Annotated in this window: 51 protein-coding genes and 1 tRNA gene; 26 read left to right on the top strand and 26 right to left on the bottom strand. The window is 51.4% G+C overall.

From position 1 onward, the window contains the following. From B152_RS0109795 to B152_RS0109815, 5 genes are all read right to left on the bottom strand, one after another. The coding region (locus B152_RS0109795) for a dihydropteroate synthase (RefSeq protein WP_020592241.1) at positions 1 to 617 on the bottom strand (617 nt) is incomplete at its 3' end. Positions 618 to 777: 160 nt separating this feature from the next. Continuing rightward, positions 778 to 1,704: a methylenetetrahydrofolate reductase gene (locus tag B152_RS0109800; RefSeq protein WP_020592242.1), complete on the bottom strand. Its 927-nt coding sequence runs from the start codon at positions 1,702 to 1,704 to the stop codon at positions 778 to 780. Between the two features lie 62 nt (positions 1,705 to 1,766). Then, positions 1,767 to 2,075: a virulence factor gene (locus B152_RS0109805; RefSeq protein ID WP_020592243.1), complete on the bottom strand. Its 309-nt coding sequence runs from the start codon at positions 2,073 to 2,075 to the stop codon at positions 1,767 to 1,769. Between the two features lie 22 nt (positions 2,076 to 2,097). Next, positions 2,098 to 2,730: a DUF1638 domain-containing protein gene (locus tag B152_RS0109810; protein WP_020592244.1), complete on the bottom strand. Its 633-nt coding sequence runs from the start codon at positions 2,728 to 2,730 to the stop codon at positions 2,098 to 2,100. 38 nt (positions 2,731 to 2,768) lie between these two features. Next, a complete protein-coding gene (locus B152_RS0109815; RefSeq protein ID WP_020592245.1) occupies positions 2,769 to 3,461 on the bottom strand; it encodes a corrinoid protein in 693 nt (230 codons plus the stop codon). Positions 3,462 to 3,816: 355 nt separating this feature from the next. Between B152_RS0109815 and B152_RS25285 the strand changes: the two genes are divergently transcribed. Both B152_RS25285 and B152_RS0109830 read left to right on the top strand, forming a co-directional pair. Continuing rightward, complete coding sequence (locus tag B152_RS25285; protein WP_020592246.1) at positions 3,817 to 6,717, top strand: PAS domain-containing sensor histidine kinase; 2,901 nt, start codon at positions 3,817 to 3,819, stop codon at positions 6,715 to 6,717. 200 nt (positions 6,718 to 6,917) lie between these two features. Continuing rightward, entirely contained in the window at positions 6,918 to 7,787 is an 870-nt protein-coding gene (locus tag B152_RS0109830; protein ID WP_020592248.1) for an endonuclease/exonuclease/phosphatase family protein, read from the top strand. A gap of 77 nt (positions 7,788 to 7,864) precedes the next feature. Here the strand turns inward: B152_RS0109830 and B152_RS0109835 are convergent, their stop codons facing one another. Beyond that, complete coding sequence (locus tag B152_RS0109835) at positions 7,865 to 8,848, bottom strand: DMT family transporter (RefSeq protein WP_020592249.1); 984 nt, start codon at positions 8,846 to 8,848, stop codon at positions 7,865 to 7,867. A 115-nt stretch (positions 8,849 to 8,963) separates the two neighbouring features. On the opposite strand from B152_RS0109835, the gene B152_RS0109840 reads away from it, so the two are divergent. After that, the gene (locus B152_RS0109840; protein WP_020592250.1) at positions 8,964 to 9,866 is read left to right on the top strand and encodes a LysR substrate-binding domain-containing protein; all 903 of its coding nucleotides are present in this window, start codon (positions 8,964 to 8,966) and stop codon (positions 9,864 to 9,866) included. On the opposite strand, the gene B152_RS0109845 is transcribed toward B152_RS0109840, so the two are convergent. The 3 genes from B152_RS0109845 to B152_RS23195 form a co-directional block, all read right to left on the bottom strand. Continuing rightward, positions 9,853 to 10,824, bottom strand: a complete 972-nt coding sequence (locus B152_RS0109845; protein WP_020592251.1) for a zinc transporter ZntB — start codon at positions 10,822 to 10,824, stop codon at positions 9,853 to 9,855. The genes B152_RS0109840 and B152_RS0109845 overlap by 14 nt on opposite strands. A gap of 243 nt (positions 10,825 to 11,067) precedes the next feature. Next, on the bottom strand, positions 11,068 to 11,910 hold the full coding sequence (locus tag B152_RS0109850; protein ID WP_020592252.1) for a ferredoxin--NADP reductase: 843 nt from the start codon (positions 11,908 to 11,910) through the stop codon (positions 11,068 to 11,070). 655 nt (positions 11,911 to 12,565) lie between these two features. Beyond that, positions 12,566 to 13,612 (bottom strand): glutathione S-transferase family protein, encoded by a 1,047-nt coding sequence (locus B152_RS23195; protein ID WP_020592253.1) that lies wholly within the window; start codon positions 13,610 to 13,612, stop codon positions 12,566 to 12,568. Positions 13,613 to 13,787: 175 nt separating this feature from the next. On the opposite strand from B152_RS23195, the gene B152_RS0109860 reads away from it, so the two are divergent. Next, the gene (locus B152_RS0109860) at positions 13,788 to 14,705 is read left to right on the top strand and encodes a LysR substrate-binding domain-containing protein (protein ID WP_020592254.1); all 918 of its coding nucleotides are present in this window, start codon (positions 13,788 to 13,790) and stop codon (positions 14,703 to 14,705) included. 67 nt (positions 14,706 to 14,772) lie between these two features. Here B152_RS0109860 and B152_RS0109865 read toward each other — a convergent pair whose 3' ends face one another. Beyond that, positions 14,773 to 16,248, bottom strand: a complete 1,476-nt coding sequence (locus B152_RS0109865) for an MFS transporter (RefSeq protein ID WP_211212181.1) — start codon at positions 16,246 to 16,248, stop codon at positions 14,773 to 14,775. Positions 16,249 to 16,399: 151 nt separating this feature from the next. Between B152_RS0109865 and B152_RS0109870 the strand changes: the two genes are divergently transcribed. After that, positions 16,400 to 17,302, top strand: a complete 903-nt coding sequence (locus B152_RS0109870; RefSeq protein WP_020592256.1) for a LysR substrate-binding domain-containing protein — start codon at positions 16,400 to 16,402, stop codon at positions 17,300 to 17,302. Positions 17,303 to 17,393: 91 nt separating this feature from the next. Here the strand turns inward: B152_RS0109870 and B152_RS0109875 are convergent, their stop codons facing one another. Next, complete coding sequence (locus B152_RS0109875; protein WP_020592257.1) at positions 17,394 to 18,098, bottom strand: DUF899 domain-containing protein; 705 nt, start codon at positions 18,096 to 18,098, stop codon at positions 17,394 to 17,396. Positions 18,099 to 18,363: 265 nt separating this feature from the next. Then, a complete protein-coding gene (locus B152_RS0109880) occupies positions 18,364 to 18,789 on the bottom strand; it encodes a VOC family protein (protein WP_020592258.1) in 426 nt (141 codons plus the stop codon). A gap of 69 nt (positions 18,790 to 18,858) precedes the next feature. Between B152_RS0109880 and B152_RS0109885 the strand changes: the two genes are divergently transcribed. The 4 genes from B152_RS0109885 (at position 18,859) to B152_RS25290 (ending at position 21,836) form a co-directional block, all read left to right on the top strand. Continuing rightward, positions 18,859 to 19,461 carry a TetR/AcrR family transcriptional regulator gene (locus tag B152_RS0109885; protein ID WP_020592259.1) on the top strand — a complete coding sequence of 201 codons (603 nt, stop codon included), beginning with the start codon at positions 18,859 to 18,861 and terminating at the stop codon, positions 19,459 to 19,461. A gap of 243 nt (positions 19,462 to 19,704) precedes the next feature. Next, the gene (locus B152_RS23200; RefSeq protein ID WP_020592260.1) at positions 19,705 to 20,199 is read left to right on the top strand and encodes a YcgN family cysteine cluster protein; all 495 of its coding nucleotides are present in this window, start codon (positions 19,705 to 19,707) and stop codon (positions 20,197 to 20,199) included. Between the two features lie 44 nt (positions 20,200 to 20,243). Beyond that, entirely contained in the window at positions 20,244 to 20,966 is a 723-nt protein-coding gene (locus B152_RS23205; RefSeq protein ID WP_020592261.1) for a hypothetical protein, read from the top strand. A 141-nt stretch (positions 20,967 to 21,107) separates the two neighbouring features. After that, positions 21,108 to 21,836, top strand: coding sequence for a glutamine amidotransferase-related protein (locus B152_RS25290; RefSeq protein ID WP_020592262.1), 729 nt, complete (start codon positions 21,108 to 21,110; stop codon positions 21,834 to 21,836). A gap of 17 nt (positions 21,837 to 21,853) precedes the next feature. Here the strand turns inward: B152_RS25290 and B152_RS0109905 are convergent, their stop codons facing one another. Next, the gene (locus tag B152_RS0109905) at positions 21,854 to 23,296 is read right to left on the bottom strand and encodes a TrkH family potassium uptake protein (RefSeq protein ID WP_020592263.1); all 1,443 of its coding nucleotides are present in this window, start codon (positions 23,294 to 23,296) and stop codon (positions 21,854 to 21,856) included. A gap of 425 nt (positions 23,297 to 23,721) precedes the next feature. Between B152_RS0109905 and B152_RS0109915 the strand changes: the two genes are divergently transcribed. Then, the gene (locus B152_RS0109915) at positions 23,722 to 25,392 is read left to right on the top strand and encodes a formate--tetrahydrofolate ligase (RefSeq protein WP_020592265.1); all 1,671 of its coding nucleotides are present in this window, start codon (positions 23,722 to 23,724) and stop codon (positions 25,390 to 25,392) included. A gap of 79 nt (positions 25,393 to 25,471) precedes the next feature. Here B152_RS0109915 and B152_RS0109920 read toward each other — a convergent pair whose 3' ends face one another. Then, positions 25,472 to 25,819 (bottom strand): hypothetical protein, encoded by a 348-nt coding sequence (locus B152_RS0109920; protein WP_020592266.1) that lies wholly within the window; start codon positions 25,817 to 25,819, stop codon positions 25,472 to 25,474. Positions 25,820 to 25,823: 4 nt separating this feature from the next. Next, entirely contained in the window at positions 25,824 to 26,171 is a 348-nt protein-coding gene (locus B152_RS0109925; RefSeq protein WP_020592267.1) for a hypothetical protein, read from the bottom strand. Positions 26,172 to 26,333: 162 nt separating this feature from the next. Between B152_RS0109925 and B152_RS0109930 the strand changes: the two genes are divergently transcribed. Beyond that, positions 26,334 to 26,933 (top strand): DUF1415 domain-containing protein, encoded by a 600-nt coding sequence (locus B152_RS0109930; protein WP_020592268.1) that lies wholly within the window; start codon positions 26,334 to 26,336, stop codon positions 26,931 to 26,933. 45 nt (positions 26,934 to 26,978) lie between these two features. Here the strand turns inward: B152_RS0109930 and B152_RS0109935 are convergent, their stop codons facing one another. After that, positions 26,979 to 28,766 carry an SLC13 family permease gene (locus B152_RS0109935; protein ID WP_211212182.1) on the bottom strand — a complete coding sequence of 596 codons (1,788 nt, stop codon included), beginning with the start codon at positions 28,764 to 28,766 and terminating at the stop codon, positions 26,979 to 26,981. A gap of 237 nt (positions 28,767 to 29,003) precedes the next feature. Between B152_RS0109935 and B152_RS0109940 the strand changes: the two genes are divergently transcribed. The 4 genes from B152_RS0109940 (at position 29,004) to chrA (ending at position 33,052) form a co-directional block, all read left to right on the top strand. Continuing rightward, on the top strand, positions 29,004 to 29,462 hold the full coding sequence (locus tag B152_RS0109940) for a deoxycytidylate deaminase (RefSeq protein WP_026261443.1): 459 nt from the start codon (positions 29,004 to 29,006) through the stop codon (positions 29,460 to 29,462). Positions 29,463 to 29,558: 96 nt separating this feature from the next. Continuing rightward, a complete protein-coding gene (locus tag B152_RS0109945) occupies positions 29,559 to 30,710 on the top strand; it encodes an Acg family FMN-binding oxidoreductase (protein WP_020592271.1) in 1,152 nt (383 codons plus the stop codon). 172 nt (positions 30,711 to 30,882) lie between these two features. Continuing rightward, positions 30,883 to 31,713, top strand: coding sequence for a chromate resistance protein ChrB domain-containing protein (locus B152_RS0109950; RefSeq protein WP_020592272.1), 831 nt, complete (start codon positions 30,883 to 30,885; stop codon positions 31,711 to 31,713). Continuing rightward, positions 31,706 to 33,052 (top strand): chromate efflux transporter, encoded by a 1,347-nt coding sequence (gene chrA / locus B152_RS0109955; protein ID WP_020592273.1) that lies wholly within the window; start codon positions 31,706 to 31,708, stop codon positions 33,050 to 33,052. Before B152_RS0109950 ends, chrA begins: the two co-directional genes overlap by 8 nt. Before the next feature lie 96 nt (positions 33,053 to 33,148). Here the strand turns inward: chrA and hutI are convergent, their stop codons facing one another. The 3 genes from hutI to B152_RS25295 form a co-directional block, all read right to left on the bottom strand. Then, positions 33,149 to 34,363, bottom strand: a complete 1,215-nt coding sequence (hutI, locus tag B152_RS0109960; RefSeq protein WP_020592274.1) for an imidazolonepropionase — start codon at positions 34,361 to 34,363, stop codon at positions 33,149 to 33,151. Between the two features lie 214 nt (positions 34,364 to 34,577). Beyond that, on the bottom strand, positions 34,578 to 35,003 hold the full coding sequence (locus B152_RS0109965; protein ID WP_051083014.1) for a DUF983 domain-containing protein: 426 nt from the start codon (positions 35,001 to 35,003) through the stop codon (positions 34,578 to 34,580). A 49-nt stretch (positions 35,004 to 35,052) separates the two neighbouring features. Continuing rightward, on the bottom strand, positions 35,053 to 35,646 hold the full coding sequence (locus tag B152_RS25295; protein WP_020592276.1) for a pentapeptide repeat-containing protein: 594 nt from the start codon (positions 35,644 to 35,646) through the stop codon (positions 35,053 to 35,055). Between the two features lie 416 nt (positions 35,647 to 36,062). On the opposite strand from B152_RS25295, the gene B152_RS23225 reads away from it, so the two are divergent. From B152_RS23225 to B152_RS23230, 3 genes are all read left to right on the top strand, one after another. Continuing rightward, positions 36,063 to 36,515 (top strand): response regulator, encoded by a 453-nt coding sequence (locus B152_RS23225; protein WP_020592277.1) that lies wholly within the window; start codon positions 36,063 to 36,065, stop codon positions 36,513 to 36,515. Between the two features lie 77 nt (positions 36,516 to 36,592). Next, positions 36,593 to 36,895, top strand: a complete 303-nt coding sequence (locus tag B152_RS25805) for a PilZ domain-containing protein (protein WP_157231027.1) — start codon at positions 36,593 to 36,595, stop codon at positions 36,893 to 36,895. A 190-nt stretch (positions 36,896 to 37,085) separates the two neighbouring features. Further along, positions 37,086 to 38,363, top strand: a complete 1,278-nt coding sequence (locus B152_RS23230) for an MFS transporter (protein ID WP_020592279.1) — start codon at positions 37,086 to 37,088, stop codon at positions 38,361 to 38,363. Between the two features lie 9 nt (positions 38,364 to 38,372). On the opposite strand, the gene B152_RS23235 is transcribed toward B152_RS23230, so the two are convergent. Further along, a complete protein-coding gene (locus tag B152_RS23235) occupies positions 38,373 to 39,200 on the bottom strand; it encodes an amino acid ABC transporter permease (RefSeq protein ID WP_020592280.1) in 828 nt (275 codons plus the stop codon). Between the two features lie 289 nt (positions 39,201 to 39,489). Here B152_RS23235 and B152_RS0109995 point away from each other — a divergent pair, with 289 nt between their 5' ends. Beyond that, positions 39,490 to 40,176 (top strand): cupin domain-containing protein, encoded by a 687-nt coding sequence (locus tag B152_RS0109995; protein WP_020592281.1) that lies wholly within the window; start codon positions 39,490 to 39,492, stop codon positions 40,174 to 40,176. 43 nt (positions 40,177 to 40,219) lie between these two features. On the opposite strand, the gene B152_RS0110000 is transcribed toward B152_RS0109995, so the two are convergent. Next, a complete protein-coding gene (locus B152_RS0110000) occupies positions 40,220 to 40,801 on the bottom strand; it encodes a sigma-70 family RNA polymerase sigma factor (protein WP_020592282.1) in 582 nt (193 codons plus the stop codon). A 375-nt stretch (positions 40,802 to 41,176) separates the two neighbouring features. On the opposite strand from B152_RS0110000, the gene B152_RS23240 reads away from it, so the two are divergent. From B152_RS23240 to B152_RS0110025, 5 genes are all read left to right on the top strand, one after another. Next, entirely contained in the window at positions 41,177 to 41,902 is a 726-nt protein-coding gene (locus B152_RS23240) for a DUF4126 domain-containing protein (RefSeq protein ID WP_020592283.1), read from the top strand. A gap of 173 nt (positions 41,903 to 42,075) precedes the next feature. Beyond that, entirely contained in the window at positions 42,076 to 43,260 is a 1,185-nt protein-coding gene (locus tag B152_RS0110010) for an acyl-CoA dehydrogenase family protein (protein WP_020592284.1), read from the top strand. Positions 43,261 to 43,262: 2 nt separating this feature from the next. After that, the gene (locus tag B152_RS0110015; protein ID WP_020592285.1) at positions 43,263 to 44,444 is read left to right on the top strand and encodes an acyl-CoA dehydrogenase family protein; all 1,182 of its coding nucleotides are present in this window, start codon (positions 43,263 to 43,265) and stop codon (positions 44,442 to 44,444) included. A gap of 26 nt (positions 44,445 to 44,470) precedes the next feature. Further along, positions 44,471 to 45,292: an enoyl-CoA hydratase-related protein gene (locus B152_RS0110020; protein WP_020592286.1), complete on the top strand. Its 822-nt coding sequence runs from the start codon at positions 44,471 to 44,473 to the stop codon at positions 45,290 to 45,292. Between the two features lie 52 nt (positions 45,293 to 45,344). Next, positions 45,345 to 46,325, top strand: coding sequence for an NAD(P)H-dependent flavin oxidoreductase (locus tag B152_RS0110025; RefSeq protein ID WP_020592287.1), 981 nt, complete (start codon positions 45,345 to 45,347; stop codon positions 46,323 to 46,325). 671 nt (positions 46,326 to 46,996) lie between these two features. Here B152_RS0110025 and B152_RS23250 read toward each other — a convergent pair. Next, complete coding sequence (locus B152_RS23250; protein WP_020592290.1) at positions 46,997 to 48,586, bottom strand: PAS domain-containing sensor histidine kinase; 1,590 nt, start codon at positions 48,584 to 48,586, stop codon at positions 46,997 to 46,999. A 301-nt stretch (positions 48,587 to 48,887) separates the two neighbouring features. After that, positions 48,888 to 49,529, bottom strand: coding sequence for a MarC family protein (locus tag B152_RS0110045; protein WP_020592291.1), 642 nt, complete (start codon positions 49,527 to 49,529; stop codon positions 48,888 to 48,890). Between the two features lie 238 nt (positions 49,530 to 49,767). Here B152_RS0110045 and B152_RS0110050 point away from each other — a divergent pair, with 238 nt between their 5' ends. Together B152_RS0110050 and B152_RS0110055 are read left to right on the top strand one after the other, a co-directional pair. Then, positions 49,768 to 50,139: a DOPA 4,5-dioxygenase family protein gene (locus B152_RS0110050; RefSeq protein ID WP_020592292.1), complete on the top strand. Its 372-nt coding sequence runs from the start codon at positions 49,768 to 49,770 to the stop codon at positions 50,137 to 50,139. Positions 50,140 to 50,224: 85 nt separating this feature from the next. Further along, the gene (locus tag B152_RS0110055) at positions 50,225 to 50,446 is read left to right on the top strand and encodes a hypothetical protein (RefSeq protein WP_020592293.1); all 222 of its coding nucleotides are present in this window, start codon (positions 50,225 to 50,227) and stop codon (positions 50,444 to 50,446) included. Between the two features lie 124 nt (positions 50,447 to 50,570). On the opposite strand, the gene B152_RS0110060 is transcribed toward B152_RS0110055, so the two are convergent. The 3 genes from B152_RS0110060 to B152_RS0110070 form a co-directional block, all read right to left on the bottom strand. Further along, on the bottom strand, positions 50,571 to 50,906 hold the full coding sequence (locus tag B152_RS0110060; RefSeq protein ID WP_020592294.1) for a hypothetical protein: 336 nt from the start codon (positions 50,904 to 50,906) through the stop codon (positions 50,571 to 50,573). Positions 50,907 to 51,033: 127 nt separating this feature from the next. Then, the gene (locus tag B152_RS0110065; protein WP_020592295.1) at positions 51,034 to 51,399 is read right to left on the bottom strand and encodes a DHCW motif cupin fold protein; all 366 of its coding nucleotides are present in this window, start codon (positions 51,397 to 51,399) and stop codon (positions 51,034 to 51,036) included. A 346-nt stretch (positions 51,400 to 51,745) separates the two neighbouring features. Continuing rightward, positions 51,746 to 51,821, bottom strand: a tRNA-Thr gene (locus B152_RS0110070). Positions 51,822 to 52,416 lie beyond the last annotated feature (595 nt).

Here is a 52,416-nt window from a genome sequence, read left to right on the forward strand (position 1 = left end):
GTTTTCAGACGGTGCAGCAGGGCAAAGACCTGTTTCCCGGCTGTGCCCATGGCACCGATTGGCATCACCAGGGGATCAACCACGATACGGTCATGGGAAATACCGTGATCCGCAGCGCGCTGGACAATTTTCTTGGCCACTTCATAACGCACGTCCGGATCTTCGGAGATTCCGGTTTCATCATTGGAAATAGCGACAACAGCCGCATCGTATTTCTTGATCAATGGCAGAACCCGCTCTAGCGATTCATCTTCACCGGTCACCNAATTTACCAGCGCCCGGCCCTTGTAGACCTTCAGGCCAGCTTCCAGTGCATCAATGATGGAGGAGTCAATCGACAGCGGCAGATCGGTCAGGCTCTGGACCAGCTGAATGGCTTCGGCCAGGATCTTTGGCTCATCCGCCAGAGGAATACCCGCGTTCACGTCCAGCATGTGCGCACCCGCAGCAACCTGGGCCAGACAGTCAGCCTCGACCCGGCTGTAATCTCCAGCCGCCATCTCTGCGGCCAGCAGCTTGCGGCCAGTCGGGTTGATACGCTCGCCGATGATGCAGAAAGGCTCGTCAAAACCGATTGCAAATTCTTTCGTGGCGGAACTGACGATCGTGCGGGTCATCGTTTGGGGTCTCCGTTTTGCGGGCAACTGGGGTGCTGGCCCGGGAATTGTGAAAAGTTGCCTGATCTTATCAGGACTGACGTATTACAATGTCACTGACAGGCTGTGAAGAGCGCTTGTTCGCGACAGATCACAGTCCAAACAGCAAAGATACTTTCTTCTAGCCGATATCGCGGTTTACTTTGAAGCCCTTGCCCTTGGCATCAAGCGTGAAGTCCCCGTCTGTAACAGCGTAACTCCAGGCGGCCGATTTTTTCATGCCGCCCAGCGGGTACATGTGAACCTTCTGGATACCGCAGTTCGGATCTTCTGCATGGTAGCGGGCGAGATCCATAACCAGCTTGTCCGGAGCATTGACGGTCATCAGCTTGGCGATGTTGCGGGCCTGTTTGGTCAGCACGCGCATAGAGGCGCCAACACCACAGGCTTTGGCGTGGTTCAGCAGGGTTTTCAGGGTTGCCAGACCGGGAACGCCGATATGGATCGGCAACTTGTTGCCTTCAGCCTGGATTTTTTTGTCCCAGGCAATGATTGGTTCGGCTTCAAAGCAAAACTGGGTTGCAATATAGATATAGGCGTCTGAACGTTCCTTGAAGGAGTTCTTCCAGCTCAAGGCCTCTTGCAGCCCGGCAGTGGAGATATCGGGGCTGCCTTCGGGGTGCCCGGCAACGCCGATTGACTTGATGCCATGTTTGTCAAATAGCCCGGTTTCGAGCAGCTGCATGGAGCTTTCAAATTGTCCCAGTGGTTTGTCAACCGCACCGCCGAGAGCAACAGCATGCTCAATACCGACTTCGCCCTGAAGGGTAATGAGGTAATTTTCAAAGTCTGCAAGTGAAGGAATAGACCGTGCGGCAAAGTGCGGCATTGGTACAAAACCTTCTGCTTTCAGACGCTTGGAGGTCGAAACAGTGTCGGCAAAATCGGAACCAGGCAAGAAGGTAACGGCAATCTCGGTTCCGGGGCGCAGATGTTCCCGATAATCCGGTGTTTTTGCAGCTGAACCGGGGGTGGTCTCAATTGTGAAACCTGTCATGAAATCAATAATCTGTTTCTTGACGACGTCTGCGTTGAATTCTGTACTCATCTTTTCGACCTTATAAGCGGACAATTATTTCTGTCACTATCCGCGTTATTTTTCTTGCTTACTTAAGCTGAGGCGTCTTCCAATCCACCGTTAGCGACGAGACTATCCAGACGACTGTCGGGATAGTCCTGTTCGATCTTGCTCGCCATGGCTTTGGCTTCTGCCTCGAGGTCATCGCCGCAGTCAGCAGGATCACTCCGGCGCCAGTGTTCCAGATAGGAGTCGCTGTCGCGCAGTTTGGCTTTCATTGCAGCCCGGTCGATGGCTTTTTCAAAGCGTTCTTCAAGCTGGATCTTGGCATTCTGCCGGCCCGCCTTGACGATGACCTGGGCAGGTATGTCCCGCCAGTAAACCAGGGTTAGTTTTGCCATGTGATTTTACTCCGGGGTATGATTACAAGTTGGGGGATCGGCTGGCGTCAGCCATCAGGGTACCGAGTTCACCATAACCGGTGAAGCGATAGTGGTACTCTAGGCCGATTTTCTCGGCAGCTTCGCGGGCTTTTTTCTGAAGGTCCGGGTCTTCTGTCTGTGCCAGATAGACCAGCTTGGTGTAGTTGCCGAAATACATCGGTAAAAGTTCAGGGTGTTTGCTGATGCCCATGCCATCCATGATCAGTGTATCAAAGTGGCGGGTCAGATAGTCGGTGAGATAGAAGCAGGTGATGTCATTGTCATGCATTTCATCAAAGGCATCCAGTCCGGTGAAGAATGCATAACAGTGAACACCATCAATGCGCTTGATACCTTCTTCTTCAAGGACCCGGTCCAGCTCGCCGCCAGTACCACAATCCCCATAGACAACGATAATGTTGCCATAGATATCTTTGTTTTCGCGGATTTTTTCCCGGACACCACCGGGAATTTTATCGGGAGTATTGTGCCAGATCGCTGGAAGGCAGGTGATCTCCAGATGATCCCAGCCGTTCATCCGGTTCAGGGCAACAATTTCCCGTGCCACAGCGCCACAGGCGATAAGGAGGGTTTTATCCCCCTTATCTTTGATGTCTGTGGCTTGCTGGGACATGGTATTTTATCCTGGCTTGTCCCTATAAACTATAAGGATCAGGCTGCGTTGTGGCGGCGTTTGATTGCTTCTTTTGCAATCTCGACCGCAACAGCCGCGTCACGGCAGTAATGGTCTGCGCCGATTGCTTCACCGAAAGCTTCGTTCAGGGGAGCACCGCCAACCAGAACGATATAATCGTCACGGATCCCTTTTTCTTTCAGGGTATCAATTACGACCTTCATGTAAGGCATGGTGGTGGTGAGCAGGGCGGACATTCCAAGAATGTCTGGTTTGTGCTCTTCCAGGGCTTCGAGGTATTTCTCGACCGGGTTGTTAATTCCCAGATCGATCACTTCGAAACCGGCACCTTCCATCATCATGCCGACAAGGTTTTTACCAATGTCGTGGATGTCGCCTTTGACTGTTCCGATAACCATCTTGCCAAGCTTAGGGGCGCCAGTTTCAGCCAGCAGGGGACGAAGAATGCCCATGCCGCCTTTCATGGCGCCGGCAGCAAGAAGAACTTCCGGTACAAAGAGAATACCATCACGGAAATCAACCCCGACAATGCGCATGCCTTCAACCAGAGCCTTGGTCAGGACATCATAAGGTGTCCAGCCGCGTCCGAGCAGAATGTTGACACCTTCGAGGACTTCGTCCTTCAGACCATCATAAAGGTCGTCATGCATCTGCTGTACAAGTTCGTCGTCGTCCAGCGCGCTCAGATCGAGATCATCTTCTTCAGACATGGTCGTATTCTCTCATGCAAAGTTAATTGTTCAGTGTCAGTTCTTGTGCGCAGTCCAAACCGGGCACCCTCCCGCTGACACATATCACCTATGTTATAGCGACAAAGCAAGAGGCGTGCATGTTCGATTTGCGACGCTCACTTTTCCTTTGACGAAATTGTGACAAACAATTGTTAAATATGTCATCAATTCGTCAAGGCAATCCGACAGTTTTTAACCATTTGATAAGTCTTGGGCTGTAGAGCTAATGTCTCATGGTTTCGTCGTGTGTTTCCCGGTCTTTTCCGGGGGGAGATATCGTATTTCGCCATCCTGTTTTCGGGGCGGCGATAAAAAAAAGAACAGGAAATATATTGTGCTTAAGGGCGGCGCGGGTCAACCTGAAGGCAAGAAACAGCCCAGGAAGTCAGGGGATATCAAAAGCGATGATCTTTCCCGTGACGACATCAAGAAAGAGACGGCAAGAACACTTTCAGTCCGGAATTTGCGGAATCGCGCTGTCCAACTGAATGTTTTCGCCTTTTTACTTTCTGCTCTGTTAATCGGCCTCTGGGTTAAAAGCACCTATGATGAAGTTGCGGCCGAGGTTGATACCCAGGTCCAGACCGCCCTTAACAAGATGGCCTTACCTCTTGATCTGTTTCTGGGAAGGGTAGAAAGCAAGCTTGGTCAGGCTGAATGGTCCGGGCTCAGCAATAATAACCTCCACCTTGCTCCTCTGGCCATTCCAACAGATGACGTTTTTGATCAATGGCAATACATTACAATCCTGGGCAATACTGGTGCTGTTCTTCCCGGTTGGCCTGTTATTCCTCTGCCTGTCCAAAAAGAGCTGGATGAAATGATTTTGCGGGTTTCTGTCCGGGAACGCGCAATGATCAGTTTGCCATATCAGTCAGACGGGCAATGGTTCGCCACGGCCATTCGCCCAGGTATGGAAAGTTTACAGTTTACCAACGATTTTATTGTTTCCAGCTTCAAGATAAACGATTTCCTTAACTGGTGGGCAATTCTGGGATTGCCAAAGGGATCTTTGATTTCAATCCAGACGTCGGATCAGCGTCTCTGGCTTGATGATCACTTCTCCAGTGATCTTGTTGGCCGGAGAACCCCCTATAAAGCGAGTGATTTTCACAATGACCGCCCGCGGGTGATGACCGACCTCGACGGGGTAGAGCGCATCTTGTTGGGTCGGGAGCTGAGCCGTTTTGGGCTTACGGCCGTTGTCGGGGTTCCTTCTGATTATGTCAGCCAGATCTGGCGTGATCGTTACTTTGCCTCTGTTGGCTTTGCCGTTCTTGCTTGTCTGATCATGATGACGGTTCTCTTTATTGGCGGACGCTCGATTGTGGTGGAATCCAGTCGCCGCGAGGGGGCGGTTTCTGCGTTGAAGGATAGTGAGCGCCGTTTCAGGGATATTGCCGGGGCTGCAACGGACTGGTTCTGGGAAATGGGACCGGAATTGAGGTTTTCTTTTGTGTCCCAGCTTCAGGAATGGAACCTGTTGGGGAAAAGCCTGATCGATCTTCAAGGGCAGGACCTTGCTGATGGCAGATTGTTGAAAACACTGGAAACCAGACAGTCCTTTCGCGATCTGGAACTGCTTGTGCCGGATCTTGCTGGTACTCCTCGCATTATCAGATTAAGTGGTGTGCCAATTTTTGATGAGCAGGACGAATTTATCGGCTATCGCGGTGCGGGAAGCGATATTACCGAGCGCCGACTTGATCAGCAGAAAATGGCAACAGCACACGCCAGACTTTTCAGGGCTTTTGAAAGCTTTTCCGGCGCTGTGACCCTGTATGACGAGGAAGACAAGCTGGTTGCCTTCAACCGCAGGTTCCAGGAAATTTTTTTCCCGGGGCGTCCGATGGCTATCCGGGTGGGGATGACCTACAAGGAAGTAATTGTTTCCTATGCGAATACGGGACAAGATCCACGAAGTCTGGAGCGGCAAGAGCGCTATATTGAAACATTGCTGCAGCGTCGCGGAAAAAGAAATCGCGAATTCCGCCTGACCGAGAATGTCTGGCTCAAGGTCATTGATCACAGAACACCGGAAAACGATCTCTTTACTGTCTATACCGATATCAGCGATTTCAAGGCCAGGGAACAGGAGTTGCTTGATCTCAGCAGCGAGAACCACAGGTTGGCGGCAGCTGTCAGTTCAACGGATGCAGGGGTTCTCATCGCCGATGCAACAACAGTGGACCGTTCAGTGGTATATATCAATCCGGCTTTTACCCGCCTGACAGGATATAATCTGGCCGAGACAAAACAGCTACACGCCGGGTTCCTGCAGGGTCGGGAAACCGATCCAAAGGTTCGCAAGGAACTTGAAGCAGCTTTGCGGGACTATCACCATGTCTGTATCGACATGCTCAATTATCGCCGGGATGGAAAGACCTTCTGGAATCAGTTTGATCTCAGTCCGATTTTTGCCCAGGACGGTACGATCCAGTATTTTGTCTGTGTGATGCACGACATATCGGGTCAGAAGGAAGTGGAAAAAGAGCTCACGGTTCTCAAGGAAAGTGCCGAGTTGGCCAACAGGACAAAGTCGGAGTTTATGGCTTTGATGAGCCATGAACTACGGACGCCGCTCAACGCCATTCTCGGATTTTCCGAAATTCTGGCGAACGAGATGTTTGGGCCTCTGGGCAGTCCCCGTTACAAGGATTATGCCCGCGATGTGAATGAGTCCGGGACCCACCTGCTTGATCTGATTAATGACATTCTTGATCTGTCAAAAGCGGAAGCGGGAAAAATCGAGCTAGTCGACGAGTTGCTGGATCTGAATTCAGTGGTTCAGCGCTGCAGCAATATGCTGTCTGACCGGGCAATTCAGGCCGGACTGGAGTTCAAGCAGGATCTTGCTGAGGATCTGCCTGTGCTGAGGGGGGACGAGCGCAGGATCAAACAGGTTCTTATCAACCTGATCTCTAACGCCCTTAAGTTCACTCCAGCCGGGGGAAAGGTGAATGTCACGTCACGTCTGAGCGAGCGAGGCATTGAACTTGTCGTTCGGGATAATGGTATCGGTATGTCAGAGGATGATATTCCCAAGGCTCTCGCACCTTTTGGACAGGTTGATTCCAGCCTGAGCCGGAAACACGAAGGAACGGGACTGGGATTGCCGCTTTCCAAACGATTGACAGAAATGCACGGGGCTGACTTCATACTGGAAAGTACGCCTGACGTCGGCACTGTTGTTACCCTGATTTTTCCGATTGAAAAGCAACGTATGACGGCTTGATGCTCTTCCTGGTTCCTCATGGGGGCTGGCAAATGGCTGATAAGGCGATGTCGCTGATCCATAACTTGATTTCATGCACTCATGCGACGGCGGGCTGGCGGTCAGGGTTAATTGCCCGGGCAAATTCTGTTGTAAATTTTGTGCAGGATGTGGCGATTTTCCAATAGGGTTTCGCGGTATAAAATGAACAGGCGGTTTCCATGCGTTTCGTGACCTATAATATTCAGTATGGTGTGGGCAAGGATGGCCGGGTTGACCTGACCAGGATTGCGGAGGAGATCGGCGATGCTGATGTCATCGCGCTGCAGGAAGTGACCCAGTTTATGGGGCGAGGAGGCAATCTGGACCAGGTTGCAGAACTGGCGGCTTTGTTCCCCGAGCACTATTGGACCTATGGCCCGGCGATGGATGCGGATGCCTCCTATCGGGATGAGGCAGGCAAGCTGGTGAACCGGCGGACAACCTTTGGTAATATGATCCTGAGCAAGACAGCTATCCTGTCGAGCCGTCACCATATGTTGCCCAAAGTCAGGCTGTTAAACCAGATCAGTCTGCAGCGCAGTATTATCGAGGCTGTGATTGAGACAGCGTCCGGTCCCTTGCGGGTTTATTCCCTGCATCTGGCCCATGCCTCGGTCGAGGAGCGCCTGCTGCAAATTGATCGCCTGCTTGAGATTGTCAAACAGGCACCGGATGAAGGGGGCGTTGTTTCTGCCGGGCCAGATACTGAACTCTGGTACAGCAATGGTCGGTTTATGCCGATGCCGAACCGGGCGGTTGTCATGGGCGATTTCAACATGGACCCAAGCTTTAGCGAATACGACCGGATCTGTGGAGCAAAAGAACACTTTGTCGGGCGCAGCCTGCCTGCGGCGGGTCTTATCGATGCCTGGGTTGCCACTGGTGGCGCCGAAGATCAGGGCGGGACCTGTTTCTATGATGGCAGACTCTATCGGCTGGATTATTGTTTTGTCACAGAAGAGCTTGTGCCTGCGCTACACTCTCTGACAGTCGGGGATGATGCGCTGGGGTCTGACCACCAGCCGCTGTATCTGGAAATCGAGATCTAGTGTCCCGAATCCGAAATTCGCCTGCAGAGTAGCTGAACACAAGCTAGCGAAGTTCAAATCCACCACACGAGGACAGCTCATCGCCAGAGCAGAATGAGAATACCACAGGAAACCAGAACTACCCCGGCGAGTTCTTTCCTGCTCAAACGCTCCTGAAAGAAAAGATATCCAATCATCAGGGTGAAGATCAGCTCGATCTGTCCCAGGGTGCGCACATGCGCGGCATTTTCCAGGGTCATGGCGGCAAACCAGCCTGCTGAACCAAGCATTCCGGTCAGGCCGACCCAGATGGCAGCTCTCCAGTGTTGTAGCACGCGGCTGAGGATCTCGGGTTTGCGCAGCAGAATATAAAGGCCCATGGACAGGGTTTGAAAGCCCGTGACCCAGACAAGTGTATAGGCTGATTGCAGGAGAAAACCTTCGCCGCCCAATGAAAGGGAAGCTGCTCGATAGGCTACGGACGACAGGGCGAAAAGCGCGCCTGCGGCGATGCCAGGCAGCACGGTCTTGTTGTGCAAGACGGCGCTGAGAGTGATCTTGCTGGAAGCGGTGCCATTGATGGTTTTGTTGCCCGTACTCTTCCCGCTTAAAGCAAGAACTCCGACAAGACTGACCAGAATGCCGGACAGAGCCTGAATGCTTAAGCTGTCTCCCAGAATAACAATACCAAATATAGCGGCCTGTACGGCTTCGGTTTTTGTCAGGCTGGTGCCGACCGCGAAATTCCTTTGGCCAAAGAGCCAGACCAGCAGTGCTGTGGCCAGAATTTGGGCGGTGCCGCCAATAACGCAAAAAAGCAGAAAACGAAAATTCGCATCGGGAACAAGGCCGTTTTCAACCTGCCCATCGCTGCCAAGTCCCCCGCCAATGCCTCCGCCAATATCTGCAAGGCTACTCTGGCTTAACAGGAACAGATAAAGCCAGGTGAAGGGAGCTGCATAGAGGAACCGGACGTAAGTTGCCCCAGTTGTGTCCAGTCTTGCGCGCAGATGTTTTTGCAAGGCCGTGCGGACATTTTGAAACAATGCGGCCGCGATGGTGATAGGTATCCAGAGTTCCATTGATGTTCCGATTATAGTCTTGCTTATAAAGAAACTTGCGCAGACTGGAATAGGCGCTTTAAAATTGGGGATATCAAATTCGAAATAATGTCATTTGTATAAGAAAATCTAATAGATGGTCACGGATCAGATTTACCCCCTTTCGGCGTTGCGTGCCTTTGAAGTGGTGGCGCGGCTGCGCAGTGTTTCTGCCGCGGCGGAAGAACTGCTGGTGACACAACCAGCTGTGACACAGCAGTTGCGGAAGCTTGAAAGCTATCTTCAATATCGTCTGGTCGAACGAGCATCGGGGAGCAGTGGTATCCAGCTTACCCCACAGGGAGAGCGTCTGGCAGCGCCACTGCATTCAGCCTTTGGTATGATCAGAGATGTATTGCGCGAAGCAAAGCTGGGAGACCACCATGTTACCCTGGCTGTATTGGGCACCTTTGCTCAATACTGGCTGATACCGCGTCTGGCGGATTTACAGGATAAATATCCTGCTGTTGATCTGCGACTTCTGACGAGCTCCCGCATGGTTGACCTTGATCGCGGGGATGTCGATCTCGTGATCCGTCCGCTTCCACAGGATCAAAAACCGGAAAATGCTGTGCTTCTGATGCCGGACGAAGCGCGACTGGTCATGTCGCCTGTTTTGCAGGCGCAAAAAACAATTCAACAGGTTACTGACCTTAAAGAGCATGTTCTGATCCGGGTGGCCAGTTCCCCCAGAGATAATGACTGGCCGCGTTGGCTGGACAAAGCCGGCTTGCCGGACCTTCAGCCAAAGGGCTGGCTTTCCTTTCAAACATCAAGCCATGCCCTTGAGGCAGCAATGGGGGGAGCCGGAGTGGCAATTGGTCACCGCCCTATGGTTCTGGATGCCTTGCAGTCCGGCCGTCTGATTTCGCCGCTGGATCTCTGCATTGACGAAGCAGCGGGAAATTATCTGGTCATGACAGCGGGAAGGGCCGGGGATCAGCAGGTACAGCAGCTCTATAAATGGTTACAGGCCCAAGCGGCTTTTAAAACCATTTGAATTTTTTAAAGATAATAACCTGTGCAACAACAGTCAGGACCAGAATACCACTGAAAATCCAGAAGGCATTGGCGTTGTCCGTTCCAGGAATACCCCCGATATTAATCCCCAGAAGTCCGGTCAGAAACCCAAGGGGCAGGAAAATTGCGGCAATAACCGACAGGACGTACATGTTGCGGTTGAGGCGATCTGCCAGCATGTTGGCGAGTTCATCCTTGACGATCTGGGCCCGCTCCCGAATGGCGTCGAGATCTTCGACATAGCGGGTGACGTGGTTATAGCTTTCCTGCAGATTGCGCTTGTGTTTTTCGTTCAGCCAGCTGATGTCGGACATGCGCAACTGTTCAATGGCATCGCGTTGCGGTGACATATAGCGGCGGAAAATAATGGCCTGTTTGCGAATGTTGACAATACTTTCTCTCAGCGAATTGTCTCCGGATTCAAGAACCTGTTCTTCGGTGTCATCCGTTGCTTCATCCAGGGCGATCAGAACAGGCTCCATCCGGTTGAACAGCTGGGTGATCAGCATGCAGATAAACTCCCCGGCATCTTTTGGACCTTTGCCAAGCAACAGTTTTGCCTCGATATCCCTGGCGGCTTTGAGGCTGCGTTTCCTTAGGGAGATGATCCGGTGCTTGTCGACCCAGAGGCGGATGGAGACCATGTCTTCTGGATCGGCGTTTTCATTGAGGTTAACACCGCGCAGGATCAGTAGAACACCGTCATTTACCGGGGTCATGCGCGGGCGGGTTTCTTCAGCCAGCAGCGCATCGATGATAAAGGGATCAAGATAGTCAGCCTCGGTTTCGAGCCACTTTTTTGTGTCAGGATGATTGGCATCCATATGAACCCAGGCCAGCCGTTCATCTTTGATCAGCTGAGAGATCGCTGCACCCTCTAGCGCTTCTGCACCGCCTTTGCCATCAAATCCATAGGCGAGATGTATAAATTTGTTCATGTGTCTGGATGCTCATGTATTTGAAACGGGCATATATTTGATCAGATGAAATCAATGTCAGTTGAATTGTTCGATTGATTACAGAAGGGTACTCATTTTTATCTGATTCTGGATGGGTTGCACAGTACTTTGATAAAAGAGCAGTCTCAGTCAAGAAGGCAAAAGCAGTACTAAATGGCTAGAGTCAAGAAAAGCGGCCCAGAGGAGCCGCTTTTCTTGTTACTTTCGGACTGTCACAAAAGCTTACCCGACAAAGGCTTTTTCAATCACATATTCACCGGGGTGACTGTTGGCACCTTCGCTCAGGCCAGCTTCTTCGCAAAGTTCGGCACAGGACTTCAGCATCTCCATGGAACCACAGATCATGACACGGTCGGTTTCCGGGTTCAGGGCTGGTGTGCCCAGATCTTCGGTGATCTTGCCAGAGCGGAACAGCTCGGGGATACGGCCCCTGCGGATAAAGTCTTCGCGGGTCACGGAATTATAGTATTTGAGTTTCTCTGAAACCAGTTCGCCGAGGAATTCATGGTTGTAGAGGTCCTGAACCAGTTCCTCGCCATAGACCAGTTCTTCCTTGTGGCGGCAAGAGTGGATCAGCACGACTTCATCGAACTTGTCATAAGTCTCCGGGTCACGGATCACGCTGGCAAAGGGGGCAATACCCGTGCCTGTGGACATGAGATAAAGGCGTTTGCCCGGCACAAGGGCATCAAGAACCAATGTGCCTGTTGGCTTTTTGCCTAGCAGAACCATGTCGCCAGGCTTGATGTTCTGCAGACGAGAGGTCAGCGGGCCGTTCGGCACCTTGATTGAATAGAGTTCAAGGGTCTCGTCCCAGGCAGGGCTGGCAATGGAATAGGCACGCAAGAGCGGTTTGCCATCGACCATCAGGCCAATCATGACAAATTCGCCAGTGCGGAAGCGGAAGGATGCCGGCCGCGTAATCTTGAAGGAAAACAGTGAGTCCGTGTGATGTTTTACGGACAGAACTGTCTCGCCGGTTACCGACTTGGGTAAGGGCTTGTCTGTGATATCCATAACGTCGCCTGGTGCCGGTTCTGCGATTGCCAATTGTTCAACAGCCATTAACTGCTCCTGCTTACTCTCTGCGATAGCTTCAGGACTGAAGCTTCTGTCTTGTCACAAATTCTGATCCGGACCCGGACAGCTGTTACAATTCACTGCCCCGGACGGTCTGGTATCAACCCTGGCCTGGATAAGTCCCGAAGATTTCGATTAAGAAAACATCAAGGGGATATCTAAGCATTTGTTCCTCTTTGGCAACTCTTTTTATAAAGTTGCCAGACTTCGCCTGAAGAAACTTTGTTCTTCAAGGCCAGTTTGTACCATAAATATGGTAATTTGCACGTTGCATTTCCCTATCATTTAACACATTGACTGCCGTTATCAAGTTTATTTTCCACAAAAAAATAGTACTTAATTTTTATGTTGATTTAACTAATTGAAAAACAATATGTTAATAATAACACTAAAAAATTGTTTTATATTGTTTGTGCTGTTCTGAAATTTAGGGTGCGACAATATTTCCCAATTTAAACAGTGTTATTCTCCAGATTGACAGGGGGCTGTTGCCCAAGTGATTATTCTTGCGAGCAAGCTGGAGCTAGTACAGGAATTAGGGGGGCGGGAGCCTGTTATGAGCACCCTATATGGAGGAGAGGGACAATATAAGAGCCGTTTCCCGGGAACTGCAGGAGCCACTTTGTCCCGAGCCTGTGACTTAAGTCGGGAATAACGAGAAGAGCGAGAGGCTCTCGCCAGACCGGTTCATTATCGACGCCAAAGAAAGCTCTCCCCTGTTATGAGGAGCAAGCCAGCCTGCCACCGGGGCAATGGGGAGAATGCCACTGGGATTATGGCTGGTATCGTTTTTGTAGCTGGCCTCCCGGATCACGCTGAAATCAACGGTATCGGCAATACCCGGCCAGCTGTAAAGATCCCTCGTATAGGCCCAGAGAGATGGATAATCGATCAGTCGATATTTTGTGCAGCGGTGCAGGTGATGATAGACCGCATCGAAACGAACCAGTGTGGTAAAGAGCTTCCAGTCAGAAGCGGTGATGATCTCGCCAAACAGAAACCTGTTTTTCCCCAGATGACTTTCCAGCTTATCGAGTTCGGAAAAAACCTCGTCAATAGCCTTGTCGTAAGCTTCCTGGGTTTGGGCAAACCCTGCCCGGTATACGCCGTTGCCCAGTCGATCATAGATCCTTTGATCTAGCACTTTCATTTCGGGTTCAAGCTTTGCAGGGAAAAAGCTGTACTCTGTTCCTGCCGGATTGGGAAAGGCAGAGGTGGCATCAAAAGCCCGTATGATCATGGCTGATTCATTGCTGATGATTTTTTGCTGCCAGCTGTCCCAGAGCAGAGGCACAGTCACTCGCCCGCTATAGTCTGGTTTACTATGGCTATAGAGCTGGTGAAGGTGTTTTATCCGGATACCATCAGGGGAAGCCGGGAGTTTATGGGAACCGGGAACAGTCCAGTCTGCGCCGCCATCAATCGCATAACCTTGCAAACGGGGGCCGTGAGCGAGATAAAGGGGAATATGATCCTTCAGCTTCATAAGCTGGCGCAGGATCACGGTCCGGTGTGACCATTGACAGCTGCCGGAAGCAATCAGGTGATAACGCCCCGGTTCCCGGATCAACCCCTGAATAACCTCGGGGGGAATCTCCTGTGCAAAGATGCTGGCCGGGCGTACAAATACACCGGATTGAATAATCTGCTCTTCTTCCTGCCAGAGTCCCTCTACAAGCATACCCATCTGTTGATCTTCGCCTTTCTTGTCATGGTTTTTATTTACAATATTGATTTTAAATGGATTTTTTTAGTTTTTTGTCGGCGATCTTTTGTTGTTCCAGGTCCTGCCACAAGAAAATAACAGGACAGGTGAAAAATACTGTTCTCAAGATCTTGGGTTTTGGTCTATATGAACGACCATGAACAAATTGCCCTTAAATGCCCTGCGCGCCTTTGCCGTTGTCTATGAAGCCGGGGGTATTCGTCCCGCAGCCAGGCAGCTCGAAATCACTCACTCTTCTGTGAGCAAACATGTCCACGAACTGGAGAGCTGGATCGGTGTTCCCCTGCTTTTGAAAGAAGAAGGGGTTCGGGCCTTACAGTTTACCGCCCAGGGAGAAATGATCGGTCGTGCGGCACTGGAAAGCATGACTGCTCTGGCACAATCAGTTGAACAGGTTCGGGAAAACCGGCGTGGTAACGCGGTGATGATTTCGACGACACCTTCTTTTGCCGCGCGTTGGCTTCTGCCGCGACTGCACTCTTTCCACGAGGCCTTCCCCTGGATCGAACTGTCGGTTATTGCCGAACAGAAGCCGCTGGATCTGGCTGAACAGGGGGTGGATCTTGCCATTCGTATGGGGCAGGGGCCCTGGGAGGGCTATGACTGTCGCCCCATGATGGATGAGCCGCTTTTCCCGGTGATGAACACATCCTACTGGCTCAAGTCTGGACGCCCGACGCGGTTGCCAGAACTTGCGAAGTTACCTTTGCTGCATGATCGCGACCCGCGCGCGGGCTGGGCGGAGTGGTGCCGGGATATGGGGCTGCAGGATATTGACACCAGAAGCGGAGCCCGTTTTGTTTCCTCTGATCTGGTTTTACGCGCGGCGGTTCAGGGGCTGGGAGTGGCTCTGGCCCGGGGGCGCCTGGTCGAGGATGATCTGGCCAGTGGCCTGTTGATCCGTCCCTTTGAAGGGGAGGAGAAAATCCTCGAAGATGCCTACTGGATTGTTTTGCCCCAGACTGAACGGCAAAACCTGGCTGTGACCAAGGTCATTAGCTGGCTGCAGGAACAGGTATCGACGCAGACAGGCAGTTTTCCTTCAGATCGCTGAGAGATGCGGGACAGGAATTCCTCCTCCAGATCCTAATCCCGGCCCCGATCTTTTTTATCTGTCTGATCTATCTTCCGTCCTGTTGTTGAAAAATACTCCGATGGGAAGAGCTTTGATTTGCTACGATTGAGATAAAGACTGCGAGAGCTATGAGTAATGTTGCGACCGCAAAGGTTATCTGCATCCCTGTGGCGACAGATTGAGCATCAGCAGAAGTGATGTTTTCTGATGCCGAAGCCAGGGCGAAGATGGCTCCCATGGCCGAGGCGCCAGTAATGAGGCCAAGGTTGCGCGACAGGCTGAGCATCCCGGAAATTACCCCTTTATGATCTGGATCGGCCATTCCCATCACAAGCGTGTTGTTCGATGCCTGGAACAGCTGATACCCCGGGGTCAGGATGGCAATGGCAATAATATAGCCAGTCATTCCGAACAGCGTTGGTAATGTTGACAGGGCCAAAGAACCTGCCGTCATTATAAAGAGGCCGGCCCGAACCATAAAAGGGGCACCGAAGTAATCGACAAGGCGACCGGCAGGGATGCCGCTTATGGCCGAAATGACCGGGCCGACCGACATAACAATGCCAACCAGGATTTCCTCAAGAGCAAGCGAGCGCGAGAGATAAAACGGACCGACCACCAGAGTTGACATCATGACGGTGGAAACGATCACATTTATACCCAGGCTTGAACTTAATGCTGTCCTTTGAAACAGGGCCAACTGGATCAGGGGGGATTTGGTTTTGGTCTCGACAAGTACAAAAATCACCGCCCCTGATACAGCAGTGACAAACAGGGCCAGGTTGGGGAAGCCAAACTGGCCGTTCCCAAGGGTGACCGCCAAAGCATAGGCGGCAAGCGTCAGGCCAAGTATTATTGTTCCGAGGCTGTCAAAACTCTTGTGGTCCCTTGTATCTGTCTGACTGTCTCTTGGCAGAGTGGCGCAAACGAGGGTAAAACTTAAGATACCGAGCGGTGCCATACCCAGAAAGAGTGATTGCCAACCGGGACCGGAAAGCAGAAGCCCGCCAAGAGATGGACCAAGCGCGGTACCTACTGCGGACATGGTTCCGAGCAACCCCATGGCGCTTCCCATTCGTTCCTTCGAGACTGTCTCACGGACAAAAACCATTGTAAGAGCCATCATTATTGCGGCCCCAAGTCCCTGTATCGTCCGGGCAGTGATCAAGATCCAGAGCTCTGGTGCCAGACCACAAAGGAACGATGCGGCGGTAAAGAGAAAAATCCCGGTCAGTAAAATCCGTCGATGCCCGAAAAGATCTGCAATCCGGCCCGCGATTACAATTGTTATGGTGATAGCAAGAAGATAGGCGATGATGACCCATTGGACTTCCTGAAAAGAAGCTGTGAAGGCCTGGGCCAGTGTTGGCAGGGCAACATTTGCGATACTGACGCCAAGGGAAGAGAGGAGCATGGCGAGGGAAAGACCGGCAAGCGCCAGAGGTGAAGAAGGCATCGTTTTCGATTTGTCTTCCCTGGCCATGATCATCGTTATAGCGGGTTTTGAAGGGGGCTTTTTCAATTTGCACTCCGTTAACAGCGGTCTCCGGAAATGGAGCTCCCGGTTAAGCTATTCTTCTCAGTGATATGGCGGAAGACGCATCATTTGCATTTTATTAGTGCACAAGGCGCCGTATACTGATTGACTTGTTTTGCCCGGATGTAAGCTAGGTATGCCTGTGTCGATCCCAGATTTTAATCTGCTTGTTACCCTTGATGTGCTGCTTGCAGAAGGCAGTGTTGCCCGGTCCGCCCGGCGTCTGGGCCTTAGTCCTTCGGCAATGAGCAGAGCCTTGGCCCGATTGCGGGAAACCACAGGAGATCCTCTTTTGGTCAGGGCAGGGCGGGGGCTGGTTCCCACACCCAGAGCGCTTGAGCTTCGTGAACTGGTGGGGCAGCTGGTTCAGGACGGGAAATCGGTGTTGCGCCCGGTCGAGAAACTTGATCTTGATCAGCTGGATCGAACTTTTACTCTCAGGATAAGCGAGGGCTTTGTCGAAAACTTTGGACCTGATCTCATCGAGCGTGTTTTTGCTGAGGCTCCCCGGGTCCGGTTAAGTTTTATTCACAAACTGGACAGGGAAAGTACCGGGCTTCGCGACGGGACAGTTGATCTGGAAATTGGTGTTGTCGGGAAGACGACAAGCCCGGAGGTTCGTATCGGGGCCTTATACCGGGATCGCCTGATCGGCGTCGTGCGTTGTGGGCACCCGTTGAGCCAGGGTGATGTTACCGCTTCGGGTTATGCCTCGGGAAGACATGTTTGTATTTCGGGGAAAAATCCGGGAAAGGGGGCGGTTGAGGAGGCTTTGAAGTCACTGGGGCTGGAACGCAACATTGTGACTCTTGTTGCAGGGTTCTCTACGGCACTGACTTTGGTTCGGGGATCTGATCTGATTGCGACAGTTCCTGAACGTCATACTGGTAATCTGAGAGCAGGGCTCCATAGTTTTCCCCTGCCGTTCTCGCTGCCCGAGGTTATGGTTTCGATGCTCTGGCATCCCCGGCTCGAGGCAAGCCCGGCTGATCGCTGGCTGCGTGACTGTGTCCGGGATGTCTGTGGCAAGTTGACCTGACAGGCCCTTGTTCCACCGTCTTGAACAGGAGCTGATCCGACAAGGACATGGTCCTGACAACCATGATGGAACTGTGGTTTTTTAAAGTACCTCAGGTGTAGCTGTCATTCAGCCGCAACCAGAACATGGGATTTCCCTTGCCCTCTTCATCTCGTCCTTTCGGAGTCAGATCCATGAAATTATAGGCTCCGTTGAGCAGATCCAGTCCCCGGCTGTAGGTCGAATAGCTGTGATAGATTGCCCCGTCTTCATCTTTGACAAAGACACTGATACCCGGGGCTTCGTTAACAGGGAACCGGGTTTCAGTGTAATTATAGGTCACCAGATCATCAGGCTTGTGGTCTGGACCGAAACTGACGCCGAAATCCTCATTAAAGCTGCTGCCGCCAGAGGACACCCAGTCAAAATTCCAGCCCAGACGTTTTCGAAAAGCAAGGAGCCTTTTAACCGGGGCGCTCGAGACGGCAGCAAAGGCAATGTCTCTTGCATTAAGGTGGGGTTCTATTCCATTAAAGTTATCAGCCCAGTAAGAGCAACTGCTACAACCCTGATCCCAGTCAGGGCCAAACATGAAATGGTAAATGATCAACTGGCTGTGAATGGAAAAAAGATCGGCAAGCATGATGAAGCCGTCTTCACTGTCAAACCGATACTCTTTCTCTACCTTGACCCAGGAGAGATTTTGCCTCGCTTTTGTAAGGGCATCCCTGGCGCGGGTGAATTTTTTCTCCTGTTGCAGGAGTTCCTGTCGCTCGGCAAGCCATTGCTCTTTCGTAACCACGTTTCTTGTCGTCATTATTGCCGTCCTTCTTCCAGCTGACTCAATAATCTGATTTTTGTATGATCTACACACTTAACCGAATGGTTTATTGTTCAGATGCAGGGCGATCAGTCAAGTTAAAATTAACCGATCGGTTAATTTATGGCAGGGAAGTGATGCAGAACTATTTTAGTTACACTGGAAAAATTCCACTAGAAAATTGCACTAGAAAATTGAACTGGAAACAGGGCGACGCTTTAATCCTTATTGTCGCCCTGTCGTAAACAAGAGGGGTGTCCTATTAAACCGGCAGAGCTTCCGGTGCATACTGGGCAAGGAACTCTGGACTTGGGGGGATTGGCTTGATGACATCAATAAGCACCCCGTTCGGGTCCTGGGTGATGAAGTGGCGCTGTCCAAAGTCTTCGTCCCTGAGTTTAAGGAGAATAGGCAGACCATCTTTTTCAGCTTGCTGATAGATACTGTCCACATCTTCAACCTCGAAATTCAGTAACAGGCCGCTCACGCGTCCTCTGGCCGCGAGGGGCACTGTTGCGTGGTCTCCCTGCAGAATGGCGAGGTTAACCTTCTCGTCTTCCGTGGATTGCAGATGAACATACCAGTCTGACGCAAAACTGTTCTGAAACTTGAAATGCTGGCGATAAAATTCGGCAGTTCCTTCGACATCGTCAGTCATGATAACGGGATAATATTGGCTGCAGCGCATTGTTGCTCTCCTTTTATTTTAGACATACAGTGTGTATGTAGATTATTAATTAACATACAGGCTGTATGTATGCAAGATCAGAAAACACCACGACGAAGCAATCGCGACCGGTCAGAGGATACCCGTGCGAGATTGATTTCAGCAGCCCGAAAGCTCTTTTCGGAAAAGGGATATGGCGATACGGGAACCCCGGAAATTGTGAAGGAGGCAGAGGTGACCCGTGGGGCGCTCTATCATCACTTTACAGACAAGTCCGAACTTTTTCGGGCTGTCGCCTTGCAGGAATCCCGGGATGTAGCACAGGCAATCAATCAAAACTCTGTTCATGAATCTGAACCTGTCAGGGCTCTTGTATCTGGAGCTCAGGCCTATTTTACAGCCATGACAAAACCCGGACGCGCACGGATTCTATTGCTTGAAGGTCCTGCGGTTCTCGGTCCTGATGGCATGGCAGAAATTGATCGGGAAACCGGCAGTGCCTCACTGTATAAGGGGTTGGAGTGGGCCGCCCGGTCTGCCAACCGCCCCGATCTGCCACTGGGGGAACTTACGACACTTCTTTCTGCCGGATTTGATCGGGCGGCGCTGGAAATTGCCATGGGCGGGGAGAGTACTGGGTATATCCGGGCATTCGAAAGCTTGTTACAGTCCCTTTTCCCGGCGCAAAAATAGAAATTTTCAGCTTTATTCTGATATCAGGCGAGCTTCCGGTGATCTTTGTGTTTAAAGCTTTGCCAAAACTCTGCGAGGAGGGATGACGCAGAAGGACAAGTTGTTTTTCCAGAATATTGCTAGAATGCTCTGGTGAATGTGCTTGTGATACCTTCAATGTTTCGCTAGTGCCATTTTGAATAGAAAGCAGGCCCCGACAAGAGGGCTGTAACCTTGATGCAATAATAGAGTCTGGTTTGCGAGATGAGTAAAAAGAACAGTGACCTGCCATTCTGGCAGGTGAAGAAACTGGAAGAAATGACAGCATCGGAGTGGGAAAGTCTCTGTGATGGCTGTGGCAAATGCTGTTTGGTGAAGCTGGAAGATGCCGACACCCAGGAGATTGTCGACACCGATGTTTCATGCAAGCTTCTTGATCTGGGGAATTGTCGCTGCAGCAAGTATTCTACCCGGCACAAGTATGTCCCTGATTGTATCAAGGTGACTGCGGATAATATTGAAACTCTGAGCTTTATGCCGCCAACCTGTGCCTATCGGTTGTTGCACGAGGGAGAGGACCTTCCCTGGTGGCACCCGCTGGTTACAGGAGATCCTAATTCGGTTCATACTGCAGGTGTCTCGGCACTGGATCGTATTATCTCGGAAACTGAAGTCGAGGATGCGGATCTGGAAGATCATGTGGTTGAATGGCCGCAGGACCCCAGTCCCCCCAAACCCTGGGTCCGTTATGGACGTTAATAATCGCTGAGATCCGCGTTGCATGATAAGGCTGAAAACAGGTGATGACTTCTAGCTATTCTGAATTGCAGCAACAGTTAGCCGGGCAGGGTTTTCTGGCGCGGGGCGGATTTTACCCGCGGCCAGAAGATGCTGTTCCCGATCTGGCTTCAGGAGAAGCAGTTGGGAGTGTTGTTGTGGTCGGTAACGTCGGTTCCGGGGATTTCTGGCGGCAGTTCCTGCAGTCGGCAGAATACCGGGACGGCATGGCCAATCCCATGGATCGCTGGACAGAACGGGTTATTGGAAAGCTGGCGGCCGAGATCGGCGTAGAGGCTCTGTTCCCTTCGGTTGGCCCGCCGTATTTTCCTTTCCAGCGCTGGTCTGCCAGAGCAGAAGAGCTGTATCCCAGCCCGATCGGGTTATTTGTCAGCCCGCAATGGGGAACCTGGCATGCCTTGCGAGCTGCGATCCTCCTGCCGGAAAGGGTGCCTGACCTTCCGGTACTGAACAGGGGGGAGAGCCCCTGTCTGGGGTGTGTTGACCAACCCTGTCTTTCTGCCTGTCCGGTATCCGCTTTTGTTGTTGACCAACCTTATGACTATCTTGGCTGTGCCAGACACCTTTCGAAAGCCGCAGGCGAAAATTGTATCGAACAGGGCTGTCTTGCCCGCCGGGCCTGTCCTGTAGGACAGGATTTTATGCTTTTGCCAGCCCACGCGGCTTTTCATATGACTGCTTTTTCCCGGGCCCGTCAGGCAGAACTCGATCAAGAAAACTCACTATAAATCGGATAGAATTCTCGTTTGGTGCTGTGGTTTTCTGACTGCCCCCGGACATAGTTACCGGACATAGTTAGGAGTGATCTTTCCACTTGAGTTTCCCTGTATTTTCACCTCAGATACAGAAAGTATATTGAGGAGGTCAGGATGCGCGACAGGATATTGCTGGTGGATCATGCGGGGCAGCCACGCGAAGACCGTGTGTCTGAAGCGCTTGTTACGCAGGGTTATGATATAGAATGGTGCTGCCCGGTAAAGGGCGATCAGCTTCCTGATAATTTTAACAACTACCGCGCGGCAATTGTCTATGGCGGGATGGAGTGTGCCAATGACCCTCTCCCCCATCTGGATCTGGAAACAGAGTGGATCAAGAAATGGGTCCGCTCTGGAAAACCCTATCTGGGGATCTGTCTGGGCGGGCAATTGCTGGCCAAGGCACTTGGCGGGAAAGTTTATCGCCACTCCCGGGGAAAAAAAGAAATAGGGTTTTATCAGATGAAACGGGAAAAAGGCCTGGAACAGGATGTGCCAGATTTTTTTCATGACTGTCTGGGCAATCTGCCGGAATTTCTGTTTCAGTGGCACGAAGATGGTTTTGAGTTGCCCGAAGGAGCCTGCAATCTTGCCGGGTCAGATCTTTTCCCAAGTCAGGCTTTTGTCTGTCAGGGGGAGGGTATTCTCGAGAACAAGGTGATAGGTCTCCAGTTTCATCCGGAAGTTACCCGGGAAATTGCCACTGTCTGGCTCGACACCTTTCCGTCAGCTCTTGAGGCGCCGGGGGCGCAAAGTCGTGCTGAAATCGATCAGGGTTTCCGGGAATATGATCCCGGGGTTGATCGCTGGGCAAAAGACTTTCTTGCCCGCTGGCTTGCGTGAGAGCACTGCGGTGATTCTTACCACCAGAAAGACGGCATGATCACCACCAGAACGGTGAAGACCTCAAGCCTGCCAACCAGCATGACAAGGGAAAGTGTCCATTTGGCAATATCCGGCAAGCTGGAGAAATTCCCGTCCGGGCCGATGATTGGTCCAAGACCTGGTCCGACGTTGGTGATCGCGGTAACACTGGCGGTAAAGGCGGTCAGCGGATCAAGTCCCATTACCCCGAGAACAATGGTGGCGAGGAAAATAGTGGTAAAAAAAACCGCCAGAAACGCCAGAACAGAGCGCTGGATTTCTTCGGTGATGACCCGGTCGTTATAGGTAATCGTTTGCACCCGATGCGGAGACATCATGCTGAAAACATGGGAGCGCACGATCAACCAGAGAACCTGAAAACGATAGATCTTGATCGCTCCGCTGGTTGAGCCAGTACAGCCACCGACAAAGGTGAGAGCCAGAAAAACACCAGCAACCGGGGCGCCCCAGGCCAGATAGTTATCGCTGGCAAAACCGGTTGTTGTCACCACGGAAATTACATTGAAGGTCACCAGCCGCAAGGCAGTCAAGAAGGCCATATCCTTTTCCTGGCCAAGCCAGAGCGCCATAACAAGTGAAACGCCCAGCAACAAAAGAATAAAGCTCCTGACCTGACTGTCATAATAGAGCGTCGCATGGTTTTTGGTCAGTGACCTGATATAGAGGCTGAAGGGCAGGGCGCCCAGAACCATAAAAAGGCTGGCGATCCAGTGCGAGGATGAATTTTTAAAATATCCGAATGAGGCATCATGGGTGGAAAATCCGCCGGTAGAGACCGTTGTCATGGCGTGGTTGATGGCATCAAACAGGTTCATGCCCGACCAGCGGAATAAAACCACGCAGGCGAAAGTCATGACGAGATAGATGCAGAGTATCCATACCGCCAGCTGGTGGGCCTTGGAGACAACCTTTCCTGCATTGTCCGAGCTTTCGAGGGCAAAGAGCTGCATCCCCCCGCTGCGGATAAAGGGCAGGATAAATACAGCCATGACCAGAATGCCGATACCGCCGATCCACTGGAGAATGGATCGCCAGAATAGAATGCCGGGGGGAAGGCCATCCAGTCCGGTAAGAACAGTTGACCCCGTTGTCGTCATGGCTGACATAGCCTCGAAGAACGCATCGGTGTAACTGATATGGAGCCAGACCAGGGGAAGGGCGGCAAACAGCGGGATCACCAGCCAGCTGGAAAGCGTCAGAAGAAAGGCCTGGCGAAGATTGATTGAAAAGAAAGCTTCGCCGTGATTGCTGAGGGTGAGGACACCCCCGATGAAGAGAGTGATGGCTGCAGAGACAAAGAATGCCTGCCAGTCTGGATTGTTGTTCACAAAATCAATCGTTGCTGGCAGGATCATCAGGCTTGCAAGTCCACAAAGCAGGATGCCGACAGTGGCCATGATCGGCCGGATCTCTAACATGATGGCTCTTCATCAAATTATTATGCGGTGGGGAAAGCTGCGCCCTGCCTGCTTGGCTGTCAATTTCTATTTCAAAACAAAGCGGAATAGCTGTTGTGCAAAATAAACAGACATTACCGTTTTGTTTTCTGTTTCTGAGCGTCAGGTCCAGAATATGATATTAATTCAAAGTGCTGATCAAAAACTGAAGCAGCCATCTGTCATCAACTCGAATAATTGTCGATTGTTTGTTAAGTATTTGAATCAATAAATGAAAATGTAATTATGATTTGGAATTCCTATTTCGCGATAGCTAATTCCGAACGCGCTTTAAAGGGGGATCAGGTGTTTCTGGGTGACGAAATGACGCTTGTAGGATATCTCAACTGTCAAACGTCATCTAGATTTCGTCGTGAAATCTATTACCGTCAGGAGGCCGTAGGCTAATGCCCAAGAGCGACATCGAAATTGCCCGCGAGGCAAAAATGCAACCGATTACCGAAGTTGCAGCAAAAATCGGAATTCCAGCTGATCAGCTGCTGCAATATGGCCCGACAAAAGCGAAATTGTCTTTCGATTTTATCAATTCGGTCCAGGGTAACAAAGACGGTAAGTTGATCCTTGTTACAGCGATCAACCCGACCCCTGCTGGTGAAGGCAAGACCACGACAACTGTTGGCCTGGGTGACGGTCTGAACCGTATCGGCAAGAAAGCCATCATCGCCCTGCGTGAGCCATCACTCGGTCCTTGTTTTGGTGTTAAGGGTGGAGCCGCTGGTGGCGGTTATGCCCAGGTTGTTCCAATGGAAGACATCAACCTGCACTTTACCGGCGACTTCCATGCCATCGGTGTTGCACACAACCTGCTGTCTGCCCTGATTGACAACCACATCTACTGGGGTAACGAGCTGGGCATTGATTCCCGTCGTGTACAGTGGAAGCGCGTTGTTGACATGAACGATCGTGCCCTGCGTGCCATCACCAACTCTCTTGGTGGTGTCAGTAACGGTTATCCACGTGAAGACGGTTTCGACATTGTTGTTGCTTCCGAAATCATGGCGATCTTCTGTCTGTCAACCGACCTGAATGACCTGTCCGAACGTCTGGGCAAAATCATTGTTGCCTACACACGTGACAAGCAGCCGATTTATGCCCGTGACCTCAAAGGTCCAGGCGCAATGGCAGTTCTGCTGAAAGACGCGATTTCTCCTAACCTGGTTCAGACGCTGGAAAACAACCCTGCGTTCATCCACGGTGGTCCTTTCGCCAACATCGCACACGGTTGTAACTCTGTGATCGCAACCAAGACAGCTCTGAAGCTGGCTGATTATGTTGTGACTGAAGCAGGTTTCGGTGCGGATCTCGGTGCCGAGAAGTTCTTCGACATCAAATGTCGTAAAGCTGGTCTGAAACCTTCAGCGGTGGTTATTGTTGCCACTGTTCGCGCGTTGAAAATGCACGGTGGTGTTGCCAAGGCCGACCTTGGCGGTGAAAATGTTGATGCCGTGACCAAAGGCTGTGCAAACCTTGCCCGTCATATTGCCAACGTTAAAAAGTTCCGCGTTCCTGCCGTTGTGGCAATCAACCAGTTCATTACTGATACAGACGCCGAGATTGCTGCAATCGCTGCTGCCTGTGAAGCACTGGGAGCCAAAGCTATTGTTGCCAGCCACTGGGCCAATGGCTCAGCTGGTACAGAAGAACTTGCAAAACACGTTGTTGAACTGGCTGATTCCGGCGTTGCCGATTTTGCACCGCTCTATCCGGATGAAATGCCGCTGTGGAACAAGATCGAAACCATTGCCAAAGAAATCTATGGCGCCAGCGAAATCATCGCTGACACTGCCGTTCGCAACCAGATTGCCGAACTGCAGAAAGATTTTGGTCACTTCCCGATCTGTATGGCGAAAACCCAGTACAGCTTCTCCACTGATCCGACCCTGCTTGGTGCGCCGACAGGTCACGCGGTTCCTGTGCGTGAAGTTCGTCTGTCAGCCGGTGCCGGTTTCATCGTGGTCGTAACAGGTGCGATCATGACCATGCCTGGTCTGCCGCGCGTGCCTTCTGCGAACAACATCTATCTGAACGAACAGGGCCAGATCGAAGGTCTGTTCTAGGTTCTGATCTTTGTGATTTGAGTGCTTAATTAAGGGCGGTTCCAATGGAGCCGCCCTTTTTTATCCAAGCCTTTCTTATTTAATTCAGGCGTTTGGGGAAAAACAAAAGCAGGAATGAAAGAAAAGCCGAAACCACACTGTGCAGGGCAAAGAGGATCCAGATTCCGCCAGGAGGAACCGGCCATAAGCTGGCGATAAGGGACAGGGTTCCCAGGGCGAGGAAGGTTGAGGGAATAACCTCGATATCCGACTGGCGAACCCAGTCTTTAAATATGGTATAAATGGATAGTCCTATTGCGCCAAAGGCTTCCAGCTTGATCAGCCAGAGAATGCCTGACAGGGACCATTCGGTAAAAACACTCAATCCAAGAGCAAGAACGTGTAGTACTGGTGGGGCATAGGCAATGAACTTTTCGGTTCTGGTCATTGGATTAGAACATCCGCATCTGGAAGGTGAGAGCAAAGAGTGCCAGAGCCGCAGTGATCAAACTGTGCAGGATAAAGAGGATCCAGATCACAGTGCCGGGAACCGGACACCAGCTGACAAAAAAAGAAACAAGCCCGAGGATAAGGAAAGTCAGAGGAAATACCTCCGGAGCATAACCGTCAGGAAGATCTTCGATCAGGGTGTACGCTGACAGGAGGATTACTGTAAAAGCCTCTAGCCGTATAAGCCAGAGAATGATCACCAGGGACCAGCCGCTAAAGGCGCTGAAACCAAAAGTGAGGAGATGCAGTGTCAAAGGGACAAGGGCAATAAGTGTTTCTGTTTTTGGCATTTGCGTCCTGTTTCCTTTTGTGGTGCAACAGTAACATCATCAGGCAAGTTTACTATCGGTCGTCTGTCGATTTCTCGAGGTTCATTATTTTCAATTTTTTTTGAATTTATTCTCCGCAACATCTGCTTTGCACTGAATGGGTTCCAATCAAGGGCTTTAAGCATGACGGTGCATTCATCTGATAACCCGGGCTATCCTGAATATGCTGCTGAAAACGCCATGGAACTGACCAGGCTTTGGGTTGAGAAGATGGTGGTTGATCTCAATCTCTGCCCCTTTGCTGCACCGGAAGTCCAGAGCGCCCGTCTGAAATATGGACTTGTCGAGGCAGAAACCGAAGAAGGCAGTTATCAGGAGTTTCTTGAAGAGTTGTCGAAAATTGCAGGAGAACAGGAAAACGAGCACTCGACTTCTCTTGTAATTTTTAACCGGAGCCTGACAGACTTTGAAGACTTTCTCGATTTTTTGGACTTTGCCGAACAAGCTATTGACCAGAGCGGGTTGGGTGGTGTTTTCCAGTTGGCCAGCTTTCATCCGGCCTATTGTTTCGACGGAACTGATCCATCTGATCTGAGTAACTGGACCAACAGATCCCCCTTTCCGATGTTGCACATCATTCGCGAAGGGCAGATGAGCCGGGCACTGGCGAGTTACAGCAATCCCGACCAGATCCCCGAACGCAATATGGCACTGATGGAGAAGCTTGGTCGGGAAGGGCTGATCAAACGCTTCCCGCCATTACAGTTTTACTGGTTTGAGTAGTCTTGAGTGTCCCAGAGCAGGGTTCACAGCTGCTCCTCTGTTGCTCTATAGGGGCCAGAAAAACAGAATAGCAGGAATGGCAATGGCGATGACCAGCAGTTCCAGAGGCAGACCCATGCGCCAGTAGTCGCCAAAACGATAGCCTCCCGGCCCCATAATGATGGTATTGTTCTTATGCCCGATCGGGGTCAGGAAAGCACAGGAGGCAGCAACCGCGACACCCATCAGAAATGGGTCGGGTGCAGCACCAATGGCCTGAGCCACATCAACCCCGATGGGGGCGGCAATCAGGGCTGTGGCGACATTGTTCAGCAGATCGGACAACGTCATGGTGACGACCACCAGTACCGTCAGGATTGCCCAGGCAGGCCAGCCTTGTGTCTGGGCGACAATCAGTTCTGCAATGAGTTTGGTGCCACCTGAATTCTCCAACGCGATGCCGAGCGGGATCAGCGAGGCAAGCAGGACGATGACTTTCCATTCTACAGACTCATAGACCTCACGTCCGGAAATAATCCCCAGCCCGACAAAGGCAATGACACAACCTGCCAGAGATATCGGCAGATAGACCAGCCCTGCGACAGACAGGGCAATGGCCGCCATAAACAGTCCAATCGCCATAGAAGCTTTTTTGCGCTGGATGACCGTATGTTGTTTATCGGCCAGAGGCAGGACACCCATCCAGGCCGTGACTTCGGCCAGCTGTTCTTCTGGTCCAAGTAAAAGAACCACATCTCCGGTTCTGATTTTAAGTTTTCGGACCCGTTCACGGAAGCGTTTTCCTTGTCGGGAAACTCCGAGCAGGGTCACGCCATGACGAGAAAGCAGGCGTAACTCGTTACTTGAATGCCCTGAAACCCGGGCACCGTCCGGGACGATGGCTTCAAGCAGGGTCAGGGAAGAACTGGTCAGGCCGACTTCATGTTTGTCTTTGCCGGCATAGTTAAGTTTGGCCGCGCCAAGAAAGGCTTCAATGGATTTTGGGTCACCTTCAAGAACGAGGTGGTCATCCTTCTGAATTTCTTCATATCTGGCAAAGCCGGGTAATCGGCGGTTGGCTCTGACCAGACCAAGAATTGTCAGGTCATGTTCGCGTGCAAGGGGGTAAAGTTCGGTTATACGTTTGCCAATGGTATCCGAGCCCTCGGGGATTTCTGCCTCGGCAACGTAAAGTCCCGTATCTTCACCACTCTGGATTGTTGATGGCCGATCCCGTTGCGGGATCAGACGCCAGCCGATCAGGGCCACGAAAAGGATGCCACCGACAGCGACAGCAAGACCAACAGGCGCAAAATCGAACATGCCATAGCTTTCGCCCAGAACCCGCTCGCGGTACTGGGCAATCACAATATTCGGCGGTGTACCAATCAGGGTAATCATACCACCAAGGATGGTGGCAAAGGAAAGAGGCATAAGGCTGAGAGCGGCGGCCCGTTTGGCCTTTTCAGCGGCCTGGATATCCAGCGTCATCAAGAGGGCGAGAGCGGCGACATTGTTAATGATCGCTGACAGGGTGGCCCCGACAACAGACATGATGCCGATATGCAGGGGCAGGGGACGGTTTGACGAAAGGACAAAACCTGCGATCAGTTCCACAGCCCCAGAATTCATTAACCCGCGCGAGACGATCAATACCAGTGCGATGATGACGACAGCGGGGTGACCAAAACCAGAGAAGGCTTCGTTCGTTGTGACAAACCCGGCAACGACGGCAACAACCAGAGCGGAAAATGCCACAAGATCATAGCGGATCTTGCCCCAGATCAACATGACAAAAACGCAAGCAAACAGGGCAAAAAGAAAAATCTGGTCTGTTGTCATCCCGGTTGTCATCAACATGTCCTCTTCGGTTGAATTTAAACACTAAAACACCCGGCACGGGAAAATGACAGGACAAAGATCTGCTTGTATTTATGAATTTTGTCTGTTGAGCGATTGTCCTGGATAAAAGAACAAGGTTTTATGATGGACTGGGGTGTGGGATGGGCTATGCTCCATTTCCGGGATAATGGTCAATCAAAGATTTTGATCGGCAGGGGCTATTTTTTCAGAGACAAGAGGACGCAGAAAATGTCGGAAAAATGGGATGCCCGTTATCTTAAACTGGCACGCGAGATCGCCAGCTGGTCCAAGGATCGTTCGACGCAGGTCGGTGCCGTGATCATTCTTGAGGACAATACGCCAGGCCCTTATGGTTTTAACGGCTTTCCCCGCCTGGTGGATGACAATGCCGATGAACGCCATGCGCGTCCGCTGAAATATGACTGGACCGAGCACGCCGAGCGCAATGCGATTTTCCATGCGGCCCGTGTCGGGGTGCGTCTCAGCGGCGCAAGCATCTATGTGACCCATTTCCCCTGTCCGGACTGTTCCCGGGCGATTATCCAGAGCGGGATCAAGGAGATCATCGTCGATGAAAAAAGCAAAAGTGATCCCGACTTTGCCGAACGCTGGGGCATGATCAAAACCCAGGAAGAAATGTTGCGTGAAGCTGGTGTGAGCTGGAGATTTGCAGCAGTTCCGGTGTAGCTCACCTCTTTCTTTTTTGATTGAAAGCTCTTGATCGTTTGCGTGCAAACAATGTGGATTAATGCGGCAGTAGATATTCAGGGAAGTGAATTGGTCATGCAAAGAGGTCGTCGTAAGTTTCTGAAGGTTATCGGTGGCACGAGCGTAATTCTGGCTGCGGGAGCCGGAGGCTGGGTTGCGACACGCGCCCCGGAAAGGGCACGACTGCCCTGGACAGAAGCAGGGCGTGTTTATGCCGATCCGATGCGGAATGCTTTGTCCTATGCAATCCTGGCTCCTAATCCTCATAACCGTCAGCCTTGGCTGGTGGATTTAAAATCTGATACTGAAGCGACGCTTTTCTGTCAGCTGAATCGTCTCCTGCCCGAAACAGATCCCTTTAATCGGCAGATAACAATCGGTCTGGGCTGCTTTCTGGAAATCTTTGGCATTGCCGCTGCGGAAAGCGGCTATCGGGCAGAGATTGATATCTTTCCCGAAGGCAGCAATGCCAGGACACTGGATGCTCGGGCAATTGCCCATATCAGACTTGTCGAGGACACAACGCAAAAGAAGGACCCGCTTTTTACAGCCATCCTCAATCGACGGACCAACCGTACCGTTTTTGATGAAACCCGCAACATTGCCCAGTCCGATCTTGATGCGATTGACCGCTCCGGGCGCGGAGCTGTCCGTGTCTCTGTCCTGAATGATGCCAGGAGCATCGCCAGCCTCAAGGAAATCGGCTGGCAGGCGTCGCTGGTGGAAACGAAGACCCCCGAGAAACATGGTGAAAGTGTGGGCTTGATGCGTATCGGTAAAGATGAGATTGAAAAAGCACCTGATGGTATCTCACTTGGAGGTCCGTTTCTGGAGGTGGCGAACAGAATTGGTTATGTGACCCGTGAAAGCCTGGCTGATCCTGCGAGTGGGGCTTTTGCCGAAAGCCTTGACTATATGAGACCGCTCAATGAAACAGCCGGGGCATTTATTATTCTGGCGACTGCAGAGAACAACAGAGTGAGCCAGATTGAAGCCGGTCGAGACTATGTAAGGGCAAATCTGACGGCAACAGTTCTGGGGATCAGTATGCAGCCTCATAGTCAGGCCCTGCAGGAATATAACGAGATGAAGGATCTCTATCGCAGAATACATGCTGCCTTTGCTGAAGAGGGGGAGACGCTGCAAATGCTTGCCCGGATCGGTTACGGCACGGCTGTACCACCAGCGCCACGCTGGGCACTTGATACGCGGATTGTTGCCGGGTGACGTCACCAGAGTCCTATTCTCTTTTTTCCAGTCCTAAACTCGTTCTGGCCTTCGCATTGACAGCAAAAGAATTTCAGGCTTTTATAAAGGCATGGGGGCAGCGAACACCCCGTGAGGCGACAGCCCAAGATTCGCGTCCGTAACAATCTCTTAAAACAAGGGAGGACGCCTGATGTCGTCACCAACCGAAATTACCGTTGCCCAGCTTTCCCGTCTTATTGGTACCCCGAATGCTCCTGTGCTGATTGATGTCCGCATTGATGAGGATTTTGAGGATGATCCCCGGTTTATTCCCGGGGCTTTCCGGCATGGTTTCCGGGAGATTGAAACACTGGCTCCCCAGCTTATGGGGAAATCCGTTGTTGTTGTCTGTCAGAAAGGCCTGAAGCTGAGCCAGGGCGCAGCTGCGCTTCTGCGTCACCATGGGGTGAACGCGGAGAGCCTGGAAACAGGGACACTTGGCTGGAGTGCCGCAGGACTGCCGAGCGTTCCGGCAAAGTCTATTCCGACGCGTACAGCAAAGGGCAATACGCTCTGGGTCACCCGTTTACGGCCAAAAATTGACCGTATTGCCTGCCCTTGGTTGATCCGGCGTTTTGTTGATCCTTCGGCCCAGTTTCTTTTCGTGGTGCCCTCTCAGGTCGAAAGTGTGGCGGAAAAGTTCGATGCCACTCCTTTTGATGTTGATGGAGTATTCTGGAGCCACAGGGAGGAATACTGCACTTTTGACACAATGGTTGAAGAGTTTGGCCTTGAAATTGAAGCTCTGAAAAATCTGGCGACGATTGTGCGGGGAGCAGATACCAACCGGCATGATCTGGCTCCCGAGGCTGCCGGATTGCTGGCAGCGTCTCTGGGGCTTTCCAGAATGTATCGTGATGATTTGGCTCAACTGGAAGCAGGAATGCTGCTTTATGATGCCTTCTATCGCTGGGCACGGGATGCCACGGCTGAAGGGCACGACTGGCCCGCAGCAACAACAAGGAGTCAGGAACGTGACTGACCATAGCCTTGACGGGGCGGGCAATAATTCCAGCTCGATTGCTTCCGATGATACTCTGTATGATCCAATTACCTTATGGGAAGCGATCAAGATCTGGTTCCAGATTGGCATCCTTTCTTTTGGCGGACCAACAGCCCAGATTGCGCTGATGCACCGGGTGATTGTGGACGAGAAAAAATGGCTGACTGAGTCCCAGTTTCTCAATGCTCTGAGTTTTTGCATGCTGTTGCCGGGACCGGAAGCCATGCAGCTGGCGACCTATGCAGGTTGGAGATTGCACGGGGTTGCCGGTGGACTTGCAACCGGGTTGCTGTTTGTCTTGCCGGGGGCTTTTGTCGTTTTGGCCATGGCTGCAATCTATGCCGCCTTTGGTTCGGTGCCTTTTGTCGAAGCCCTGTTTTTCGGTATCAAGGCGGCTGTACTGATTATCGTTCTCGAGGCCCTGTTGCGGATCTCCCGCAAGGCCCTGAAACATACAGAACACTGGATTATTGCCGGGATTTCTCTGGTGGCGATTTTTTTCTTTGCTCTGCCTTTTCCCCTGATTGTTTTCCTTGCCGGGTTATACGGTTTTCTTCGCAGCAAAAAGAGCGGGTTACCAGAAGATCTGGTCCATATCACTGTGAAACCGCAAGCCACAGTGCGAACAGTTTTGCTCTGGCTGGCGATCTGGCTTCTACCATTGATTCTGTTGTCTTCCTATCTTGGTGAGGGGGCAATTCTTGGGCAGATCGGCTGGTTTTTCTCGAAACTGGCGGTGGTGACCTTTGGCGGGGCTTATGCTGTGCTGGCCTATATGGGGCAGGATGTGGTGCAGAACCACGGCTGGCTGACGGCCGGACAGATGATGGACGGGCTGGGATTGGCAGAAACCACACCGGGCCCGCTTATTCTGGTGACAGAGTTTGTCGGTTATCTTGCAGCCTATCAGCAGGTAGAAAGCCTGTCCTGGCTTGCGGGACTGGGCGGTGCGCTTGTGGCGCTTTGGGCAACCTTTGCGCCCTGTTTTCTCTGGATCTTTGCCGGAGCCCCTTACATTGAATGGATCGGGTCCCAACCCCGTCTCAAGGGAGCACTGTCAGCAATTATTGCTGCAGTTGTCGGGGTGATCCTGAATCTTTCCCTCTGGTTTGCCCTGCATGTGTTTTTTGCCGAGGTTAGCCTTGAAAAGATTGGGCCGATCCAGCTCTGGATGCCAGATCTGGCAACGCTGGATATTTATGCTGTTGCTCTGGCATTTATCTCCGGATTGCTGTTGCTGAGGTTGCACTGGTCTATTCCAAAAGTTCTGGTTGTTTCCTCTATCTTGGCTCTGGCGATCAGCTATGCGCCGTTGTAAAGAGCGCTAATAGTAAGAACAAAGGCCCGCTTTGATCCTGCAGGGCCTTTGTTTTGTATCTTGTTCAGACAAGTATCTGGGGCATGGCTCACGGCTTTACTGGATGATGATTTTTCCGGCCTGAACCAGCTGCTGCAATGGATTATAGCCGATGTAGTAAGAAAGAGCGGCGGGAGAGGAAATATCCCAGATAGCGAAATCAGCAGACTTGCCAATAGCAAGCGAGCCGTGTGTATCTGAGATCCCCAGCGCTTTTGCCGCGTTGAGTGTGACGCCGCGCAGGGCCTCGGTTGGTGTCATGCGAAAGAGGGTGCAGGCCATATTCATGGACATGAGCAAAGAGCAGCAGGGAGAAGAGCCGGGGTTCATATCTGTTGCGACAGCCATGGGCACGCCGTGTTCGCGGAAAGCCGCAATGGGAGGGACCTGGGTTTCCTTAAGGAAGTAGAAAGCGCCGGGCAGGATTACAGCAACCGATCCGGCCTCGGCCATTTCCCTGACCGACTGTTCCGAAGAGTATTCCAGATGATCGGCAGAGAGCGCGCCATAACGGGCGGCAAGACCTGCGCCGCCGAGATCGCTCAATTGGTCTGCGTGGAGCTTCAGATCAAAACCAAGTTTTTGGGCGGCCTTGAACAGCTTTTCGATCTGCGCCGGATTAAAGGCAATACCTTCACAAAAACCGTCAATGGCATCCGCCAGATTGAGTTCCTTCAGCACGGACAGCTTGTCGATTACCGAGTTGATATAACCATCGCCGTCCCCGTGGAATTCCTCTGGAACCGTATGCGCAGCAAGATAGGAAGTCTGCACCTTGATCGGCAGATGCTTTTCGATTTCACGGGCAACGGTGAGCTGTTTGCACTCATTTTCCCAATTCAGGCCATAGCCGGATTTGACCTCGATAACGGTGACGCCTTCTGACTGGAGTGCCGTCGCGCGTTTGAGGGCTGCAGAAAGTAGCTCCGCTTCACTGGCTTCCCGGGTTGCCTTTACAGTAGACCGGATACCACCGCCAGCTCGGGCAATTTCTTCGTAGCTTGCCCCTTCCAGACGCAGGTTGAACTCTTCAATCCGGTCACCACCATGGACAATATGCGTATGGCAATCAATCAGACCGGGGGTGACCCAGCTGCCATTGAGGTCATAAATTTCTTTTGCCAGCTTTTCCGGAGGATCTTTCAGTTCGGAGAAGGGGCCAACCCAGATGATTTTTTCGCCCTGGCAGGCAATGGCGCCATCCCTGATAATACCAAGGCCGTCATCCTGTAGTGTGCAGAGGTGACAATTGATCCAAAGGCTATCCCACATATCGTGCTCCAAGAAATCCTGTATCCGTTACGTATTGTATATACAACTTCGTGAGCCGGGAAAAGGAAATATCAATGCCAGATCTGTCAGGCAGACAGGATAATAAAATATGCGGCTGAAAACCGTATAGAGGCTTGACCAGGCTGGTGTCTTTACTTGCCTGGTATTTTCCTCATGTTCCCGGTGGTACAGAGCTTTCAGGTGAGCACAGTATTTATTTTGCCACCGGATAGCGCTTTTCGTCTTCAAACATTTTAAGTGCCCAGAGCACACCAAGAACACCGCCCTTGATGAAGGGAAGAAAGGCAAGGGTAAGGGCCAGGGTGAGCGCGGGCCAAATCGCGACATGGGTCCAAAGGGAAGGAGACCAGGCCTGTTCGCTCCACATCACTGCCGGGACCACAATGTGTCCGACAATCATAATGGTGAAGTAAGGAGGGATATCATCGGCTCTGATGTGGCCAAGTTCTTCACCACATACTGCACATTCATCTTCAACCGTCACATACTTCCGAAAGATATTTCCTGTTCCACAACAGGGACATTTTCTGCGCAGGCCCCGTTTAAGGGCCTGGAATGCAGATCTTTCTTCCGGTGCAGAGGCGGCGAATTCCCCAGAGTCTTGTTTGTTTTCGCTCATATCTTCCACAGCAGAGTTTATCGAGTGCTGCGGCTTGCAGCCCCAGACTTTATTCTTTCTTACAGGAGAGGGCCTTGTGCAGGGCAGTAGGCGAAATGACGCACCCCATGAGGTTTGCCCGCCAAAGATCAGCGCCTTCAAGCTTGGCATCAGTGAGGTTGGCGCCACGCAGGTCAGCATCACTCAGATCAGCGCCGGACAGGTCAGCCCCTTTAAGGTTTGTACCGTACAGGCTGGCGCGTACCAGATTGGCGTTAACAAGATTGGAACCGCTCAGATCAGCGCCACTGAAATCAGCGCCGGCCATATCAGCATTTTCCAGTTGGGATTTGGGGATAACCATGTCTGTCAGGTTGAGATTATTCAGATTCGCCCGCGCACCTTTCGAGGAATCTTTCATCCAGACATGATGTTCGGACAGGACTCTTAACATCTCCCGGGCCTTGGCAGATTTTTCGCGCGCCATATTTTCCTGAATTTCGGACTGGTCTTCCAGTAACGTATCATTCGGCAGTTGGGACAGCATATACTGTACCCGAAGCTGACGCTTAGCATCGTCAAGATTTTTGGCTTCTATTTCCCCGGATTCAACGCGCGCCATGGGTGCGGGCTGGATCTGATATTTGTAAGTCCTGAGGCTCATTTACCACTCCCTGAAATTCTTGTTTCCAAGAGACTATCGGAAACGGGGTGAGGTTACGACAAATTCCTAAACAAAATATGCACAGGCTGCTGATTTTCATTTCAAAATTAATTAAAATTTTAACTACCACAATTTATGGATAAAAATATTTTCATATTAATTTCCCGCAATAGATGTGCTCATGAGAGGGAATGTTTTTTTATTTTTATTTAATAACATGTAGTTAGGTTTTTATTTGATAGATGGGTTTTCAAAAAAACTGATATTTTAGCTCGAATACAACCTAGTCAGTAGGAGAATTTTAACACTCCGGAGTCATAAGTGAATGCAGTGTACAGACACAAACTGAAACCGTTGGGCCACGAGAATCCCTTCAGGTTTTTTCTTGATATAGAGTTCAGAGAATTAGGGGTGAAATGGTGCCTTGGACAAAGGACGACTGGGCCAATCTGCGGATCGTTGTGGTTGACGACAGCAAGGCTGTACGTTCGATGATGAATCTGATGCTTCGATCACTGGGTGTTGGCGAAGTCCTGTTGTATGAGACAGTTGCTGAAGCAATGGAATCTATTGCCGTGCAACCGCCTGATCTGGTTATTTCCGACTATTTTATGGTGCCGGAAACCGGGCTCGATCTTCTGCAGCGCCTGCGTGATTCAAGTGATGCCCTGACCCGGGAGCTTCCATTTTTAATGATGAGTGGATATGACAATGCAGGTGGGGTCGATGAGCTGGAGAGGCAGTCTATTTCCGGTTTTATGCCCAAACCTGTAACAGCAACTCTGGTACGTGATTACATTATATCGGCCTGTTCACAAAGAATAGCTGTTGGCCTGTTCCAGGATAAAGAATATAGAAACCTTATGTAATCTACACTGTTCCGAGGCGCTGTAGAGTTTGTGGTAATGAGGGTAAAGTTTTGTATCAAGAGTTCTCTCAGGTTTCGTTGAAACGTTTGACAAATCGTCGACAGGGGCCTCGTCATGCGGCGTTGCCGGATACCAGAGTGTCCCTGACAGTTCTGGATACCTGTTATGATTGCGAGGTTCTTGATCTTTCATCCTGCGGTGCCCGCCTGAAGCTGGAAACCAAGATCCCTGTGGGCAGCGTTATTGAGCTGAGCCACGATCAGTGTGGTTCCCTCTACGGGACGGTAAAATGGAACTCCCGCCATGAAGTCGGGCTGGAGCTTAATCCTGGTGTGGCGCGGTTGTTGGTCCGTTATAGCACCCCCAAGAACCTTTTATAACCTCTTCTTATTCCAGGTTATCATACCAGGCTTTCCCCGGAGAGTGCGTCCTTCCGACATTTCTGTTTGGTCTGGACTTAAGCAATATATCTTCATACTTTTGCAAGGGGATGCTGTCAGGCTGACGGTATAAGGCCCTGACTTTGTTATTGTGTTCTTTCCCTGACCACGGGCACCTTCCGGAGGTTTCATGTTCCGTACCCTTTCTTCGCTGGTTAGTCTTTTTCTGGCGACGGCCATCCTTGTCATGGGCAATGGTCTGTTTTCGACCTTGATCGGGGTGCGGGCATCCGCTGAAGGCTTTGCCAACGAAACCACGGGCTGGGTCATGGCGGCCTATTTTTTTGGTATTATGAGCGGCGTTTTCCTCTGCCGGAAGATGGTTGCAAGTGTTGGGCATATCCGGACTTATGCAGCCCTTGCAGCGTTGATGTCGATATTGCCGCTGCTCCATGCCTATTTTGTCGACCCTCTTGCCTGGGCTTTGTTTCGCTGTCTGGCAGGGATAGCGATCTCGGGCCTGTTCATGGTTACGGAAAGCTGGATCAACGAACGTGCAGATAATGCCATACGAGGGCAAATCCTTGCTTTCTATATGATTACCTATTACGGCGGGTTGGCTGCCGGACAGTTTCTTCTCAATCTGGCTGCACCAACCGAGGTCTCGCTTTTTGTCCTGATTTCTGCTCTCTTTTCTCTGGCAATTGTTCCAGTTGCCCTGACCCGTTCCGAACAGCCAGCGCCTGTACCCAAAAAGTTGAGCTTTGGGTTGAAGGATCTTTATCGCCTTTCTCCTTTGGGGACGGTTGGAGCCGCTGCGGCGGGGATGACCAATGCCTCGTTTTATTCCATGGGGCCTATCTTTGCCGCGGAGATTGGCTTGGGAACCGAAGACATAGCCCTGTTTATGGGTGCTGCGATTATTGGCGGACTGATCCTGCAGTGGCCTTTTGGCCGGATGTCTGATCGCTTTGACCGACGTTATATGATCATGGGCGTTGCCAGCGGAATTTTTCTGGGCTGTATCGGGGTGATTTTTGGTTCCGGGCTGGGGGGGATTCTGGTTTTTGTCTCTGTCGCGATTTATGGTGGTGCTGCCTTTGCCCTCAATCCGATTACCGTCGCTCATGCCAATGATTTCCTTGAAAAGGATCAGCGGGTCAATGCAGCTGGCGGACTAATGATTGTTTACGGAATTGGTGCGATGTCGGGCCCGGTTATTGCCTCTTTCATGATGGGGAAATTCGGTTCTTCCGGACTGTTCCTGACCACGGCAGCAGTCCAGGTTATTCTGGTTCTTTTTGCGCTCTATCGAACTTTCGTTCGGCAAACGATTGTACGGGCGCTTCGCGTCCCTCTGGTGCTCTTTTCCCCTGCCAGCTCAACCGTGATTACGGATATGGTGCAGGAAGAGCAGGAGAAGCTCAGGGAAAATCGTTCGTCGGACGGTTCGGAAGAGATTCGATAAACTCTGCCACTAATTTTGAGGGGCAGCGCCTTGCGCCCCCTTTGAAGATGTCGCTTCACGGGGCGGATGGTTTTGTTTCTCCTCGCTGGCTTGCAGACGCTTTTCGACTTTGCGGATGGCATAGGCAACCAGAAGGATCAGCAACAGGTATTCGAGAATAAGAAAACTGTAGATCTCAAGGGGGCGGTATTCATTGACACTGAGTTCATTGGCCCGGCGGGTGAGGTCGCTGTAGCCAATTACGGAAACCAGGGACGACATTTTCAGCATATAGACAAACTGGTTTCCCAGGGGTGGGATGATGCGTCTAATTGCCTGGGGCAGAATGATCAGACGCATCTTTTGAAAATAGCTCAGGCCCATACTGTCCGCGGCTTCGTGTTGTCCGATCTCGATTGACTGTATCCCTCCGCGAAATATCTCAGCCTGAAAGGCACTGTCGCAAAGGGCAAGGGCAACTATTCCGGCCATGATAACCGACATTTCCAGCCCCAAAATTACTGGTAATCCATAGTAAATCCAGAGCACCATGACCAGTACCGGGATCGAGCGGAAGATAGATACATATCCCAGATTAAAGGCTAGAAAGACTTTGTTGCGCGATAGCCCCGGGAGGCTGATGGCGAGACCAATCAGCATGGACAGGAATATGGCGATAACCGAAATTTTTATGGTCCCCCATAACCCGCCAATAAGAAAAGAGATATTATCCCATCCCTGAGCTGTGCTGGGGTCAATAACGTGCCAGCCCCAAGTATAGCTTCCCTCACAGCCAGAAAGAAACAAGGGAAGAAAAAGGAACAGCCAGATCCTGCGGAGAGAAGGGGAAAGGGTCATGGGAACTTAAAGGTCTCGCCTGTTAGGATGAGCCGGCCTGAGGCATCTGCCGGGATAATGTTATGTTCTATATTGGTCCAAGATGGTGCAAGATCAATTTCTCTGTTATATTGCCTGGAAGGTGATTTGTTGAACGATTTTACTGTGCCTTTCAATCCCAGACACATTTCTGTGATCCAAAAGCCGGTTTGCAACGTATAAAAAGTTAAGATTAAAACCAGCTTTGACCGGTAGAAAATGGCCAGGAAGCAAGCCGTAACACAAACCGGGATAACAAGGGAATAAACTCATGACAGGCATCATCTCCGGATCTGCCACACAAGAAGATGTGGTGGCGGTAGAAGTTCCTCGGTTACATCCTTCCGGTGAAAACCTGATTGACTATGTCTCGGGTAGTATTGAGTCCGGGCTGGCCCTTTTTATATCAAGCCACTTGTCTCTCTGTTCTGAGTGCCGGGAAGAGATTGTCCGTCTTCAGGCTCTTGGCGGTGCCCTGTTGGAAAGATTGCCCGTGACTGATCTTCCTGACGGGATGGAAGAACGTATGATGGCCTTGCTGGATTCAGAAAAGGTTTCTGCCGAGATTACGCCTTTCCCAAGAGGACGTTCTGGTGGGAAAGAGTTGCTTCCGGCACCTGTGTATCAGGTTTTGTCAGGCAATCTTGATGATCTTGACTGGAATGTCAATGAAAGCGAAGGGCGCTCAACAGTAGCTTTACCCCTGAAATCGGCCCGTATTTTTTTGCTGAAAGTTGATTCTGGCAAAGCTGCCTTTTCAGGAAAAATGGCACGGCAGACAGGGCTGGTTCTTATTTTGAGCGGCGCGCTTGAAAGTGAACAAGAACAACTGTGCGCAGGTGACATTCGGGCTCTCGCTGATATAGGCGAAGAGTTTTATGCCGGAACTTCATCTGCACTGGCTTATTGCCTGGTTTTATTAGGGCAGGAAGACATCTGTCCGGAAAATATAGGCTGACAAGTCAAGCTGATGAATGTGTCAGATATTTGTATGTTATCCCTTATCCCTTAAACTGGAAAAGACTGTGCCCCAAAGTGCGGCGCAGTTTGTTGATGGCCAGCCTTAAGCGCGACTTTACCGTTCCAAGAGGCAAGTTCTCCAGCAGGGCAATTTCTTTATGGGTCAAGTCATCATAAAAAGCGAGCTGGAGCAGTCGGGATTGGTCTTCCGGAAGACTCTCGATGGACTCACGCAACAGGGCTTCAACTTCCTGATGTTCAATCTCCTGATCCTGACCAGGAGCGAGGTCTACCTGGTTTTCTATTTGGTTTTGATCGAAAGAGGCAAGTTTCTGTCGACGGAAACGGTCTATCCGGCGGTTTCGTGCGATGGCGAAAACCCAGCTTGAGACATAGCTTTTATCGGGATTGTAGCTTCCGGCCTGTTGCCAGAGACTGAACATAACATCCTGAACCAGACCTTCGGTGTTTTCTTCATCCGTGCCGAGTTTGCGCATATAGGAAATGAGACGGGGGGCAAAATGCCTGAAGAGTCTGGCAAAAGCATCCCGATCTCTGGATCGGGCTACCAGAGCCATTAATTCGGCCTGTTCAGTGGCGCTCAGGCTATCTTGGTCTTCCATTGCCAACGCATTTAACTCCCTCAGCGTGGTCTAAATTCACTCTACACCAAATTTCACCGGGATGTCTGCTTCAACTCATTACTGCGGAATTTTTGATAACCGGCTCTTGAATTCAATGTATGAATGGAAAAGAGCAATTTTAAGGTTATTCTGTGACTGTCATCCAGATTTTCTGGATATTCCGCGCGATAATCCCTCCATAGTTGTCTGGTGAACTTATCATCCGGCTGTCGAAACCTGTCTCTTAATTTGGACAGGATTACCTTTGTTTACAAGCTTGGTATTTTTACGAATGTTGTTTTTAGATCATAAGCCCCAATATAAATACAGTTCGTTAATTTCTTTTGAAAGACGTGGTTCCTTTTCGTTTGGGAGATGATCTTGTCGTTGTTCGAGGTCCTGATTTTGTCTTCAGCCCTTGCCTGGGCCAGTGGTATAAATCTGTATGCTACCGTGGCGTTCTTGGGAATTCTTGGGGCCAGCGGACAGGTGGATTTGCCCGCGAACCTTGCATTTGTGCAGCATCCCGCTGTGATCATGATTGCTGTTTTTCTCTATTTCATTGAATTTATTGTCGATAAAATACCGACCCTCGATTCCGTCTGGGATGCCGTGCACACCTTCATTCGTATCCCCGCAGGAGCCTTTCTTGCCGCAGGGTTATTGGAGAGTGCAGGCGGGGAAACCCAGGCCTTGGCCTTCCTCTTGGGAGGAGGGCTTGCTGCTGTCAGCCATCTGGTCAAAAGTGGCAGCCGGGCAGTACTTAATACTTCTCCTGAGCCTGTGACCAACATTATGGCGTCTGTTGCTGAAGATATCATGGTGATTGGCGGTCTGATCATGGCCTTTATGTCCCCGTCGATTTTTGCTGCTTTTCTGGCTCTGTTCCTGTTGTTGGCAATCTGGTTGATTCCGAAAGTCTATCGTGGCCTGCGCGGGCTGTTCCGTTTTATGTCAGGACAGTCCGGGAAAAACAGCACAAACCCCGGAGTTGGCAGAGCAGACTGGTCATTCGGGAAGAAGACCGATCTCAAAAGCGGGGAACTGTTCCTCAGGCTTTCTGGAAAGCCGGGGAAAGATGATAACACTCCTCTGGAATGAAGGGCCTCTCAAGGCAGTTTGTTTTCTTATTGAACAGCCGTTTAGCAATTTGTATGATTCTTGTCGGATAAGGTATTATTTTTTAGTCTCCCTCGTGGTTTTCTTTCAGACTGAACATGCCGTAATTTCAAAGTGCGTGGCGAGGCACAGTCCTGAGTGACGGGGAATAATCAATGGATATGAAATTTAGCGCCGAAGCAGAGGCTTTTCGTGACGAAGTAGGTAATTTTGTTGCGGATAATCTGCCCGACGACATTCGTCATAAAGTCGCCCAGGAAGAAATGATCCTGCCCCGTGAGATGATGGTGCGCTGGCACAAAATTCTGGGGCAAAAGGGCTGGAGCTGTCCATCCTGGCCGAAAACCCATGGTGGTGCAGGCTGGAGCGATGAACAGCATTACCTGTTCGAGCGGGAAATTGCCCTCTCTGACGCTCCCCGTCCCATCCCTTACGGCGTTGTCATGCTGGCGCCCTGTCTGCTGGAATTTGGCACGCAGGCACAGCAGGAAAAGTTTCTGCCGGGCATACTTTCCGGGGATGAACTCTGGTGTCAGGGTTTTTCCGAGCCGAATGCCGGGTCGGATCTGGCCTCGCTCCAATGCCGGGCGGTAGCCGAAGGGGACAGCTATATCATCAACGGTTCGAAGACCTGGACCAGTGAAGCCCATATTGCCGACGGAATGTTTGGTCTGTTTCGCACCGACAGTTCCGGGCGGAAACAACAGGGGATCACCTTTTTGATGATCGATATGAAAACGCCGGGAATTTCAGTGACGCCCCTGATGACCTTTGAAGGGACGCACGAGGTCAACCAGGTGTTTTTCGATAATGTGCGCGTGCCCTTTGCCAACCGGATCGGTGAAGAAAATCAGGGTTGGTCCATTGCCAAGTATCTGCTGGGGCTGGAACGCTTTGGCACAGCAGAGGTCGGTCGTTCCCTTGCCAGTCTGGCACGTTTGAAGAAACTGGCAGCTGCCCTTGCTGTCGATGAAGGACGTTTGAGTGACGACCCGGATTTCATGTCCGAAGTTGCCAGAGCCGAGATTGCCCTGCGCGCGCTGGAAGTGACCGAGCAACGCTTTCTCTTTGGTCCGGGCGGATCAGATGCGATGGGGGCCGAAGCTTCCATGCTGAAAATTCGCGGTACCGAAATCCAGCAGGATATTCTTGAACTGACCCATCAGGCATTGGGCTATGCCGGACAGAGAGGGCAGGATAGCAGACCTGTCCTGCAAATTGCAGGGATAACCTCGGGAAAAGCCGCCATGGCTCACTTCAATTTTCGCAAGACCTCGATCTATGCCGGGTCCAACGAGATCCAGAAAACCATCATCGCCAAAGCAGTATTGGGGCTCTAGTCATGGACTTTACCTTTACCGAAGAACAGCAACTGTTCCGCAATTCCACCCGGCGCTTTCTCGATGAACAGTATGCCTTTGAAAAACGGGCCGGGATTCTTGAGCAACCGCACGGCTATCAGGAAAGTCACTGGCAGAACTTTGCCGAGCTGGGCTGGCTGGCCATGCCTTTTGCCGAGCAATACGACGGGCTGGGCGGAAGCCCGATCGAGACTATGATCCTGATGGAGGAAATGGGCCGTAGTTTGCTGACCAGCCCCTATCTGGCGACGGTGGTGCTGGGTGGCGAGATTGTTGCTGCCGCGGGCAGCGAAGAGCAAAAGTCAGCGCTTTTGCCCCAGGTCGGGGCCGGAGAGCTTAAACTGGCTTTGGCCTTTGCCGAACAGGGGGGAGGCTATGACCTGACCCAGATCCGGCTGCGGGCAACTAAGAATGAAACCGGCTATCTGCTCGAGGGGAGCAAAACGACGGTGTTCCATGCGGGTGTGGCAGACAAGATCATTGTCGCGGCCAGAAACGCGGGTCGGGCGGGGGAGCGCGAAGGTGTCAGTCTGTTCCTGCTTGACCCCGATGCCGCAGGACTACAGGCCCGTTCTTACCGCACCCAGGATGGAGGTTCTGCCAGTGATCTGGAGTTTAAAGCGGTGCAGGTGCCCGAAGAAGCCCTTCTGGGGCAGGAAGGGCAGGGCTTTGTGCCGCTGCAGTGGGTTATTGCCAAGGCGGCTGTCGCACTTTGTGCTGAGGCTGTCGGCACCATGTGGGCGATTTCTGAACAGTCCGGGGACTTCTTGCGGACAAGAGAACAGTTCGGGCAGAAGCTCGGGTCTTTTCAGGCGCTGCAACACCGTCTGGTCGATGTCTATATGAAATGCCAGCTCAGCCAGTCCCTGGTCTATGATGCTGTCTGTGGGTTGGACCAAGAGGCGGATCAACAGGGCGGTAAACCTTTTGGGCCAGAGCTGATGCGTAAAATCTGCGCCGCGAAATATCAGGTTGGGTTGGACGCAAGATCTGTTGGGCAGGAAGGTATCCAGTTCCATGGCGCGATGGGCATGATGACCGAACTGCCGATCGGTCACTATTATAAACGGATTACCGCGATTAACAGTACCTTTGGCGATCCGCGCTTTCATTTGCGGCGTTATCGTGAATTGATGAGACAAGATCAGGATAAAGCAGCCTGATAACAGAACGGGACAGGGAAAGAGTAATGAGTGAAGAGCTGGTTTTAACCCGGGCACATGGACGGGTTCTGGAGATTATTCTCAATCGTCCTCCTGCCAATGCGATCAACCGGGCCATGAGCCGGGCGATCTATGCCGCCTTGCGCGAGTTACAGGATAACCCGGGCTATTCTGTCGGGGTGATCCGCGGGCAGGGCGAACGTATTTTCTGTGCAGGCTGGGACCTGAAGGAAACTGCCGGAGAAGGTGGGATCAACCTTGAGCTGGAAAATGATCCCGAACAGGGGCATGGACCAGGGGGCTTTGCCGGTATTACCGAATTTCACGATCTGACCAAACCCGTTATCGCGGCGGTAAACGGAGCAGCCGTTGGTGGTGGCTTCGAAATCGTTCTGGCTTGCGACATGGTGGTGATGGCCGACCATGCCTTTTTCTCGTTGCCGGAAATGCAGCGCGGCATCTTGGCTGATGGTGGCGCGGTACAGAAGCTCCCCAAAATAATCCCGCCCAATGTGGCAAAAGATCTTTTGTACAGCGGGCGCCTGATGGAAGCCGAAGAAGCCTTGCGCTGGGGACTGGTCAGCAAAGCTGTTCCTGTGGCGGAGTTGGAAAGTACAGCACTGGAACTGGCACAGGAAATAGCACAGGGGGCGCCACTTGCCCTTGAGGCTCTGAAAGAAGTCCTGGCCTATGTTGACGGGATGTCTGCCCGGGAAGCCATGGATCGGGTCAAGGGCGGCGGCGACTGTGATTGCCCGATCTATCACCGCATGGTTTCTTCTGAAGATGCCGTTGAGGGAATCAGTGCCTTTGCCGAAAAACGCACACCGGTCTGGAAGGGACGATAGATTGTGTGAAGCATAGAATTTTGAGTCTTGATAAAGCTTCTGAGAAAATTTGATGAGTGAAGCCGCCTTCAAAACCCGGATCACGGATTTACTTGGAATTCGCTACCCTGTCCTCTGTGGCGGGCTGTTGCATCTGGCGGATGCCAACTACGTTGCAGCCGTGGTCAACGCCGGGGCCATGGGATTTATCTCGGCCCTGACCTTTTCCGATCCGGAACAGCTGCGCGATGAAATCCGCAAGTGCCGGGACTTGACCGGGGGGAAGCCCTTTGGCGTTAATCTCTATATCTCTGCCCGCCCGGATGCCAATGACCGCCTGATCCCGCTGATGTCTGTGGTGCGCGAAGAAAGGGTTGCGGTGGTAGAAACCGCGGGCGGTTCTCCGGCAAATATTGTTCCCCTGATGAAAGAAGCCGGGATCAAGGTGATCCACAAGGTGCCCGCGGTTCGTTTCGCCCTCTCTGCAGAACGCGCGGGGGTGGATGCGGTTATTCTGGTCGGGGCCGAAGGTGGCGGCCATCCCGGCTATATGATGGTTGGCACGATGGTGCAGGGGGCCAGTGGCCCGCAAAAACTTTCGATCCCGGTGGTGCTTGGCGGTGGCATTGGTCATGGCAGTCAGTTGACTGCAGCTCTGGCGATGGGCTGTGAAGGTATTCTGATGGGAACGCGGATGCTGGTGTCTGAAGAAATCCGGGCGCACCGGGACTATAAACAACGCATTGTGCAAGGCGACGGACTGGATAGTCTGGTTGTGCTGACCAGCTTTAAAAACCATCACCGGGTCCTGCACAATGAAACCGCAGAAGCTGTGGCTGAACTGGAACAGCAGGGGAATCGGGACTATGCCGATTATGCGGATCTGCTTTCCGGCAGCAAAGCCCGGGCAGCCTACGCGTCAGGCGATACGCGGGAAGGGTTGCTCGATTACGGCCAAAGCGCCTGTTTCGCCGGGCAGGTCGAACCTGTTGCCGCGATTCTCGAGCGGTTTATTGCGCAGGCGGATTTGGCCTTAAAGCGTTTAACATCATAAAAGTGACAGAGGTTTCCGTTACTCTTGATCAATCAATTTTTTTTAACTTTATAATTTGAGCTATTATCTGAAGCGACAGGAGCAGGCATGAAAAACATTCAGGTTATTGATGGCGCTGAAAACTGTACATAGGATATATTTTCAATTGAAGATGAAATGTTTCAGGTGGTTTTTCCAAACTCTCAGGATGTTGAGTTTATTGAAGACTTACACGAGCGTACCGGAGAAGAAAAGCTGTTGGAGATTTAACACCTGTATGGAAGATGCCTGTTAAGAAGAAAGACGTAATTGGCATTCATGGAACACTTTTTTATCAGCTTGAACGGAAAAAGAAATATTACCCAACCAAAAAAGAGGCGGAAATGAAACCGCGATCTCAGGCCTAATCGTATGAGTGAAAAATCAGGGACCAGTTCGAAAACTGGTCCCCAGTCATAAGAGGCATGTGTTGGTCCAGAACACGAAAGGTTCAAGACACCCTGCCCGGTAGGCGCAGGGCTTTTCAGACCACATGAAGCCTGAAAGAACTTTTGTTGACAGAGGTTTAACCTGTCAGAGCAATATCCTGTAAGCTGACGCATACTGCCACCAGTTTATGGAAATCATTTGCACTGGATGTCGTCGTACTTGTCTCCGGACGACGGCTCAGCTCGAGAGCCGTCGTTCTGCCCTCAACCTGTCTGGGACAGGATATTCTGGGGAGACAGGGTCAGTTGAGGCGGAAAATCCAGGACCACGACAGTGCCTTGTCCAAGGGTACTCTCTATCGAGAGGGTTCCCCCGTGCAGCTCGACGAAAGAGCGGGATATCGACAGACCGAGGCCACTTCCTTCATGATTACGGGTTTTGCTTTCGGCAACCTGGGCAAAAGGCTCCAGGACACGGGACAGATTTTCTGATGCGATGCCGATCCCGCTATCCTGTACTCTGATTTGAAGACCACCCTGATGACCGAGTTTCGCAGATACAGTAACCTGGCCGTCTGCATCGGTGAACTTGATGGCATTGGTCAGAAGATTGAGAACAGTCTGTTTGGTTTTCAGCCGATCAAGCGAGATTTCCGGAAGCTCTGGCTCGCTTTCAAGCTGCAGGGTGATCCCGGCTCTGTCACTGCGTTCCCGCAGCAGCGAGATGCAATCATTGAGCAAGGGAGAAATCTGAACAGCTTCAGGTTCCAGAATGGCATTTCCCAGTTCGATTTTTGACTGGTCAAGAATGTCCGAAAGCAGTTCCAGAAGCAGATTGCTCGAGTGATGAATAGCCTCGGCATATTCGGTATACTTCGGGCTGGTGTGTTTTCCGAACATTTCGGCCATCAGGATGTGGGAAAAGCCGATCATGGAGTTAAGTGGCGTACGGAGTTCATGGCTCATATTGGCCAGGAATTCGGATTTCGCCCGGCTGGCCAGTTCGGCCGTTTCCTTGGCCCGCAGAAGCTCGTATTCAGACTCTTTGCTGGTCGTGATATCGCTCTGAACCGAAACGAAACCGAGACCCGGGACCCGGCGATCCGTCGTCTGTATCCAGCGGCCATCCCTGAGCTTGACGGTAAAGGAGCCTTTCAATTCCCGGCGATAGGCCGCTTTTCGTTCCAGAAAATCTTCCCCGTCCTCATCGCCGATGGCGACATTGCCATTGGTGATATCAATCCGCCGGAGTTCCTGAAAGTGTACTCCTGGCCGTGCCTGTTCTTCGCTGTAGCCATACATATCACGGAAATTCTGGTTACAGATCACCAGCTTGCCGTCGTTGTCATAGATGACAAAGGCTTCGGCAATGGAATCTACTGCATCCAATAGAGTGTTCTGGGCCTGATATTGTTCTGAAATATCCTGGATGGTGTTGAGGATACAGGGGCGGGCGAAACCTTGCGGATCTACAAGGCGGGTTTTGGACAGCAGGACCTGACAGTCAACACCGTCTGCCCGGCGCAGCGACAGCTCGATTGTCCGGGCAGTCCCTGTTTCCAGAACCTGTGTATCGAGGGCCGGAAAGCTGGAGTGGCTGATGGTTGTCTGCAGCAGGGTTTCAATTTCCAGAGGATGATAGTGTTTGTCCGGAACATGCAATTCGTCGATATGAAAGTTTTCGCTGTGCAGCTCTTCCGGATCAGGGTTCCATTCTACCTGCGGATCAATGAAGGCATAGAAGGCCTTGTTACCAGAGATAAAACCCTGCTGGCTGTCGGAGATGAAAACCGGAAGAGGAAAGGCATCAAGTAAAGCCTGTTGTTCCAGCAAAAACGCTTCATTCTGTTTCAAAGTCGATCCTCATGAGGCTGGCTTGAACAACCTCTTCTTTTTTTCACGGTCCAGCTGAGGGGTTCTTCAGCAAGAACACAGCCCTGATCGAGAGATGTTTGTGCCAGGATGCAAAAAGCCCGATCCTGATTGTTATCCGGGTATTTGTTATCCGGTTATTTGTTATCCAGATTATTTATTATCTGGCTGTTTGTAGCAAAGAAAGGTTTCTAATTTACGAAGAACTATCAGTAATATAGGACAAATGCCATCTACTTTGAACGGCTCCTGGCTGGACTGACATCCGTCCTTCAGCCGGGATTTAGCCCAGAAGTCCGATTTTCAGTCCGTCGAGGATATACTGGACCGCAAGAGCAGCGAGGACAATTCCCAGAACCCGGGAAATGACATGAGTGATGGTATCGCCAACCAGTTTTTCCAGTCGCCCGGCAAGAAGAAACAGGATCAGGCAGAGACCGAGCACCCCGGCGAGCACAGCAAACACAACCCCTTGGGCCAGCAGGTCGTTTTTGTTGGCGCTCATCAGCAGCATGACCGAAGCAATGGCACCGGGGCCGGAAATCAGGGGGATCGCCAGGGGGAAGACAGAGATGTCTTCATGGGTTTTCTTGGCTCCCTTGAGTTCCCCTGCATTATGCTCGCGCCGTTGGGTACGTTTATCAAAGACCATCTCGAGCGCGATGATAAACAGCATAACCCCGCCCGAGATCCTGAAGGCCGAGAGACTGACACCCAGAAGATCCAGAAAACGATCACCGAAGAGGGCAAAAAACACGAGAATACAGCCCCCGATCAAGGTGCCTTTGAGAGCCATGCGCCGTTTGTGGGCGGCATTGCTGCCCTGGGTAAGGCCGATAAAGATCGGTAGCAACCCAAGCGGATCTATAATCACGAAAAGGGTAACAAAGGCTGTCAGAGCGATATCGAACAGGGCAGGTGTCATGGTCAAAATCCAGGGCTACGTATGATTGTGCCACAGGTGCCGCGGCAAAAGAGTGATTTGTTGCTGTTTCTTATACCCTAAAGCTCCCGGGGAATACAGTATGCTGTTGCTGTGCTAAAATGCCGATTGTCTTCGGGGAAGCAACAGTCTGGTGACAGATACAGCATGGACAAGTCCTGTCGTCCCGACCATCTTCAGGGAGAGGAACAGGATGGACAAATGAAGGGGAAGATTAGAAATGGGGCAACAAATTCAGGCAAAAGATTTCAATGATGCGATCGGTGTCGAGCTTGCTGATTTTCATCTGCATGTCTATTACGATGCAACGACGATTGAACAGGCCCGTCAGCTGTGCCTCGAGGCGCGGGAACGCTTTGATTTGAGAATGGGACGGATGCATGAACAGCTTGTCGGGCCTCACCCCCGCTGGAGCTGCCAGCTGTCTGTACCTCCGGAGCAATTTGGAGCTGTCCTGACCTGGTTTTCCCTTAGACGCAAAGGCCTGACACTTTTTGTTCATCCGGACAGTGGAGAGGCGCTGCGCGATCATCGCGATCACGCCATCTGGCTGGGGGAAATACTGGAACTGGATCTTTCGATCTTTTCCTGACTATCCACATCGTCTTTGTTATCGTATCATTTTTCCCGATACCAGAGCCGGGTACAAAGTCCGGTACTAAAGAGGGAGGGATGTTATGAACAAGTGTAACAAGTGCTTTTCAGAACGTGTGGTTCGGTATGAATTGTCACGACAGGATCTTGCCAGTACTGGCAGCTGGCATCTGGACAACGATGTCTCGAAATATCATCCCGAAGACATCCAGGAAGTTGAAGATAACGGCGTTCCTGTTGATCTTACATTGCATGTCTGCCTGAGCTGCAGCCACGTTCGGGGAACGGCGGCCAACCGCGAGTGATCAGCTCTGTGCAGTAATGTTTACCGATATTTGGCATAGGCTATAAAAAAGGACTGCTATTCCGAGAGGATAGCGGTCCTTTTATTTATTATCGCTTCTTGGTCTTGGTTTGTTGCCCGGGGGTTTAGTGATCCGAGGCTTCAAATTTTTCATCCAGACCGGTGTCATAGGCCAGCCCCTCTGGTGTCAGGGTCACAGGATAACCGGAATCCCGTACCAGCCCCTTGCGCGCCAGAGCAACCCAGACAGCAGGGTTGGCAAAACCGCTGGCTTCCTTGGCGGAAACGACGTAGGGCCCAACGTGGACATGGTCACCATGGGCATGGGGCAGGTGTTCCAATGTGACATCGCCGGAAGTATGAGCAGTCGAAAGACGCTCGTCTCGGGCGATAACCTGGGCCAGCACCAGGGTGCGCAGCTGCAGACTGTTGAGCTTCAGGGGGTTCTTCTTGGCTGGCATCTTGTTCTCCAGGATTGATATTTCATGACAAGGGCTAGCTGAATGAGTTGCCCAGTTCAAGAAGGATTATTCACAAAACATGCAGAACTGTCTGCAAGAGCATTACCAGGAGCATTTACCAATAACATTACAGCGAGGTTTCAGGGGGAAGCTGTAAAAAATCTCCATCGATAATCAGAAGTTTCACCCCCGTCTCAGTCACCGAGCGGTGCGAGCTGAGATTATCGGAGACAATATAGGTCATACCCTGATCAAGTTTAAAAGCTGATCCATCACTCATTTCACTGGTAAAACTGCCTTCGAGGCACTGGACGATGTGGCCTTTTTTACACCAGTGGTCGGCAATGTACCCTGTAGAATATTCAACAATCCTGATCCGCAGACCTTCATACTGCACAGTTTGCCAAGAGGCCATGCCGGTTTCACCCGGGTATTCGGTTTTGGGAACCTTTGCCCAGTCTATGGTCTGAAAAGGTATGTTGGAGGAAGGCATGGTCAGTTCTCAAATATGACAGGTGATTAAAGTTGCCTGAGAATAGCAGGAGTAGCCCTCTGTTTTTTGAGAAAACAGCGATCAGGACCTGTTCTGCTATTTTTGTTGATAGTCTGTAGAAAATCGCGAGCCAACAGAAGGACAATGGCAGACCAGGAACGCTTTTCTAGCCCAGATACACGACCAGATGGGCCGATATGAAGACGGTCGTATAAGGTTTGTGTCGTGATAGAGATGGCGGGGGATTGAGGGTGTTTTCAATAGTTAATCATGCATTGCATGAAAAACAGTTTGAAATGCTTCATGATACAATTGTGTTATAATATTGATATATAAGGAAGAAAAGTGGTGCCTCCACCAGGACTTGAACCCGGAACCCCCTGATTACAAATCAGGTGCTCTACCAGTTGAGCTATAGAGGCACTAAGGTCGACCACTTTTTTCTGTCTTTCTGGTCCGTCGTGACGGCCATCGTGGCGACGAGGCGGAACTTAGGGGATTCGATGAAATTACTCAAGAGGAAAAATGCAAAAAGTGAATTTTTTTTGATTTTTGGCTAAGACGCTGAAAGAAAATGAAGATATTCAAAGCTTTCAGGCATTATCTCCTATTGATGAAGCCGTCGATTATCGAAGGAACTGCATTGGAATCTGTCCCCTTGCAAGTTCGCAAAGAGATATCCGCAATCCAGAGGTGTTTCTGAGCCCGGGGGGGCGAGGTATGTACAAGGAAAAGCACAGACTGCCCTGTAGACAGACATCCCTGTATAGAGACAGCTCTTATCGCGAAGATCCTGAAGATTTAATCGGCTTTTTGAAGGGCATTTCTATTTATAGAGACCTCAGCAAAACTCTGACCTTTCCCTAGACTGATTGATTAAGTATTTTTTGGCTATGAAACAAAGCTTCAAAACACAACCCGCCCTTTTCGCGACACATGAGCTTTTGGACCACCCAGCGCTGAACGCGCTTGAGGGTATAGAAGGTTTGATCAACTGGAACGCGCTGGAGCCGTTGT

Source organism: Kiloniella laminariae DSM 19542 (assembly GCF_000374005.1).
GTDB classification, from domain to species: Bacteria; Pseudomonadota; Alphaproteobacteria; order Kiloniellales; family Kiloniellaceae; genus Kiloniella; species Kiloniella laminariae.

Coding starts and splice junctions, on each gene's coding strand:
- B152_RS0109800 (WP_020592242.1), bottom strand. CDS start 1,704: ATGAGTACAGAATTCAACGCAGACGTCGTCAAGAAACAGATTATTGAT.
- B152_RS0109805 (WP_020592243.1), bottom strand. CDS start 2,075: ATGGCAAAACTAACCCTGGTTTACTGGCGGGACATACCTGCCCAGGTC.
- B152_RS0109810 (WP_020592244.1), bottom strand. CDS start 2,730: ATGTCCCAGCAAGCCACAGACATCAAAGATAAGGGGGATAAAACCCTC.
- B152_RS0109815 (WP_020592245.1), bottom strand. CDS start 3,461: ATGTCTGAAGAAGATGATCTCGATCTGAGCGCGCTGGACGACGACGAA.
- B152_RS0109830 (WP_020592248.1), top strand. CDS start 6,918: ATGCGTTTCGTGACCTATAATATTCAGTATGGTGTGGGCAAGGATGGC.
- B152_RS0109835 (WP_020592249.1), bottom strand. CDS start 8,848: ATGGAACTCTGGATACCTATCACCATCGCGGCCGCATTGTTTCAAAAT.
- B152_RS0109840 (WP_020592250.1), top strand. CDS start 8,964: ATGGTCACGGATCAGATTTACCCCCTTTCGGCGTTGCGTGCCTTTGAA.
- B152_RS0109845 (WP_020592251.1), bottom strand. CDS start 10,824: ATGAACAAATTTATACATCTCGCCTATGGATTTGATGGCAAAGGCGGT.
- B152_RS0109850 (WP_020592252.1), bottom strand. CDS start 11,910: ATGGCTGTTGAACAATTGGCAATCGCAGAACCGGCACCAGGCGACGTT.
- B152_RS23195 (WP_020592253.1), bottom strand. CDS start 13,612: ATGGGTATGCTTGTAGAGGGACTCTGGCAGGAAGAAGAGCAGATTATT.
- B152_RS0109860 (WP_020592254.1), top strand. CDS start 13,788: ATGAACAAATTGCCCTTAAATGCCCTGCGCGCCTTTGCCGTTGTCTAT.
- B152_RS0109870 (WP_020592256.1), top strand. CDS start 16,400: ATGCCTGTGTCGATCCCAGATTTTAATCTGCTTGTTACCCTTGATGTG.
- B152_RS0109875 (WP_020592257.1), bottom strand. CDS start 18,098: ATGACGACAAGAAACGTGGTTACGAAAGAGCAATGGCTTGCCGAGCGA.
- B152_RS0109880 (WP_020592258.1), bottom strand. CDS start 18,789: ATGCGCTGCAGCCAATATTATCCCGTTATCATGACTGACGATGTCGAA.
- B152_RS0109885 (WP_020592259.1), top strand. CDS start 18,859: ATGCAAGATCAGAAAACACCACGACGAAGCAATCGCGACCGGTCAGAG.
- B152_RS23200 (WP_020592260.1), top strand. CDS start 19,705: ATGAGTAAAAAGAACAGTGACCTGCCATTCTGGCAGGTGAAGAAACTG.
- B152_RS23205 (WP_020592261.1), top strand. CDS start 20,244: ATGACTTCTAGCTATTCTGAATTGCAGCAACAGTTAGCCGGGCAGGGT.
- B152_RS25290 (WP_020592262.1), top strand. CDS start 21,108: ATGCGCGACAGGATATTGCTGGTGGATCATGCGGGGCAGCCACGCGAA.
- B152_RS0109905 (WP_020592263.1), bottom strand. CDS start 23,296: ATGTTAGAGATCCGGCCGATCATGGCCACTGTCGGCATCCTGCTTTGT.
- B152_RS0109915 (WP_020592265.1), top strand. CDS start 23,722: ATGCCCAAGAGCGACATCGAAATTGCCCGCGAGGCAAAAATGCAACCG.
- B152_RS0109920 (WP_020592266.1), bottom strand. CDS start 25,819: ATGACCAGAACCGAAAAGTTCATTGCCTATGCCCCACCAGTACTACAC.
- B152_RS0109925 (WP_020592267.1), bottom strand. CDS start 26,171: ATGCCAAAAACAGAAACACTTATTGCCCTTGTCCCTTTGACACTGCAT.
- B152_RS0109930 (WP_020592268.1), top strand. CDS start 26,334: ATGACGGTGCATTCATCTGATAACCCGGGCTATCCTGAATATGCTGCT.
- B152_RS0109935 (WP_211212182.1), bottom strand. CDS start 28,766: ATGACAACCGGGATGACAACAGACCAGATTTTTCTTTTTGCCCTGTTT.
- B152_RS0109940 (WP_026261443.1), top strand. CDS start 29,004: ATGTCGGAAAAATGGGATGCCCGTTATCTTAAACTGGCACGCGAGATC.
- B152_RS0109945 (WP_020592271.1), top strand. CDS start 29,559: ATGCAAAGAGGTCGTCGTAAGTTTCTGAAGGTTATCGGTGGCACGAGC.
- B152_RS0109950 (WP_020592272.1), top strand. CDS start 30,883: ATGTCGTCACCAACCGAAATTACCGTTGCCCAGCTTTCCCGTCTTATT.
- hutI (WP_020592274.1), bottom strand. CDS start 34,363: ATGTGGGATAGCCTTTGGATCAATTGTCACCTCTGCACACTACAGGAT.
- B152_RS0109965 (WP_051083014.1), bottom strand. CDS start 35,003: ATGAGCGAAAACAAACAAGACTCTGGGGAATTCGCCGCCTCTGCACCG.
- B152_RS25295 (WP_020592276.1), bottom strand. CDS start 35,646: ATGAGCCTCAGGACTTACAAATATCAGATCCAGCCCGCACCCATGGCG.
- B152_RS23225 (WP_020592277.1), top strand. CDS start 36,063: ATGGTGCCTTGGACAAAGGACGACTGGGCCAATCTGCGGATCGTTGTG.
- B152_RS23230 (WP_020592279.1), top strand. CDS start 37,086: ATGTTCCGTACCCTTTCTTCGCTGGTTAGTCTTTTTCTGGCGACGGCC.
- B152_RS23235 (WP_020592280.1), bottom strand. CDS start 39,200: ATGACCCTTTCCCCTTCTCTCCGCAGGATCTGGCTGTTCCTTTTTCTT.
- B152_RS0109995 (WP_020592281.1), top strand. CDS start 39,490: ATGACAGGCATCATCTCCGGATCTGCCACACAAGAAGATGTGGTGGCG.
- B152_RS0110000 (WP_020592282.1), bottom strand. CDS start 40,801: ATGGAAGACCAAGATAGCCTGAGCGCCACTGAACAGGCCGAATTAATG.
- B152_RS23240 (WP_020592283.1), top strand. CDS start 41,177: ATGATCTTGTCGTTGTTCGAGGTCCTGATTTTGTCTTCAGCCCTTGCC.
- B152_RS0110010 (WP_020592284.1), top strand. CDS start 42,076: ATGGATATGAAATTTAGCGCCGAAGCAGAGGCTTTTCGTGACGAAGTA.
- B152_RS0110015 (WP_020592285.1), top strand. CDS start 43,263: ATGGACTTTACCTTTACCGAAGAACAGCAACTGTTCCGCAATTCCACC.
- B152_RS0110020 (WP_020592286.1), top strand. CDS start 44,471: ATGAGTGAAGAGCTGGTTTTAACCCGGGCACATGGACGGGTTCTGGAG.
- B152_RS0110025 (WP_020592287.1), top strand. CDS start 45,345: ATGAGTGAAGCCGCCTTCAAAACCCGGATCACGGATTTACTTGGAATT.
- B152_RS0110045 (WP_020592291.1), bottom strand. CDS start 49,529: ATGACACCTGCCCTGTTCGATATCGCTCTGACAGCCTTTGTTACCCTT.
- B152_RS0110050 (WP_020592292.1), top strand. CDS start 49,768: ATGGGGCAACAAATTCAGGCAAAAGATTTCAATGATGCGATCGGTGTC.
- B152_RS0110055 (WP_020592293.1), top strand. CDS start 50,225: ATGAACAAGTGTAACAAGTGCTTTTCAGAACGTGTGGTTCGGTATGAA.
- B152_RS0110060 (WP_020592294.1), bottom strand. CDS start 50,906: ATGCCAGCCAAGAAGAACCCCCTGAAGCTCAACAGTCTGCAGCTGCGC.
- B152_RS0110065 (WP_020592295.1), bottom strand. CDS start 51,399: ATGCCTTCCTCCAACATACCTTTTCAGACCATAGACTGGGCAAAGGTT.